Raw genomic sequence first — 55,852 nt, forward strand, 5'->3', positions numbered from 1 at the left:
CCGCCCGTGGCGCCGCCGCCCGCGCCCGCGCCCGCGCCGGCTGCCCCGGCGCGCCCCGCGCCGCCGGCCGTACACCGGATCACCCTGCACAACTACCGGATGCCGCCGCGCAAGAATCCCGCGCCGCAGCTCTCCCCCGTCACGCTCACCCTGCTCATCACAGCGCCCGCCGTGCTCGGCGCCGCGCTCCTTCGCTCACGCTCCGGCTCCCGCTGAGCCCCACCGACCTGAGAGGTCCCCTTGTCCGACTGGCTCGTCCTGCTCATCGCGATGGCCGCCGCCTGCGCGGTCGTCCTCACCATCACCCTGTTCAGCAACCGCCGCCTCGCCCCCGACGACGACCCCTCCGGGACCCCGGACGTCATCGAATACATGACGATGATGATCGGCGTGGTGTACGCCATCGTGCTCGGCCTCGCCATCGCGGGCGTCTGGGAGGGCCGCGGCGCCGCCCAGACGGACGTGCAGCAAGAGGCCCAGGCGCTGCACGAGATCGGCCAGCGGGTCCAGGTGTGGCCGGCCGAGGTGCGCGACCGGACCCGGGCCGACGTCGAGGCGTACGCCTCGTACGTGGTGCACACCGAGTGGAGCTACATGGCCGACCACGGCACCCTCACCGACGAGGGCACACAGAAGCTGGAGAAGATCCGCCGCGACGTGACGGACTACCACCCGGCGAACGACTACGAGACGCAGGCCTACCAGCCGCTGATCGACCAGGTGGGCGCCGTCGACGCCGCCCGGACCGCCCGCGGGCAGGGGGCGGGCGCCACCATGCCCGGGGTCGTCTGGTTCGGACTGATCACCGGGGCGCTCGTCACGGTCGGGCTGATCTTCACCTTGCAGATCAGGCGCACCTGGCGGGAGCTTTTGCTCGCCGGGCTCTTCAGCGCCCTGATCGCCTTCCTGCTCTTCCTGATCTGGGACTTCGACGCCCCGTTCGGCCGGGGCATCTCGGCGACGGCGGGGCCGTTCCAGGGCCTGTTCCCCGGCATCGGCTGACACCCCCGTCACCCGTATGGCCCCGTCGGACCGGCGGGGCCTTCTGCCAGGCCGGGCAGGGGATCGCGATGCCCCATTCGCCGTACAGGGGTCGCGACACGCCGGGCCGCCTCCTAGCGTTTCGGGCATCGAGGTGCATTCGCCCCCACATGTGGAATTGGTTCCGCAGCTGCTCCTCGGGGACCGGAGGATCGACCATGGGCGCGATACGCATCGCATCCACCGCTCTGCTCGGCGCCGCCGCCCTCTCATTCGCCGCGCCTACCGCTGCCACGGCGGCCGACGGCAGCTCCAACGCGACCAACATCCCGCCGTTCGGTTTCAGCGTGACGCCCTCGGTGGTCGCGCCCGGCGGCCAGGTCACGCTGAACGTCACGAACTGCCCCGGCAATGCGACGGTGTCCTCCGGGATCTTCGACACCATCACCATCCCCCCGGAGAGTTCGAGAAACGCGACGGTCGACGCGAGCGCCAAACGCGGCGCCTCCTACACCGTGACCTTCACCTGCAACGGCACACGGGGCACCGCGCAGCTGACGATCACCGGCGGCTCCCCGACCACCAGCTCCACCGTGCGCCCCACCGTCCGGCCCACCGCCACCGCCACCTCCCCGCTCGGCGTCCGCGGCGGCCTCGGCGGCAGCGTGAAGGAGAGCCTCGATCCCGTGGCGATGTCGGTCGGTGCCACGCTGGTCGCGACCGCGGTGGGCGGCGCGGTCTACTTCCTGCGCCGGCGCCGGTTCGACCGCCGGCACTAGCCCCCAGAGCCACCACACCCGTCGCCCCCGAGTCCTGGCCAGGACTCGGGGGCGACCGGCCGTTGGGGTCCTTCCCGGGAGGTTCGTCCGGTCAGAGTCCGGTCAGACCCGTACGCCTTGGCGCCGGCGGTGGGCGACGAACAGCGCGCCGCCGATCGCGGACGTACCGACGAGGGCGCCGCCGACCGCCATCTCGGTGTCGCTCGGGCCCGCGGCGCCGCCGAGCCCGCCGTCGGCGCCGCGGCCTTCGAGGACCCGGAAGCTGCGCGTCGCCACCCGGTCGTTGTCCCGGCACTTGACCGCCAGTTGGTACTCTCCCGGCGTCGTGTGGTCGTGGACCCTCGCGGTCGCGAAGTTGACGTCGCCCGAGGACAGGTGGACCTCGTCGAAGGCGTTCGAGCTGACTCTGCCGCCGTTCTGACAGCCCCTGGCGGTGATCCTCAGGGTGGCGCCCTGGTGGACCGCGGAGGGGTCGACCTCGACATTGGTCGGACCGCTGGTCGACGGGCCACCTGCGACGGCCATCGGGGCGGCGAGCCCGATCGCGGCGCCGGCGGCCAGCACCGCCGCGAGAGCGCGTGAAGCACGCATCGTTGAACCTCCATGGGAGGACGCCCCAAAGCGGTGCTCCGGGATGATCGACGAGTACGCCTCCCATGACGAACCCTCACCGCCACTCATACAAGACGCATTTCGGCACTGATCCACCCTGGTGAACCGCGGCATCCCCGGATGGCCGCCGAAGCTGACGGACCCGCAGGTCACAGACCGTCAGATCGGTTTTGCCGTCGCGTTACCCGGATGGGTCAGGAGCGTTCGGCCGCCACCCGTTCGCCACCGTCCGATCGCCGGGTGGGCGCCGCGCCCTTACGGTGCTCGGAGGCGCTCCGAGGGTGGATGGCGAAAGGGATGCGGAGAGAGATGGCGCAGGATGAGTACGGGATGGAGCGTCGCAGGCGCTCCCCGTGGGGAGCCCTGGCCCTGGTGATGCTGACCGGCCTGGCGCTGATGCGCAACGGCGCCGACATCACGATGGGCCCGCCGCAGCCGGCCGCGGCGGCGGCGTTGAACGGCCGGGCGGCGAACGCCTCCTCCTCGCGTCCGGCGGCTCCCGTCACGGCACTCGCCTATGCCCCCGCCTCCCGGATCCGGATCGACGCGATCAACGTGGACGCGCCCATCATGGACGTGGGCACGGACGCCCAGGGCTGGGTGCAGGCTCCCCCGCCGCAGGACCCGAACCTGGCGGGCTGGTACCAGAACGGCGTGGCCCCCGGGATGCGCGGCACGGCCGTGGTGGTGGGCCACGTCGACAACAGGACGGGCCCCGCGGTCTTCTACGGCCTCGGCTCGCTGGAGAAGGGCAACCACATCGAGGTGGCCCGCTTCGACGGGCACACCGCGGTCTTCGAGGTGTACGGCATCGAGGTGTACGAGAAGAACGCCTTCCCGGGCACCCGGGTGTACGGCGACACCGGGCACCCGGAACTGAGGGTGATCACCTGTGGGGGCGGCTTCTCCCGGAGCCGGGGCTACAACTCGAACGTCGTGGTCTTCGCCCGGCTCGTCGCCACGAAGTAGCGTCTCCATGACTCATCTGCGACGCGGCGGGACCTTCAACTCGTAGCCCTGGGCCAGGAGTTCGGGCAGATAGGTGCGCAGGGCCGCGACGCTCTGCGAGCGGTCGCCGCCCGCGTCGTGCGAGAGCACCACGACGCCGGGCGCGGCTCCCTCCAGGACCCGGCGGATGATGGTGGGGGTGCCGGGCGTGGTCCAGTCGAGGGTGTCGACGGTCCAGGCGAGCGGCTCCATGCCCATCTCGGCCTGGATCTCGAACACGTTGCGGTTCCAGGCACCGTAGGGCGCCCGGAACCACTGGGGCGGCTCGCCCAGGGTCTGCTCGATGACCTCGCTGGTGCGGCCGATCTCGGAGCGGATCAGGGCGGGGGCCGTCTTGTTGAGCTGGGGGTGGGTCCAGGTGTGGTTGCCGACGACGTGCCCGTCGTCCTGCATCTCGCGCAGCAGGTCCCGGTTGTCGGTGGCCATCTCGCCGCAGAGGAAGAACACGGCGCGCACGTCGTGCTCGCGCAGGGTCTTGAGGATGCCCGGGGTGTAACGCGGGTCGGGCCCGTCGTCGAAGGTGAGCACCATCGCGCGCTCCCCCAGCTCGGGCATGCTCAGGAACGGCCTGGTCCGCACCGGCGGCAGCGCCGTGTGGTAGCGCGGCGGGGTGTCGGCGGTCATGGGTTCCAGGCGGTACGCGCTGGACCGCAGCCGGGGCGCGGCGGCCTGGGGTCCCCCGGCGGGCGCCGCCCGGGGCGGGGGCGCGGGGGCGACGGTGCCCTCGGCGGTGAGCACGCGCACCGCGGCGGCGGCTCCGAGGCAGGCGGTGATGCGAAGGAGCGTCCGCCGACTGGGGAGCATTTGATCCCTTTTCATGACATACGGCTTTTGTTCGTCATGGCGGAAGATTAGGGCGTACCGGGCGCCACGAGGCCGACGAAACGTCAACACCTGGATGACACCAGCACGAATGGAGTCAACCGGCGGCACCGGTCCCCGGCGGTTTCAGGTACGGCGGACCAGCGGGAAGGGCAGGGTCTCGCGGATGGTGAGGCCGGTGAGGAACATGACGAGCCGGTCCACTCCGATGCCGAGCCCGCCGGTGGGCGGCATGGCGTATTCGAGGGCGTCGAGGAAGTCCTCGTCGATCTCCATCGCCTCAAGGTCGCCGCCCGCGGCGAGCAGCGACTGCGCAGTGAGCCTGCGGCGCTGCTCGATGGGGTCGGTCAACTCCGAGTAGGCGGTGCCCAGTTCGGTCCCGAAGGCGACCAGGTCCCAGCGCTCGGCGAGCCGTGCGTCGGTGCGGTGCTGGCGGGTCAGCGGGGAGACCTCGGTCGGGAAGTCCTTGTAGAAGGTGGGCAGCTGGGTCTTCTCCTCGACGAGCCGCTCGTACATTTCGAGGACGACGCCGCCCCGCGTGTTGTCCGGGGTGTGCGGCACGCCGGCACGGTCGCAGAGCCGGCGCAGCCTCGCCTCGTCGGTGTCGGCGCCGATCTCCTCGCCGAGCGCCTCGGACACCGCCCCGTACAGCGTCTTGACGGGCCAGGGGCCGGAGATGTCGTACTCGACGACCGTGCCGTCCGGGCCCGCCTTGCGTGCTATCTGGGAGCCGAAGGCGGCGGTCGCGGCGCCCTGGATCAGTTCGCGGGTGAGGTCGAGCATCACGTCGTAGTCGGCATACGCCTGGTAGGCCTCCAGCATCGTGAACTCGGGGTTGTGCTTGTAGGAGACGCCCTCGTTGCGGAAGGTGCGGCCCATCTCGAAGACCTTCTCCACGCCGCCGACGCAGAGCCGCTTCAGATACAGCTCGGGGGCGATGCGCAGGTACAGGTCGAGGTCGTAGGCGTTGATGTGGGTCGTGAAGGGGCGGGCGTTGGCGCCGCCGTGGATCTGCTGGAGCATCGGCGTCTCGACCTCCAGATAGCCCCGCTCCAGCAGGCCCTGGCGCAGCGCCTGGACGGCGGTGGAGCGGGCCCGGACGACCTCGCGGGCCTCTGGCCTGGCCACCAGGTCCAGATAGCGGCGGCGCACCCGGGCCTCGGGGTCGGCGAGGCCGCGGCGCTTGTCGGGCAGCGGGCGCAGGCACTTGGCGGTCATCTGCCAGGCGGTGGCGAAGAGCGAGAACTCGCCCTTGTCGCTGGCGGCGGTGGTGCCGGTGGCGGTGATGTGGTCGCCGAGGTCGACGTCGTGGGTGAAGCGGTCGAGGACGGCCCCGCCCGTGCCTTCGCGGGTGAGGGCCAGTTGGAGGTCGCCGGACCAGTCGCGCAGGACGGCGAAGACGACGCCGCCGAAGTCGCGCACGGCCATGACCCGGCCGGCCACGGTGGCGTTCACGCCCTCGCCCTCGGCGCGCAGCCGGGCCAGGGTGTGGGTGCGGGCGGGGACGACGACGGGGTAGGGCTCGGTGCCGTCCGCGCGCAGCCGGTCCAGCTTGCGGTGGCGTACCCGTACCTGGTCCGGGAGTTGACGCTCCGTCACTTCGGCCGAGCCGGGCCCGGCGAGGCCGAGCGCCTCGATGGAGGGCAGCCCGGCGGTGGTGACGGGCTTGGTGACGCCCTTGGGCTGCCGGCCCTTGCCCCACAGCTTGCGCAGGCTCGGTACGGAGACGAAGCCCTCGGCGATGCCGGACGCGAGGCCGACCCGGGCGAGCGAGCCGGCGTCGCCGTAGCACAGGAAACGGGGGAACCACTGCGGCTGGTACTTCACGTTGGAGCGGTAGAGCGCCTCCAGCTGCCACCACTTGGAGAAGAACAGCAACAGCTTGCGCCACAGCCGCAGCACCGGACCGGCACCGATGCGGGCGCCTTCCTCGAAGGCGGAGCGGAACACCGCGAAGTTCAGCGAGATCCGGCGGACCCCCAACTTCGGTACGGCTGCGCAGAGTTCGGCGACCATGAACTCCATCACGCCGTTGGGCGCGCTGCGGTCGCGCCGCATCAGGTCGAGCGAGATGCCGTCGGGGCCCCAGGGCACGAAGGAGAGCAGCGCGATCAGTTTGCCGTCGGCGTCGAAGGCCTCGACGAGCAGGCAGTCGCCGTCGGCCGGGTCGCCGAGCCGGTCGAGCGCCATCGAGAAGCCGCGCTCGGTCTCGGTGTCGCGCCAGGCGTCGGCGCGGTCGATGATCTGCTGCATCTCCTCGTCGGTGAGCGCCGAGTGGCGGCGGATCCGGGTGGTGGCGCCGGTCCGCGCGACCCGGTGGACGGCTTGGCGGGTGACCCGCATGTCGCGGCCGTCGAGGTCGAACTTGGCGACGTGCAGGATGGCCTCGTCGCCGAGCTGGATGGCGCCGAGACCATGCCGGGCGTACACGGTGGCGCCTTCTTCGGAGGCGCCCATCACGGCGGGCGCCCAGGCGTACTGCCGCGCGATGTCGAGCCAGGCGTCGATGGCCGGGCCCCACGCTCCGCCGTCGCCCACCGGGTCGCCGCTGGCCAGCGCGACGCCCGCCTCGACGCGGTAGGTGACGGCGGCCTTGCCGTTCGGCGAGAACACCACCGCCTTGTCGCGGCGGGTGGCGAAGTAGCCGAGCGAGTCCTGGCGGCCGTACGCGCCGAGCAGCGCCCGGATGCGGGGCTCCTCGTCGCCGTGCAGGGCGGCCTCCATCCGCTGCGAGCGGAAGAGCGTGGAGGCTGCGGCCAGCAGGGCGATGGCGCCGAACAGGCCGAGGAAGAAGTACAGCGGCTTCGGCGGCCGCCCGTCGAACTGGCCGTTGGAGACGAGCCCGCCGAAGACGCGGTTGGTGGCCCACAGCAGGCGCTGGCCGCGCGGCAGGGTGTTGGGAAACAGCTCGACCAGGCCCCAGCCGACGAGGACGCCCGCCGCGAGCCCGAGGCACAGCACCCCCACCGCCCGGCGGAAGGCGCCCCGTCGGGTCTGAGCGTAGAACTGCCTGCGGGCCAGGATCAGCACCACGAGCGCGGCCCCGCAGAACACCCCGTTGGGGATCCACATCCATTCGGCGACGACGATCAGCAGGACGTCGAGCAGGAAAAGCAGTCCCAGGTAGATGACGACCAGCCACCAGGCGACCTTCTTGCGGGCGCCGATCGCGGCCGCGAGCAGCAGCAGGAAGACGGCGTACGCGAGGTTGGCGCTGACCGGCACGGTGACCCGGTCGAGGAACCAGACTATGGGGTAGAGCACCCGGCGCAGCGGCGGGATGAGCGATATGAGGCCGCAGAAGAGACCGAGCACACCGAAGAACATCGCGAACGCTTCGGGCACCCGCCCCAGAAAGCCGGTCCGGGACGGTATCGGCACCGCCTCGCTGACAGTCATGCTCAGCACTCTAGGGAGGCTGCGGCCGGGCCGCCTGTCGGAAGCCCCACCCGGCCGGATAGCCTCGAACAGTGACAGAGCAGCAGCCCCAGTCCCACCCTGAGTCCCAGCGATTCGAACGCGGTACCGACGGCCCGAAGGTGATCGTGGCCGGCGTCGACGGCTCGGACTCCTCGCTCCGGGCCGCGGCGTACGCCAGTGGCCTGGCCCGGCGGCAGAACGCGCTGCTCGCCCTCGTGTACGTGCAGCCCGTGATGTCGGCCGGCGCCGCCCTCGGCGCGCCCGTCGCCGACACCACCGGGGAGATCGCCGAGGGCCTGGTCGCCGAGATCAGGGCGGCCGCCGAGCGGGTCCGGGGCATCTGGGACGTCCGCTGGGAGTTCCACACCTTCCGGGGCGACCCCTACTCCGGACTGGTGACCGCGGCCGACGAGCTCAAGGCGGACGCGGTGGTGGTGGGCGCGTCCGAGTCGGCGGGCCACCGCATCATCGGCTCGGTGGCCGTACGCCTGGTGAAGGCGGGCCGCTGGCCGGTCACGGTGGTCCCGTAGGCGTCCCGCCCTCTCGGCTAGCGGGACATCTTCAGGCCGTCCTTCGCGGCGCCGCGGCCGAGGACCGCCTCGCGGATGTCGTCCCGGGCCTCGGTGTAGTCCTCGCGGCCGGGTGACTTCGCCAGCGCGTCGGGCAGGCTCATCACGCGGCCGCGCTCCACGTCGATCCACTGCGGGATGAACTCCGCCTTGGTGACCTCCCAGCGTTCCCCCCGCCGGACCGGCGGCGCGAAGGTGAAGCGGGCGATCGAGCTCATGTTGCCGCGGTGGTCGCGCGCGCCCGTCTCGTTGAACATCTCGCCCGCGATCTGGTCGCCCTCGCCGTAGACGATCCAGGTCCCGTTGACCTTCTCGTACGCCTGCGGGATGTGGGCGTGGGTGCCGAGGATCAGGTCGATGTCGGGGCGCCCGCTCGTTTTCGAGGCGGTGAGCGCCTTGCCCAGGGTGAGCTGCTGTTCGTCGGGCTCGGTCTGCCACTCGGTGCCCCAGTGGAGACTGACGACCACGATGTCGGCGCCGGATGCCCGGGCCGCCCGGGCATCCGCGATGATCTTCTTCTGGTCGATGAGGTGGACCGCCCACGGCTGCCCGTCCGGCATGGGATAGCCGTTGGTGTCGTAGGTGTACGCGAGCTGCGCGACCCTCGCACCGCCCGCCGACAGCCGCGCGGGCGTCGCCGACTCGTTCGCGGTGCGGCCCGACCCGGTGTGTTTGAGCCCGGCCTTGTCGAAGGCCCTCAGGGTGCGGGCGATGCCGTCGGCGCCGTCGTCCAGGGTGTGGTTGGAGGCCGTAGAGCAGGAGTCGTACCCGGTGTCCTTCAGCGCGGCGGCCACCTGCGGCGGCGATGTGAAGGCCGGGTAGCCGGTGAAGGGGCCCTCGTCGGCGCCGTACACGGTCTCCATGTGACAGATCGCCAGATCGGCCCGGGAGATGATCGGCTTGACTCCGGCGAGCATCGCCCGGAAGTCGTAACCCCGGCCGCCCGCATCCGAGTTGGCGCGTTCGATGGTCGAGTCGTGCGGGAGTACGTCACCGGTGGCGACCAGCGTGAAGGGGCGCTGCGCGCGGGCGGGTCCGGGGGCCGGGGAGTGCTGGGCGTCCTGAGCGTGCGGCGGCCGGTGCCCGCCGCTGCATCCTGCGGTGGCCGCGAGCAGGAGGGCCGCGGCGGCCGCCGCCCTCACTCGGGCGCGCTGGGTCGGCTGGTGCATCGGGCTCCCTTGATCGGGTGCGGTGTCTGTCCGAAATCCACCTCCCGAGAACGGGCCAGTCAAGGCGAAAAGCCGTTTATAGGACTAAGACCGCTGAATCGGACGCACGGGGACCGGCCCCGCCCGGGTCGCGGACCGCTCGCCGCACCATTCACCGCTCGGTTCGACCGCTTGCCGCACGGCGCGGTGCGACAGCTGTCCGCGTCCGCCCCGATGCGCTCCGATACGGCTGCGGCCGACGGAATCCGGGGAAGGGACGTGCACGTGACGACGGCACTCGCAGGCAGTCGGCGGTACGCCCACGAGCGGGATCTGGCCGAACTGCAACGTGCGCACGGCCCCGCGCTGCTGCACTTCCTGCTCGGCCTGACCTACGGCGACCGCCAACGCGCCGAGGACCTCCTCCAGGAGACGCTCGTGCGGGCCTGGCAGCACCCCGAAGCCTTCGAGGCACCGTACTGCTCGATGCGGCCCTGGCTGTTCACCGTCGCGCGGCGCCTCGCGATCGACGCGCGCCGCAGCCGGCTCGCCCGGCCCACCGAGGTCGGCGACGAGGTGCTGCGCGCGACGGCGGAGCCCGGCGACCACACCGAGCGCTGCACGGCCGCGCTCGACGTCCGCGCGGCCGTGAAGTCGCTCACACCCCAACACCGCGCGGTCCTGGTGCAGTTGTACTTCCGCGGACTGAGCGTGACCGAAGCGGCCGAAGTGCTCGGTGTTCCGCCGGGGACCGTCAAGTCCCGTTCGTACTACGCCCTGCGTGCGCTGGCACGGGCGCTGCCCGGCTATTCTGCGTCAGGCCCCGAAGGGCTCTCCTCGGCGGGTTCCAGGTCCGCCTCGGTGAGCAGGGCGAGCAGCGACGGCGCCTCGGCGACCTCCAAGTAGGCGGTACGGCACGGCGCGCACCGGCGCAGATGCGCGGCGACGGCGCGGTCCTCGCCGGGCGTGAGAGCGCCGAGCGCGTACGCGCCGAGCAGCTGCCGCACATGCATGAGCACCTCGTGTCTTGTGACGGATCCTGCCCTTCTGGCCACGGCGGGCACGCGCCCCCGGTTCAATGCTCCCTGGAGCTCCCCGGGAGCGCCGGGACGGTCGATGAAAGAGGCGAGACAGGATGCGTCCGGAGGGAAGTAGCGGGACCAGTGGTGGCGAGCTGGTGGTGCCGATGGCATGGATGTACGCCGAGTACATCGCGGATGAATTACTGCGTACCGGCGATCTGATGCCGCCGACGACACTGGAGTTCCGGGCCGGGCGCAACGCCCTCGCTCTGACGATCTTCCTGTCCGACGGGGCGGCCGACGGGGCCCGGGTGGTGGCCCGGCTGGACGAGTGGAGCTCGCTCACCGCGGCCGGGCGGCCGTGGCGGGGCTGGGTCTGTTCGCGGCTGCGCCGGCTGGCCGGCGACCAGGAGCAGGGGCCCGATCTGGAGATGGCGCGAGCCGCCTGGCGGTGGCTGGAGGAGACCGAGCTCCTGGCGACGGATCTGGACGCGGTGGTGCCGGGCGGGGTCGACCCGCACGCGGACGAGGAGGACGAGCCCCGGGTGTGGACACCGGCCTGGGAACTCGGCCTGCCGCTGGGCCACTTGGCGATCCATCTGTTCTGAGCCGACCGCCTCTGACGGGACATCAACTGTGCACTCCAGCACGGTATTTGGGGATCCGCGCCGTCACCTTCATGCCCGCTCCGACACCGGTCTCGATGACCAGGCCGTACGCGTCGCCGTACACCTGCCGCAGCCGTTCGTCGACGTTGAGCAGGCCGATGCCGCCCGACGGGCCGCCGTCGCCGCGCAGGATGCGGCGCAGTTGCTCGGGGTCCATGCCCGCGCCGTCGTCCTCGATGACGACCTCGGCCTCGTTGCCGGCGTCCAGGGCGCTGATGGTGATGCGACCCGCCGTGGCGGCACCCTCGATGCCGTGCTTGACGGCGTTCTCGATGAGCGGCTGGAGGCAGAGGAACGGCAGGGCGACCGGGAGGACCTCGGGCGCCACCTGAAGGGTGACCGAGAGCCGGTCGCCGAAGCGGGCGCGCACCAGGGCCAAGTACTGGTCGATGGAGTGGAGTTCGTCGGCGAGCGTGGTGAAGTCGCCGTGCCGGCGGAACGAGTAGCGGGTGAAGTCGGCGAATTCCAGGAGGAGTTCACGGGCCCGGTCCGGGTCGGTCCGCACGAAGGAGGCGATCGCGGCGAGCGAGTTGAAGATGAAGTGCGGGGAGATCTGGGCGCGCAAGGCCTTGATCTCGGCTTCGATCAGACGGGTGCGGGATCGGTCCAGTTCGGCGAGCTCCAGCTGTACGGAGACCCAGCGGCCGACCTCGCCCGCCGCGCGCGCGAGCACCGCCGACTCGCGGGGCGCGTACGCGACCAGGGTGCCCAGCACCCGGTGGTCCACGGTCAGCGGGACGGCCACCGCCCAGCGCAGCGGGCAGTCCAGGTCGTCGCAGGACAGCGCGAACGCCTTGTCACGGCCGGTGTCGAGCAACGCCCTCACCTGGTCCATGACGTGGACGCTGTGGTGCTGCTCCCCCGCCCCGTCCCAGGTCAGGATGGTGTCGCGGTCGGTGAGGCAGAGCGCGTCGGTGCCGAGCAGCGAGCGAAGACCGCGGGCCGACTTGCGGGCCGCCTCACTGGTGAGCCCGGCGCGCAGCGGGGGCGCGGCGAGCGAGGCGGTGTGCAGGGTCTCGAAGGTGGCGTGTTCGACGGGGGTGCCGACATCGCTGGTACGCCCCTGGCGCGCGGCTCGCCGGCCGAGCAGGAATCCGGCGGCGGCGAGCAGCGGGCCGAGGAAGAGCAGGGCGGCCAGGGTCATCGGTGGGCTCCTCCGTGGCGGGCCAGGGCCTCGGGCAGATGGAAGCGGGTCATGGCGGCGTTCGTGCCCGCCGGGACGCGGCCCGGCGTCGCGAGCGACACCCCGATCATGGCGAGGAAGCCGACGGGCACGGACCACACGGCGGGCCAGGCGAGCAACGCGTGCAGCAGGCCGGGCGGGGCCGCCCCGAGGACGGTGGCGGCGACGGCGACCAGCGCCGACCCGCCCCCGAGGACCAGCCCGGCGGCCGCTCCCGGCGGGGTCAGCCCCCGCCACCAGATGCCGAGCACGAGCAGCGGGCAGAACGAGGAGGCCGACACCGCGAACGCCATTCCCACCGCGTCGGCCACCGGCACCCCGCTGACGAGCAGCGCGCCGACCAGCGGCACGGAGATCGCGAGCGGCGTCGCGAGGCGGAAGTGGCGTACGCCGCGCGAGGGCAGCACGTCCTGGGTGAGGACTCCGGCGACCGCCATGGTGAGCCCGGAGGCGGTGGACAGGAACGCGGCGAACGCGCCGCCCGCGACCAGCGCGCCGAGCAGATCGCCGCCGGTGCCGCCGACGAGCCGCTCGGGCAGGAGCAGTACGGCCGCGTCGGCGTCGCCGGTGAGGGCGAGTTCGGGGGCGTACAGGCGGCCCAACGCCCCGTAGACGGGCGGCAGCAGGTAGAACGCGCCGATCAGGGCGAGGACGACGACGGTCGCACGGCGGGCCTCGCGGCCGCCCGGGCTGGTGTAGAAGCGGACGACGACGTGGGGCAGGCCCATGGTGCCGAGGAACGTCGCCACGATCAGCCCGTACGTGGCGTACAGGGGGTGTTCGGTGCGGGCTGCGCTGCCCGGGACACGGGTCGCGTCGGCGAGGGCGAGCCGGGTGCCGGCTTCGACGCGGTGCTCGCCCGGCGGGAGCGTCAGCGCCTCGCCGTCGTGGCGGCGGCCGTCGACGGTGCCGCTCGCGCGGACCGGGAAGGGTTCGGTGAGGCGCAGGGTCAGGGTGTCGGCGAAGCGGACGGTCTGCTGGTGGCGCAGCGCGGCCGGTTCGTCGTAGACGGGACGCGGCGCGCCGTCGCCCTGCCAGGCGAGGACCAGGAAGAACACGGGTATGAGCAGCGCGGTCAGCTTCAGCCAGTACTGGAAGGCCTGCACGAACGTGATGGAGCGCATGCCGCCGGCGGCGACCGCGAGGACCACGACGGCCGCGACGAGGACCGGCCCAAGCCAGCCCGGAGCGCCGGTCAGGATCTTCAACGTCAGCCCCGCGCCCTGGAGTTGGGGAACCAGGTACAGCCAGCCCGCGCCGACCACGAACACGCTCACCAGGCGGCGCACGGCCCGGGATTCGAGCCGCCCCTCGGCGAAGTCGGGCAGCGTGTACGCGCCCGAGCGGCGCAGCGGGGCCGCGACGAAAAGGAGCAGCACGAGGTATCCGGCGGTGTAGCCGACCGGGTACCAGAGCATGTCCGGGCCCTGCACCAGGACGAGCCCCGCGATGCCGAGGAAGGAGGCGGCGGAGAGGTACTCGCCGCTGATGGCGGCCGCGTTCAGGCCCGGCCCGACCGTGCGCGAGGCGACGTAGAAGTCGGAAGTGGTGCGCGAGATGCGCAGGCCGAACCCGCCGACGAGGACGGTGGCGAGCACGACGGCGGTGACCGCGACCACGGCGTACGTCTGGCTCACGGTGCGGGGCGGCGTTCCGTCGGGGGACCCGGCGTCGCGCGGCTTTCCGCCGCGCCAACTCTCGCCGAATGGACGCCTGTTGGGAGCTCTTCCGTCGGCCGGTCGGCGACCAGGCGGGCGAAGTCGCGTTCGTTGCGCTCGGCGGTGCGCACGTACCACCAGGCGATGAGGCCGAGCGGCCCGTAGACGGCGAAGCCGAGCACGCACCAGGTGACGGCGTCGTCGTCCAGGGCGCGGAAGGCGAGCGGCAGGGTGGCGACGGTGAGGGCGAGCACGCCGAACCCGCTGAGCGCGGCGCGGAGTTGGCCGCGCATCAGGGAGCGCACATAGGCGCCGCCGAGCGCGGTCTGCTCGTCGATTTCGCACTGGGCGCGGTGGCGCGGCAGCGGGCGGACCCGCCTCGGCTCCCCCGTGACCGTCTCGCGCCGCGCGGCCTGCTCCGGTGACATGGCGCGGAGTGTACGCAGCTGATCACCGCTCGGGGAAGGCCAGGTCAGCGGCTGGTGCGGCGCAGGAGGCGGTCCCGTACCGTGCGGGCGTGGCGCCGGCTGACGGGAAGTTCGGCGTCGCCGACCCGCACGCTCATGCTGCCCGCGTCCAGGCGGAGTTCGTCGATCCGGTCGAGCGCGACGAGGTGGCTGCGGTGGATCCGGACGAAGCCGCGGCTGCGCCAGCGCTCCTCCAGGGTGGACAGCGGGATCCGCACGAGGTGGCTGCCGCGGGCGGTGTGCAGCCGGGCGTAGTCGCCCTGGGCCTCGGCGTACACGATGTCGGCGACGAGCAGGAAGCGGGTGACGCCGCCCAGTTCGACGGGTATCTGGTCCGGCCCCTGGACGCTCGCGCCGCGGTCGCCGACCAGCTCGGCGACCCGGCGGACCGCTTCCGCGAGCCGCTCGCCGCGCACCGGTTTGAGGACGTAGTCGACGGCCTTGAGGTCGAAGGCCTGGACGGCGAAGCCCTCGTGGGCGGTGACGAAGACGATCAGCGGCGGGCGGGCGAACCCGGCGAGCAGGCGGGCGATGTCGAGTCCGGTGAGCCCGGCCATGTGGATGTCGAGGAAGACCACGTCGATGCCGCGCTCGCCGTCCTCCCCCGCTTCGAGGGCCGCTCCGATGAGCCGCAGCGCCTCGGTGGCGCTGGTGGCCCCTTCGGCCGAGCGGATCCGGGAGTCGGAGCGCAGCAGGTAGAGGAGCTCTTCGAGGGCGGGGGCTTCGTCGTCGACCGCCAGTACGCGCAGCATGGGGCCGGAGTCTAGGGTCTGTCCGGCGCGCCGCGACCCGCCGGACTCCTCCTGGGCGTGGGATACCGGTGTGTCTTGAGTGTTCGGGCCGGTTTCTCCGTACCTGACGGCATGAGTTCGCCGCAGATCCACGAGGACGTCGGGGCCTATGCCCTCGGCGTGCTCGGTGCCGCCGAGACCTTCCACTTCGAGGAGCATCTCGTCGGATGCGCCGCGTGCAGACGGCTGTTGACCGAGTTCGGGAGCGTGACGGCGCTGCTGGCCGCGTATGCCGAGGACGGGGCGATGCCGGCAGGACCGGTCTCGCCGGAGGTGCTGCACCGGATGCTGGGCGCGGTGGCCGAGCGGCGTCGGCGCGGCCGCACCCTGCGGATCGCGCTGCTGGCCGCGGCCGGGGTCCTCGTGGTGGGCGGGATCGGCGTCGTCCTGGCGCCGGCGGCCCCGCCATGGCAGGTGGCCTCGCACGCGCCCGGGGTGACGGCGTCGCTGGTGACCGCGCCCAAGGAGTGGGGCACCGATGTGGAGCTCGGCCTCGCGGGCGCGGCGCCCGTCTCGTGCACCCTGGTCGCCGTGGGCCGGGACGGCACGGAACAGACGGTGGCGACCTGGGCGGACCGGGGCGGGCAGCCGGTGCGGATGCGGGGCGCGGCGGCGCTGGCGCAGAACGCCATCGCCCGGTTCGAGGTACGGGCCGCCGACGGGACCCGCCTTGCGACGATCACGCCCCGGTGAGCCGGGGCCGTCCAACGGGCGCTACTTGAGGAGCTTCGACATGCGCCGGTCGGCGAGGATCTTGCCGCCCGTCTGGCAGGTCGCGCAGTACTGGAGGGAGGAGTCGGCGAACGACACCTCGCGAACCGTGTCGCCGCAGACCGGACAGGGCTGCCCGGTCCTGCCGTGTACGCGCAGCCCGCTCTTCTTCTCGGCCTTGAGGCGGCCCGCCGCGAGGCCGTGCGAGCGCTCCACCGCTTGAGTCAAGGTCGCGCGCATCGCCTCGTAGAGCGTGGTGATCTCGTCGTCGGTGAGGTGGGCGACCGGCTTGAAGGGCGACATCTTCGCCACGTGCAGGATTTCGTCGCTGTACGCGTTCCCGATCCCCGCGATGAGGGACTGGTCGCGCAGCGCGCCCTTGAGCCGGCGCCGCTCGCCCGCGAGCAGGGCCGCGAAGTCGTCGCGGCCGAAGCCGGGGGCCAGCGGGTCGGGGCCGAGCCTGGCGATGCCCGGGACCTCGGACGCGTCGTGGACAAGGTAGGCGGCGAGGCTTTTGCGGGTGCCCGCCTCGGTGAGGTCGAAGCCCGCGCCGTCGACCAGCGTCACCCGCAGCGCGAGCGGCCCCTTGCCGGGTTTCGGCGGGGCGGTCGGCAGCGTGTCGTACCAGCGCAGCCAGCCCGCGCGGGCGAGGTGGACGCACAGGTGAAGACCGTCGGCGTCGATGTCGAGGAACTTGCCGTGCCGGGCGACACCGGTGACGGCGCGCCCGGCCAGGGCGGTGTACGGCGGGTCGTACGTCTTCAGGACGCTGATCGCGACGGGCAGGGCGCTCGCGATCTCCCGGCCGACCAGGTGATCGGAGAGGAAGTCCCGCAGGGCCTCGACCTCGGGCAGTTCCGGCATACGTACCAGGGTGCACCGGCCGCGCGGGCTCAGCGAGCCGCGCTCGCCCCGATGAGGTCCGCCAGGTCCTGCCCGAAGGACTCGGCGAGCCGGTCCAGGTCGGGCACGGCCTTGCCGTCGGCCACCAGGCCTATGTGGACGCGGCCGCCGTACGTGGACAGCGCGATCGCCAGGGACTGGCCCCGGGCGAGCGGCGCCATCGGGTAGATCGCGCGCAGCGGGCAGCCGCCGAGCGAGAGCTGGGAGCGGGGCAGCGGCACACTGGTGACGAGCACGTCGAAGAGGATGCGGGCCGCGTTCCCGGCGAGCGGCGCCCCGAACCGGTGCGCAAGGGGCGGCAGTTGGTCGGCGAGCAGGGCGACGGCTCCGGCTCCCCGCCCGGGCCCCGCCGCCTTGTTGCGGTCCATGGCGGTGCGCACGGCGGCGAGCCGGGCCAGCGGGTCGGGCTCGGCGACCGGCAGGCCGAGCAGATACGCGGAGAGCTTGTTGCCGGAGCCGGGCGGGGCGCCCGGGCGGCGGCGCGAGACGGGGACCAGGGCGCGCGGTTCGGCGCCCGGGATGCTTGAGTCGCGCTCCAGGAGCCAGCGGCGCAGCCCACCCGCGACGACGGCGAGGAGCACGTCGTTGGCGGTGCCGCCCTCGGCCCTGCGCACCCGCTGGACGTCCTCGTGGTCGAGTACGGCCGTGGCGAGGCGGCGGGTGCCGCTGGAGTCGGCGGCGAGCGCGGAGCCCGCGCCGAGTTCGAGGCGGCTGGCCCGCATCACGGAGGCGCCGATGCCCACGGCCCGGGTGAGCTCGCCGACCCGGTCGCGGGCGAAGCCGGCGACCTGGCGGGGGCCCGGCAGCCAGGAGCGGGGCGGCACGGGGCGCCGGCGCCGGGCGCTCGGGGCGGCGAGCTGGTCGAGGATGCCCGCGCCGATGGCGACCGCGCGCATGCCGTCGGCGAGCGCGTGATGCAGCTTCACCAGGACCGCGAAGGCGCCGTCGTCCTCGCCGGTCAGGACGTACATCCGCCACGGCGGCAGGCCGCGCTCAAGCGGACGCTCCATCAGCTCCCCTGCCACCCGGGCGGATTCGGCCCGGAAGTCGCCTGCGGGCAGGCGCACCCTGCGAACGTGGCGGCGTACGTCGAAGTCCTTGTCGGCGACCCAGGCCGCGCCGCCGACGGGCAGCCACACGCCGCGTACGCACATCCGCAGCCGCGGGATGGCTGCGGCGCGCTCGGCGAGGAGTTCGAGGATCTGCCCGCCGTCGGTGCCGGGGAGCGGGTCGAAGTGTGCGAGCGCACCCAGGTGCATGGGGTGCTCCGCCGATTCGAGGTGCCAGAACGCCAGATCAAGAGGTGCCAGCAGCTCACTGCTCAAGGAGTCCTCGTGTCAGTCGGAGGCCGGTCGGGCGGCAACGGTGCCGCCCGTACAGAGTGAGCAGTGAAACCCCCGCGAACGGTTACGGTCAAGTAATGAGTTGTTACGTTTGGTTACCGCCAAGTATTGATCAATTCCCGCTCAGGCGTTGTTCCCCGGCCGGACACCGAGCGTCGGCACCCGCCCCTTTTTATCGGCCGCTGCCGGGTTCCGGGACGACGAACTCGCACCACACGCATTTGCCGCTGCCGCGCGGCTCCACGCCCCACACGTCCGCGAGCCGGTCCACCAGCATCAGACCTCGCCCGGAAACCCCGGAGGCGCCTGCCTCCCGGCGGCGCGGCAGGGCGCTGGAGCGGTCCTCCACCTCGACCCGCAGGCGGCGTTCCGGGCCGGAGAGGGCCCGGATGGTGACGATCGCCCCGCCGTCGGTGTGCATCAGGGCGTTGGTGATGAGCTCGTCGGCGGCGAGCTCGATCTCGTCGGACCGCTCTCGGGCGCCCCAGGCGCGGACCGCCGCGCGGATCATGTGCCGGGAGGAGCTCAGCGCCTCGGGGTCGTTCTGCGCGACGTGCTGACGCAGCCGTCCGCCGCCCTGCGGTACCTCCATGACGCTCCGGCGCAGGAGGAGCAGCGCCACGTCGTCGTCGCCGGCCCGCTCGTCGACCACGTCGCAGAGCCGGTCGGCGAGCTCTTCGAGGCCCTCGGGTCCCGACCGGACCAGGGACGCCAAGAGCTGCATGCCGTCGTCGAGGTCGGTGCCCGGCTGTTCCACGAGGCCGTCGGTGTAGAGCAACAGGGTCTGGCCCGGGTCGAGTTCGACCGTCGACACCGGGTATTCGAGGCGCCCGAACTCGGCCGAGAGCCCGAGTGGAAGGCCGCCCTCCACCGCCAGTCTGCGGCAGCTGCCGTCCCGGAAGCGGACCAGCGGGTCGATGTGCCCGGCACGCACGATCTGCACCACTCCGGTGCTCAGGTCGGCCTCCGCGTAGGTGCAGGTCGCGAACCGGTCGGTGTCCAGCTCGTGCAGGAAGACCGAGGCCCGCGCGATCACGGTGGCCGGCGTGTGTCCCTCGGCGGCGTACGCGCGCAGCACGATGCGCAGCTGCCCCATCACGGCGGCGGCGTGCGTGTCGTGTCCCTGTACGTCGCCGATGGCCACGCCGACCCGGCCGCCGGGCAGCGGGATCACGTCGTACCAGTCGCCGCCGATGTCCCGGCCGAACCGCGCCGAGCGGTAGCGGACCGCGAGCTGGGCGCCGGGCACCTCGGGGATGCGGCGCGGCAGCATCGCCTGCTGGAGGCCTTCGGCGAGGTCGTGCTCCTGCTCGTACAGCATGGCGCGCTGGAGGGACTGGGCGATCGAACTGCCCAGCGCCACAAGGATGTTGCGCTCGTCGCTGCTGAAGCCCCACTTGTCGCTGTAGAGCAGGCCGATCGCGCCGATGGGGCGGGCCTGGGCGATCAGCGGCAGGTAGGCGGCGGAGGTGATGCCGAGGCCGCTGATGTTCGGCCACAGGACCGGGTAGGAGTCGGCGAAGTCCTTCGGCGACTCGATGAAGCGGGGCGCGAGGGTGCGGACGACCTCACTCATCGGGTACTGCTCGTCGACCCGGGTCCACCGGGTGCCCGGCACGAAGCTGTCCTGGGGGCCCTCGGCGATCAGATGGATGCGGCCCGCCTCCAGGAGGCCCATCACGAGGCTGGTGGCGCCGAGGTATTCGGGGCCCTGTGAGTCCTTCATGACGTCGATGACGTCCTTGACCGTCCTGGCGTGTGCGAGGGCGGCGGTGGTGGCCTCGACCACACTGGTCGTGCGGCGCCGCTCGTCGTCGAGGCCGACCCGCGCGGTGGACTCGGCGAGCTCCTGGGTGGCGTCGCGGACGATCCCGATGATGCGCAGCGGGCGGCCGGTCTCGTCGCGGCGTACGAAGCCCTGGGTGTGGGTCCAGCGCAGGCTCCGGTCCCGGCAGCGGATGCGGAAGTACACGCCGTAGTTGACGCTGCCGTTCTTGAGCGCCTGCGAGACGAGCGCGTCCAGCCTGGTGGCCTCGGCGCGCGGCACCCTGGCGGCCAGCGACTCGGGCCGGTTGTCGTACTCGTCGGGGCGCAGGTCGAACACGTCGAGCGCGGGCTCGTCCAGGTGCATGAGGCCGGTGCCGAGGTCCCAGTCGAAACTGCCCATCCGCAGGTCTCGGCCGTACGAGTGAAGGAAGCGGCAGTCCTCGCCACTGGCCGGCTCGCCGCAGTGGCACAGTTCGGCCGCCCCTCCGCCCCCTGTGCCCGCGTCCATGGGGCCACGCTAGGCGCAGCCCGGATCGCGCGCATCAGGGAGGCGGCGGGGAGTGGCTCAGTGCGCCGGGGAGGCCTTGCGCAGGGCGGTGATGCAGGTGCCGATGGCGCTCTGGAGGGCTTCGAGGCGCTGGACCATGTCGTCCTCGTAGATGTCGTCGGCGTCGTCGAGGGTGAGCTCCTCGAACACCTTCGTCGCCTTCTGCAGGCTGCTGTAGAACTTGGTGCGGCGTTCCTGCACGCGCAGCTCGGGGTCGGCCTCGACGGCCTGGACGACGAGGCCCTTGACGGTGTCGTACGCCTCGGTCGCCCACTCCCCGGCCTCTTCGGAGTCGTCGAGCTCGTCGAGCAGGGAGAGGTGCCGCTCGGCCTCGGCGCGGAGCTCGGCGGGCGCCTCGACGGTCTGGCCCGCGGGCGTGCGGATCTGGCCGTTCTCGACGATCTGGCGGACGTATCCGATGCGGTCGGCGGCCCGGGTCTCGCTGGCCACCGCCTTCTTCAGCTCGTCGGTGCGGGCGATGTCGCGGGCCAGCTCGGTCTGGAGCGCGGGGTCGTCCTTGAGCCGGTCCAGGAGCGCGGAGCGGGCGGCCTGGGCGGTGCCGGGGTCGGCGAGGATCGCGGCCCTGAGCGCGGTGGGGTTCTCCGCGACCTCCAGGGCCTTGGTCGGCCGGATGCCCTCGGCCTCGGCGGCCGCGGTGATGGCGGTGCCGCGCTCCGAGGTCGCGCTGGAGCGGGACACGTAGTAGGTGAGCCAGACGTCCGCGTCGGGCAGGTCGATGTCCTCGCCCGGGACGAGCGCCTCGAAGAGCGGGACCAGGCCGTCGTCGGAGGCCTTGTCCCACGCCTTGTAGTAGCGCATGACGCGCTCGGCCGAGCAGCCGGCGAGCTCGCTGAACTCCTTCGCGGAGACCTTCGACGTCTCACCGGCCGCCTGCCCGCCCGGACGTACGCTGCGCGCCACCTTCAGGGCGAACGCCCAGCCGCCGGTGCGGGCGTAGGCCCCGAACTCGCGGGCGTCGCGCGCCACGCTGTCGTGCACTTCGACGGTGGGGGGCGCGGACTGTTCGGGCAGGTCGATCGCGACGGTCACGGCGGGCGCTCCTGGCTGCTGGAGGGAGGACAACGGACAAAGGATGCAGCCTATATGCACCTCTTGGTCCGTCTTTCCGTCACTCCCCGGGTCGGACGCCGCGGTCACCGGCGCAGCCCGCCGGTGACCGCGGTCGTACGCGCCCCCTTCAGACGTTCTCCGACTCCGGCGAGGGCCCGATCAGGTCGGAGTCAGGTCCGCTCGGCAGGTTCGTCGGCAGCGAGGGCGGGCCGCTGGGCGCGCCTGTGCCGGGCGGCGACACCGGCGTCGAGGGCACCCGCGGTGAAGCCGCCGAGGGACTCGGCACGGGCGGCGTCGCGGTGACCGTCTTCGTGGCCGACGGGCAGCCGCTCGGGGTCGGCGCGGCCGGCTTCGGCAGCCGGGCCGGCGGGGCGGATCCCGGCGGCGTCGGGGCCGGCGTCTGGGTGACCGTCACGGTCGGCCTCGGCGTCGGGCAGTTGGGGCTCGGCGGCGGCGAGCTGCCCGAGGGAGAACTGCTGGTCGAGGGCGAGCTGCTGACCGGTGGCGAGGTGCTCGGGCTCGCCGAAGGCGACGGCGGCACGGTGACCGGCGGCTTGGTCGGGTCGATCTGGATGTCGGGCCGCTTGCGGTCGTGCTGCCCGTCGTCGCCCTTCTCCCGCTCGATCCAGGTGTTGTTGGTGATGTTGACGATGATGAAGTTGTTGATGACCACCGTGGTGGGCCGCACCACGATGACGCGGTCACCACGGAAGCCGGGCCAGGGCTTTCCCTTGTCGCGCCAGGCACCCTGGTGGTTGTTGGGCGCCTTCAGCGGGTTCCCACAGGCGCACCGCACGCGCGGCGCACCGTGGTCGTCGACCAGGACGGCGGTGCCGGCCTGGAGCACCGACTGGAAGCTGGTCGCCGAGCCGTCGCGGAAGCCGTGGTTGGTGACCCGGGTGTCCGCGCGCAGCACGACGGGCGTGAGCCCGCGCAGGAATCCCGCCACGGAGCCCGGGTCGACCCCGGCGGCATCGGCGAACGCCTGGTTCTTGGCCCGGTCGCCGCCGAGGAAGCGGATCTGCTTCTCCACGTCGCAGCTGGCCACCGACTGCGTACCGCCGTACAGGCCCGGTGTGGAGCCCGAGACGGTACTCGCCGAGATCGAGCCCGACGGCGGCGCGCTGCTCCGGGTGCCGGGCGGCGCGGCCGGGGTGGGGGTCGCCGTCGATTCGGCCGTGGACTTGGTGAACGGGTCCGGCCCGGCGGCGGCGATCGGCTGGAGGTTGAGGTCCTGCTCGCTGTCGGCACCGATGGCACCGCCGCCGCATCCGGCGGCGAAGGCGCCGACGGACAGCACGGCGGCGGCAGCGGCTATTCTGCGCAGGGTCGAGGGCACGCGGATCTCCCACCTGTACGCCCCGAGTTGCCCCTCATTGTGTGCCGCAGGCTCACGTCTCGCGCAAACGGACGGGGTCCGCCCGGGTCATCCCAGCCACTCGATCTTGAACACCCAGGCGTGGCTGCCCGCGGCCCGCGCGGCGGCCGGCACGTCGATGACGAGCCCGCTGCCGCTGGTCCGCCAGGTGAGCGGCCGCCCGTGCCCGAGCATCGTGACCCGGTCCCCGGCCCGGATCGGCACCGGCGCCTCGACGGTGAGCGTGGCCCCCGGCTTGGCGAGCGAGTGGATGTAGAAGGCGCGGCCCTGCCGGACGGTGAACCTGAGGTCGGCGCCGAGCTGCGGCATCCGCGCCCAGTAGGTGGACCCGTAGATCGCCTCGCCGTTGGTCTTGAGCCACTGCCCCGTCTCGCGCAGCCGGAGCTGCATGATCTCGGGGATGGTGCCGTCCGCCCGCGGCCCGATGTCGAGCAGGAAGTTGCCGTTCTTGCTGACGATGTCGACGAGGGTGTGCACGACCTCCTCGGTGGTCATGTACCTGTCGTCCGGGGTGGCCTGGTTGTAGCCGTAGCTGAACGGGTCCAGGCCCCGGCTCGCCTCCCACTTCGCCGTCACCACGGTGTCGTACGTGGCGTACTCGGGCGTGGTGAAGTCGTGCGGCCCGATGCCGGAGCGGTTGTTGACGGTGACCTCGATGGGGCGGCTCCGGTTCTTCGCGTGGTTGAAGTACTCGGCGAGCACCCGGTGGCTGTCGTTGGCGCCGCCGATGTCGCACCAGAGGATCTCCGGGTCGTACCCCTCGACCAGCTCCAGCATCTGCGGGGCCTGGAGGTCCTTGATGTAGTCCTTGCCGGGCGTGTAGCCGGTGTACGGGAGCGGCGTGAGGGTGTACGGGTTGCGCGGGCCGTGGCCCTGCCAGGGGCTGTCGGGGTTGAACCACTCCGGCATCGAGAAGTAGAGCCCGCGGTGCAGTTGCGGCGCGTACTGCTCGGACGCCTCGAACAGGGCGCGGACCAGGTCCTTCTTCGGGCCCATCTTGACCGCGTTGCGGTCGGACACCTTGGTGTCCCAGAGCGCGAAGCCTTCGTGGTGCTTGGAGGTGAGGACGTGGTACTGGGCGCCCGCGTCGCGGAACAGCTCGACCCAGGAGCGGGGATCGAAGCGTTCGGCGGTGAACCGCGGGATGAAGTCGTCGTAGTTGAACGACTCGCCGTAGGTGTCGCGGTGATAGGCGTACGTGGCGTTGTTCGGATCCTGCATCTGCGCCCAGTACCACTCGGCGTACTGCACTCCGACGGGCGCCCAGGCGGGCACCGAGTAGACGCCCCAGTGGATGAAGATGCCGAACTTGGCGTCCTGGAACCAGTAGGGCGCCTGGTGCGAGGAGAGCGAGGCGTCGGTCGGGGTGAAGTCTGGTACGCCCAGGGTGAGTTGACGGGCCACGGAGGCGGCCTCTTGTCCCCGGCCGCGCACGGTCACGCGCCCGGGGCGCACCGTTCCCGGGGCGGTGCCGGCGCCCGACCGGATGCCGATCCTGACCCTCGCCTGCTCTCCGGGTGCGAGCCGGGGCATCCGGGCCGCCTCGACCGTACGGGCTCCGTCGACGTCGACCTGGACACTCAGCCCGTCGGAGGCGAGCAGGGTGACGGTGCCCGCGTTGATGACGGTGGCCTCGACGCTCTGGGCGCCGGAGGCCAGCGTCGTGGTGGTCGAGTGCGCGTCCCGCAGCGCGACCGCGCGCCCGTTCGCCGCGGGTTGCAGCGAGAGCGCGAAGACGTGCAGGGAGGGCTTGCCGGGCTGGGCGGGGTTGGTGACGGGCAGGGTGAGGGCGACGGCCTCGCGGGCGGGGTCCATCGCCAGCTCGGCGCTCGCGACGACGACCTGGTGGGGGTCCCGCACGCCGCCCGGCCCGTAGCGGTACGCGGCGGTCAACTGCCCGCTGCCGCTGTACCAGTCGGGGCCGCCGAGCGCGGCGGAGGAGGTGCTGCCGTCGGCGTAGTGCACGGTGGCCCGGCCCGACGCGTCCCCGTAGCTGGACGCGACGAGGAACAGGCCCGAGAGGTAGCGCCCCCGGGGCAGGTCGATGCGCTGCCCGAGAGCGACGATGTTGTTCTTGACCCCGGCTGCGGCGCCGGGAAAGACGTACGGAATTCCGTCCAACTGGACGTTTCCTGCCGGGAGTTGCTCGCCGGGAAAGGTGTAACCGGAGCCGTCGAAGTCGCCGCCGCGGGCGCTCGCGGTGTCGATGCCGTCATTGTCGAACCAGCGGTCGAGCGCGACCGGGACGGCCGCGGGAACCGTGCCCCACTCACCGCCCTTCGCGGCAACGCCGGTTGAGGGGTCGAGGGGGTTCGCATCGGCCGTGGCCGGGGAGAGAAGAGCGGCGCCGACTGCCGCCCCCGCCGTCATTCCGAGTACATGTCGTCTGGGAAGTTCGGTCATGACATCCGATGATTGAGGCGAGTCGGAGGCGTGTCAATGCATCCTGCACAACAGAAATAGGCCTCCCGCCCCAACTCATCCGACCTATTGCCGCCGGGTCTCTGGCCTTGCATGCTGTGGGCATACCGGGCCGGCGAGCCCTGTGCCTGACATGCCGTCAATTCCAGTGCAACTCACACCAGTTCGGGCCTCAGCCACTCCTCGCCGAGCACATGGTGGTCGAGGAAGTTGAGCAGGGTCGCGTACCAGAGGCGGGCGTGGTTCGGAGCCAGGATCCAGTGGGACTCGTCGGGGAAGTACAGGAATTTCGCCGGGACTTCGCAGCGCTGGAGCTCCTGGAACAGGGCCCTGCCCTGGCCGACGGGCACCCGGTAGTCGTTGGCTCCGTGGACCACCAGCATGGGCGTGCGGATGCGGTCGGCCGCGAGGGACGGCGAGTTCTCCTCGTAGCGCTCCGGCCGGGTCAGCGGGTCGCCGAAGATCCGCCGGAAGTAGGCCGAGGCGTCCGTGTCCGGCTGGAAGGAGCGCAGGTCCCAGATCGAGGCGTGCGAGACGATCGCCTTGAAGCGGTCCGTCAGGGTGGCGATCCGGTTGGCCATGTAGCCGCCGTACGAGGCGCCCGCGAGGCCGGTGCGGGTCGCGTCGATGTCGGGACGGGCCTCGGTCGCGTCGGTCATCGCCATCAGGTCCCGGTAGGGCTGACCGCCCCACTGCCCCCAGCCGCGCTCGTGCATCCGTGGCCCGTAGCCGGCCGACAGCGCGGGGTCGGGCAGCAGGACCGCGTAGCCGCGGGCCGCGAAGGGCCACGGGTTCCAGCGCCAGGTCCAGGCGTTCCAGGAGGTCTCGGGGCCGCCGTGGGGGAAGACGAGCAGCGGCGCGGGCCGCTCGGCGGACGCGCCCTCGGGCAGCACGAGCCAGGAGCGCAACGGGAATCCGTCGTCGGCCACCGTGTGCACTTCGGTCAGGGTGCCCGGCAGCCGGCCCGCCCCGCCGGGAGCCTTGAGCACGCCGGGTTCCTGGTCGGCCGCGGCGGCATCGAGGCGGACCGGGGCGGGCGGGGCGTCGACGGAGCTGCGCAGCGCGTACAGGGTGCGTCCGTCGGGCGCGACGGTGAGCGAGGTGTACGTGCCGGAGGCGGTGAGCCGGGTGACGGTGCCGTCCGCGTCGCGCCGGAAGACGGGCGAGTGGCCGAGCTCGTCGGCGGCGAACCAGAGGGTCGCGTCGTCGGGGCGCGGCGAGACCACCGCCCCGATGGGCCAGTTCTCGAAGTCCGGCACGAGCTCGCTCTCCGCGCCGCTCGCCAGGTCGATGCGTACGAGGATGTAGGTGTACGGCTTCTCGTACGTTTCGATCAGCTGGCGGGTGCAGATCAGGCCGGTGCCGTCGGCGGTGAACTGCGGGGTGGAGTACACGTATCCGTCCTGGTCGACCACGCGCAGCTCTTCGCCGGTCGCGCAGTCCGCGACCACGACGACGGTGCGGTCGCGGTCGGGCACCGGGCCGTGGACGAAGCGGGTGTGGGCGACGCGGGTGCCGTCGGGCGACAGTGCGGTCTCGGCCTCGCTGATGAATCCCTGCCCGCCCGCGTCGACCGGTGAGCCGTGCTCGTCGCGGGTGCGGCGGACGAAGGTGTGCGGCTCGTCCGGGCCGAGGTCGCTGTCCCAGTGCCGGGTGGGCCCGGACTCGTACAGGATTGCGGTGACCTTGGCGTCGGCGCGGTCCTTGCGCAGCTTGCCGTGCGCCTCGGCGTCGGCCGCGCCGGGCAGCAGCCCCGCGGTGTAGGCGAGGGTGGCGGTGTCCCGGGCGAGGGTGAATCCGGCGATTGGGCCGGGGTGGCGTGCCATGAGCGCGGCCTCGCCGCTCTCGGGCAGCGCCCACACGCCGGGGTGTTCTTCGCCGGCCCTGGCCGCGGCGGGGTCGGTGTCCTCGCGCCCGGAGAGGAAGTACAGGGTTCCGTCCGAGGCGAACGCGGGCGCGGACTCGCCCTTGCGGGAGCGGGTAAGGCGGCGGGGTTCGCGCACCCCGGCGGGGTCGATCTCCCACAGCCCGGACACGTACCCGTTGCCCTCGGCGTTGAGGCTCTGCACCGCGGCCACCAGCCGCTTTCCGTCGGGTGAGAGCGCCAGGGCGTTGACGCGCGGGGTGGCGAGGAAGGCGGACAGGTCGTGGAAGGCGGTGGTGTCACCAGGTGTCTCGGACATCCGGTCATCCTGCCTCGTGGCGCTCCGGGGCGACAGGGCGTAGGGCCGAACCCCACATCTGACACTCCGTCACATCCGGTTGCCTCACCGCCCTCACGCCCTTCTGAGAATGGTCCGGGCACCCGGTATCCGGCGGGGCGGGACCGGTGGCTGGCCGGTTCTCCTTCTTGTGCGGAGTGCGGGGCGGCTCAACACTCGGACCGGACAGCGAAGGCCGGCCCGCCTGCCCCGCCCCGAAGCCACCGATCAGCTGGGCGCTCGGCACACTCGGGCCCGGTCACGGGTGCGCCCTGCGCGGGACTCGGCCGAGCAGGCCGGACACCCTACGGAGGACTTCATGGCAAGCACCAGTCCCGTCCGGGCAGTTGACACGATCTACTTCGGCGGGGACATCGTCACGGTCGACGACGCCCGGCCGACCGCGGAGGCGGTCGCCGTCAGGGACGGCCGGATCGCGGCCGTCGGCGAACTGCGCGAGGTGCTCGCGCAGGCCGGTGACGGCACCCGCTTCGTCGACCTGAAAGGGCGCGCGCTGCTGCCCGGGTTCGTCGACGCGCACAGCCATCTGTCCCTGATCGGCTTCCAGGCGGGGGCGGCCAACCTGCTGCCCGCACCCGACGGCGAGGTCGACGACATCCCCGCCCTGCAGGCCCGGCTGGAGGCGTGGAAGACCACGGAGACCGGCCGGCACTGGGACTGGATCGTCGGATTCGGCTACGACGACGCGCGGCTCGCCGGCGCGCGGCACCCCACCCGCGACGACCTCGACGCGGTGGACACCGACCGGCCGATCCTGGTCATCCACCAGTCGAGCCACCTCGGCTCGGTCAACAGCAAGGCCCTCGAACTGCTCAGGTACGACGCGGACTCCGAGGACCCGGCAGGCGGTGTGATCCGGCGCCGGCCCGGCAGCAGCGAGCCCAACGGCGTCCTGGAGGAGTCCGCGCTGTTCCAGGCCTGGGGACATTCCGCGGCCGGGTTCAGCGACGAGGACCGGATCGCTCTGATCCTGCTCGGCCAGCGCGCCATGGCCTCGTTCGGGTTCACCACCGCGCAGGACGGCCGGGTGATGACCGCGAAGGACCTGGAGGTCCTCGAAACGGTCGCGGGGCGGCGGCTGTTCGACATCGACGTCGTGGTCTACCCGGACGTCTCGCTGGCCGCCGAGCTCAAGGACGCCGAGGTTTCGGTGCCGGAGTACCGCGACCGGCTGCGGATCGGCGGGGTGAAGCTGGGCCTCGACGGTTCGCCGCAGGGCCGGACCGCCTGGCTGACCCGGCCGTATCTGACCCAGCCCGACGGGGAGAGCGCGGACTACCGGGGCTATCCGGCGCTCACGGACGCGGAAGCGGTGGCCGCGGTCGGCGACGCGTACGCCAGGGGCCGCCAGGTCCTGGCGCACACCAACGGCGACGCGGCCATCGACCAGTTCGTCATGGCCGTGCGGCAGGCCACGGCCCGGCACCCCCCGGTGGACCCGCGCCCGGTGGCGATCCACGCCCAGACCGCTCGCGAGGACCAGCTGGACGCCATGCGGGAGTTGGGGATCATCCCGTCGTTCTTCTCCATGCACACGTTCTACTGGGGCGACTGGTACCGGGAGACGGTGCTCGGCGAGGAGCGCGCGGCCCGCATCTCCCCGGCCGCCTCGGCGCTGCGCCGGAACATGATCTACACCTCGCACCACGACGCCCCGGTGGCACTGCCCAGCTCGTCGGCCATCCTGTCCAGCCAGGTCACCCGGGTGACCCGCAGCGGCCATGTGCTCGGCGAAGAGCAGCGGGTGTCGGCGCTCGACGCGGTCAAGTCGACCACGATCCATGCCGCGCACCAGTACTTCGAGGAGGCGGTCAAGGGCTCGATCGCGGTGGGCAAACTCGCCGACCTCGTGATCCTGAGCGCGAATCCGCTCACCGTGCCCGCCGAGGAGATCAAGGACATCCGGGTCGTCGAGACCGTCAAGGAGGGGCGGACCATCCACCCCGAGCCGCTCGGGCGGCCCAGGTAGCGGCCCCTCGTACGTCCGTGCCCCCCTGCGTCAACAGGAGGGCACGGATCTGTGGTTCGGCCTCGTTCAGTCGATGCCGGGCAGGATGTGCGGTTCCTCGAGGTCCTCCTCGTAGCCCGCGAGGCGGATCGGGGCCGAGCGGGCCCAGACCTCGATGTTGCGGAGCTTCTCGGGCCGGGCGGCCCGTTCGCCGCCGCGTTCCGGCGTCCGGCGTTCGCGTTCTGTGGTTTCTGGTGTCACCGCGCACTCCTTTGTGTCGCAATAACCCTGGGCGTACCGGCACGCGTCGTTCTCCGACCCGGTTGTCCGCCCGCAGGGCAGGGGCAAGGGCAGTTCTGACGCGGTGGCGCCGGCACTCTGTCCGCATCACGGCCACAGGTTGTGGGACGGATCCGGAACGGGCCTTGAGGGTTGGTGGACCCGCTGTGGCTACCGTTCGCACCAGAGTAACCAAATGAGCGCGGTCCCGCTCGATAGGGCCACTTCCTTTGCGTCAACTTTCCTTCGCCGGGCGTTCAGCCCGATGTTCATCCCGCCATGATCTGCTGACGGGGTCGGCTGCCGCGCGCGGGGAGGAGACCACATGGAGCTGTCGAGCAGGCCCGGTCACGACCGGCCGGTGCGCTCGGTCGACGAGCTGATGGAGCTCCTGCACGCCTGCCGGGGCGCCTGGGACACCCCCGACCGCAGCGGCGATCCGGTCGATCTGCACGACCACGCGCTCCAGACCGCCCACCTGCTGCGCCGGTCCCACCCGGCCGACAAGGAGCTCCAGTTGGCGGGCCTCGTGCACGATCTCGGGCATCTGCTCCGTCCCGGTGACGACGCGGGGCACGCCGACACCGCGGCGCGGGCCGTGCGGCCGCTGCTCGGTGCGCGGGTGGCCCGCCTCGTACGGCTGCACGTGCCCGCGAAGCGCTATCTGGCGGCGGTCGAGCCGGACCGTACGCTCTCGCCGCAGAGCGCCCTGACGCTGCGGGCACAGGGCGGGGTGATGGGGCCCGAGGAGGCGGCGGCCTTCGCGCGGGACCCGCTGGCCGAGGACGCGGTGCTCCTGCGGCAGGCCGACGACGCGGGGAAGGTCGTGGGGCTCGACGCGGGCGTCATGGAGGACTGGCGTCCGGTCCTTGAGCTCGTCGCGGAATACGTCAGCTGACGCTTGCGCGGGGCCTGTTGGCGCCGAAGGGCGGCACGCGCGATGCGTGCCGCCCTTCGAAACGAGAACTGAGGCCTACCAGTTGGCCGGCGCGTAGTCCTTGAGGAAGACGCTGTGCAGGTCCTCGCCCAGCTCGCCGCGCACGATCGGGTCGTAGACGCGGGCGGCGCCGTCGACGAGGTCGAGGGGGGCGTGGAAGCCCTCCTCGGCGAGCCGCAGCTTGTCGTGGTGCGGGCGCTCGTCGGTGATCCAGCCGGTGTCGACCGAGGTCATGAGGATCTTGTCGGTCTCGAACATCTCCTGGCCGCTGGTCCGGGTGACCATGTTCATGGCGGCCTTGGCGGCGTTGGTGTTGGGGTGGCCCGCGCCCTTGTAGCCGCGGCTGAAGACGCCTTCCATCGCCGAGACGTTCACGACGTACGCGCGCCCGTTCGGCGCCTTGCGGGCGGCGTCGGCCATGGCCGGGCGCAGGCTGCTGATCAGGATGAACGGCGCGGTGTAGTTGCACAGCTGGGTTTCGAGGAGCTCGACCGGGGAGATCTGGTCGATCGACTGCACCCAGGTGTTGGTGTCGACCACGTCGGGGAGCAGCCCGCCCGCGTCGAGCGCGGTGCCGTCCTGGTACTTGGCGATGCTGGCGTTGCCCGCGACCAGGGCGAGGTCGGCGACCCGCTGGGCGTCGAGGCCCGAGGCGCCGACGGGGAGCGCGGTCAGGCCGTCGACCGCGCCGGAGTTGAAGGCTCCGATGACGTCGTGGGCGGGGAGCTCACCGGCCGGCAGCGGGGCGCTCTCGCCGTCCACCAGGGCGGCGTAGGCGGAGGGCAGCCGGCGCACGGTCTGCGTGGCGTTGTTGATCAGGATGTCCAGCGGGCCCTGCTCGGCCGTCCGCTCGACCAGGGCGACCACCTGGGCCGGGTCGCGCAGGTCGATGCCCACGACTTCGAGGCGGTGCATCCAGTCCGCGGAGTCCTCCATCGCCTTGAAGCGGCGGATGGCGTCCTTGGGGAAGCGGGTGGTGATGGTGGTGTGCGCGCCGTCGCGCAGCAGCCGCAGCGCGATGTACATGCCGATCTTGGCGCGGCCGCCGGTGAGCAGGGCGCGCTTGCCGGTGAGGTCGGTGCGCGCGTCGCGGCGGGCCCGGTTCTCGGCGGCGCACTTCTGGCACAGCTGGTGGTAGAAGGCGTCGACCTCGACGTACCGGGTCTTGCAGACGTAGCAGGACCGGGGGCGCTGGAGTATGCCCGCGATCTCGCCGGTGACGGACGAGCTGGGCAGCAGGCCCTCGGTCTCGTCGTCGATGCGCTCGGCGGAGCCGGTGGCGGTAGCCTCGGTGACGGACCGGTCGTGGGCGGTCTTGGCGGCGCGGCGCTCCTGGCGGCGGCGCTGCTTCACGGTCCGGTAGATGCCGGCGGTGGCGCGGCGCACGGCGATCGCGTCGGGGTGGTCGACGTCGATCTGGTCGAGTTCCGCCAGCACGCTCAGGCAGAGCGCGAGCCGCTCGGGGTCGATGCCGGGGCCGAAGTCCTGGTCGACGCCCTGCTCGGGCCGCTCGTCGACACCGGGACCGTGCTCCTGGTCCTGGAAGTCCTCTGTCACCGTCATCGCCGCTGCGTTCCTCGATCAGTCGTGAATATCAAGTTCCCAAAAGCGCCATGGTACGGAGCGATCGCCCCACATACCAAACCGCCCGCCCCGGGGGGAAGAGGGGGCGGGCGGTGGCACAAGGGGTGGCTGGGCGCATCCTGCTGGGGGCGCGGGGACCCGCGCGACCAGCCACGACGGACCCGCAGCCGAAAAACGTGACGCGCTCAGCGCACCACGGGCGGCGCGGCGGAAGCCGCGGTGCCCCAGCCGGAGGGGGCGGAACCGACCGTGAAGGCCAGGTTCCGCCCAGCCCTGAGGTCCGCCCCGGTGAGATACGTACGGGCCTGGACACGCCCGTCCAGCCGCGCACCCTGGATGTAGCGGGCAGCGTCGGACGTGCCCGGGGCGGTCACAGTGAACCCGCCGCGCGGGTAGTACCGACGGTCGAGCGAGAGGTCGACCCGGTCGAAAACGGGCGTGGACAGCCCCCACGTGTCCGTGCCGGGCTGGATCGGGAAGATCCCGATCGAGGACAGCACCATCCAGGCCGACATCGTGCCGAGGTCATCGTTGCCGGTCATCCCGGTCGGGGCGTCGGTGAACAGAGTCAGCGCGGCGTGCACCACGTCCGTGGTCTTCCAGGGCTGCCCGGTGGAGAGATAGGTGTACGGAGCGATGAGGTCCGGCTCGTTCTGCGGGTTGTACTTGTCCGCGTTGTAGTACGAGTACGGCCCGTTCACCCACACCTCCCGGGCGGTCTTCGCCGGGTCCGCGAGGAGCTTGTCGTACGCGAAGAACGAGTCTAGGCGCCGGATGGCCGCGTCCTGTCCGCCGATGAGGGAGACCATCCCGGGCAGGTCCTGCGGCACGAGCCATTGGTACTGCCAGGACGTGCCCTCGTGGAAGCCCTCACTCTTGGCCGGGTCGGCGGGGCCGGTGAAGGCGCCCTGGGCGTCACGGGCGCGGAAGAACCCGGTCGAGGGGTCGAAGATCTTCCGGTAGTTCTGGGCGCGGGCGGTGTAGCGCGCGGCGTCCCCGGAGTGTCCGAGCCCGTGAGCCATCTTGCCCAGCATGGCGTCGGAGAGCGCGTATTCCAGGGTCGCGGACGCGCCGTGGTCGAAGTCGGAGTCGCCGGGCTTGGCGTGCGGGCGGTCCTTGATGTAGGGGGCGTAACCATCGCTGATGTACGGGGAGTTGGCCTCGCGGCCGACGGCCGGGGAGTCGGCGGGCGGCACCCCGTCGGCGTTCTTCTTCAGCGCCCGGTACGCCTCTTCCTCGTACCCCTTGAGCAGTCCCTGCGCGTAGGCGTTGGTGAGGAACGGGGTGACCGGGTCGCCCGTCATGATGTTGGTCTCGACGGTGGCGTAACCCCATTTCGGCAGCCAGCCGCTCTCCTCGTCGATCTTCAATACGGAGATCGCCATGTCGCGGGCCTCGCGCGGGGCCAGCAGCGAGAGGAGCTGGGTCTGGGTGCGGTAGGTGTCCCAGAGGGACCAGTTCTGGTAGTAGTCGAAGCCGCCGGCGCGGTGGATCTTCTGGTCCCAGCCGGTGTAGCGGCCGTCGGTGTCGCTGCCGATGTTGGGCGCGAGGAACGAGCGGTAGAGCGAGGAGTAGAAGGTGCGGCGCAGGGTGTCGCCGCCGCCCCGGGCCCGTACGGTTTCGAGCCTGCGCTCCCAGGCGTCGCGAGCCGCGCGCACCACCCGGCCGAAGCTCTTGCCGCCCTCGGCACGCAGGTTGCCGGCCGCGCCCGCCGCGTCCACGTAGCTGAGCGCGGTGGTCGCCTCGACGGTGCGGTCCTCGGTGGTGTCGAAGCGCAGCCAGGCGCCGTTGCCCGCGCTGCCGCTGGATTTCTTCGTACCCTCGCTGACCTTGCCGTCCTTCCAGGTGCCGGACGCGGTGAAGGGGCGGTCGAAGCGGGTGACCGTGTACACGGTGTACGGCTTGGTGTCCTGGCAGAAGCCGCTGCCGGTGATGGCGGTACGGACGGTGCGCGCGTCCAGGATCTCGACGGTGGTGGAGATCGTCCTGTGCAGTGACTGGCCCGCGTTGAGCAGGACGTTGGCCTTGTCGGTGGCGGGGAAGGTGTAGCGCTGGACGCCGGTGCGCGCGGTGGCGGTGAGCTCGGCGGTGATCCCGGAGTCGAGGCCGACCTTGTAGTAGCCGGGGCTCGCCCGCTCGGTGTCGTGGCTGAACCTGGCGGCGTAGCGGGCGTAGTCGGTCTCCGTGACGTCGCCCGTCGTGGGCAGGGTGGGCAGATCGCCGCCGAGCCCGCAGCCCACGCCCGACAGGTGCACGCTGGAGAAGCCCCGGATGTGGTCCTGGGCGTGGTCGTAGCCGGTGTTGTGGCCGGTGTCCGGGGAGAGCTGGACCATGCCGAACGGCACGGCGGCGCCCGGATAGGTGTTGCCCTCGTTCTCGGTGCCGATGAACGGGTTGACCAGATCGGTCAGTTGACCGCCGCCGGCTGGTGGCGCGGCCTGGGCGGCGGGCGCGGCGAGCACCCCGGCAAGCAGCGCGAGGGCGGCGAGCGCGATGCCCGGGCCGCGCGTTCTCCGGTTCGGACGCATGGGTGGAACCGCCTCCTTGGACCGCGGACAACGTTGTCAGAGCGCGATCATTCTTCGACCTCATGCGTGTAGGCGTCAAGGGTTCGGGCGTGGGTTGGAGCACGGGCCGGGGCACGGGCAGGGGGCCCGGCGGGATTTCCCGCCGAGCCCCCAACTCCCTTGCTGCTCCTGCCTTCTACGCGTGGTGCGGCGCCACCCGGGACAGGACCTCCGCGCGCAGCCCGGCCGGGTCGATGCCGAGCGCCGCGAGCACCTCCGCCCCTCGGCCCCCGTCACCGGCCGCGAGCAGCCCGAGCAGCATGTGCTCCGTGCCGAAGCGGTCGTGCCCGAGGGCCTTCGCCTCGCGGAGGGTGGCCTCCAGGACCTTCTTGGCGCGCGGCGTGTACGCGGGCCGGGGGTACTGGAAGGTGCCTGGGCCGAAGGTGCTGTCGGCCTGGCGCTTGATTTCCTCGACGTCGATGCCGATCGAGGCGAGCGCGTCCTTCGCGGGCTGCCCACCGGTGCTCGGCACCCCGGCCGCTTCGAGGATCCGTACGGTCTCCTGGCGGGCCCGGCCCACCTCGACGCCCCGCGCGGTCAGCGCGTCCCAGGCGGTGCTGTCGTCGGTTCCGGCGAGGCCCAGCAGGATGTGCTCCGTGCCGATGAAGTCGTGACCCAGCGCCAGTGCCTCGTCCTGTGAGGCCACGATCGCCCGCTTGGCCCGCTCGGTGAAAAACTCGAACACCTTCAGTCCTCCTTGCCCGTGGCTTTGCGCCTGCTCGCATGCTTCTCGTGCACCGACTGCCTGCTGACGTTCAGCGAGGTGGCGATGGACTGCCAGGACCAGCCCTGGTCTCGGGCGTTGTCGACGTGGACGCGCTCCAGCTCCTCCAGGAGGCGGCGCAGCGCCACGACCGCCGCGAGTCCGACGGCGGGGTCCTTGTTGGTGACTTGCCCGGCCAGCGAGGCCGGCGTGTCCTCAGCTCCCATATCTGTCAGGGTGCCCTGACAGACGAGGGCTGTCAAGAAACCCTGACAAGCTGCCGGGCAGTGAGGAGGTACCGCCCAGTAGGTGACAGTTCGTGCCACCGAGGCACGTACTCGCCGGTGGCCGGTTCCCACCCCGCGGGCAGCGGCGTTCTCCGATCGGCGCCGACGGGCGGACCAGCCCACGGAAGGTGATCTTCCGATCCCCTTGACGCCCATTTTGAGCTGCGGTTTTACTGAAAGTCCGATATCTGGGACGACTTTGGTCGTACGCCCCTACTCCTCCTGGAGTACTAAGCAATCGGTGCTCAGGGACGACGACACGGGGTCCGCAACGAGACATCGTGGAGCCATGAGCGCCCTTGTCCTGGCCGTGTTGCTGTCTCTGGTCTCCGCCGTCGCGTACGCGGCGGCGGCGATCGTGCAGGAGCGCGTCGCGGCGTCCGGGCCGGGCAGCACGTACGCCCCCGTGCGCCGCCCGGCCTGGTGGGGCTCGGTCAGTCTGAACGGCCTTGGCGCGGCGCTGCACGTCGCCGCCCTGGCATGCGGCCCGCTCACCCTGGTGCAGCCGATGGGCGCGCTCACCATCGTGTTCGCACTGCCGATGTCAGCCGTCCTCGTAAGACGCAGAGCCGGGGCCGCCGCCTGGCGCGGCGCGGTCATGGCCACCGCGGGCCTGGCCGGGCTGCTCGTGCTGACCAACGGGGCGGACACGGACGACCTCGCGATGGGGCCGCGCCTGGTGCTCGCCGCCTCCGGGTTCGGGGCGGTCGCGGCGCTGTTCGTGGCGTCCAGGGCCCTGCGCCGGGCGGCCACCCGCAGCGTGCTGCTCGCCACGGCGGCGGGCGGCGCGTTCGGCCTCGCCTCGGTGTTCACCAAGTCCGTCGCCGAGGACTGGGAGTCGGGGCTTCCCCTCAGCGAGCTGCCCGTCCTGTTCGCGATAGCCGGGTTCGCGATCTCGGGCCTGCTGCTCTCGCAGGCCTCCTACAGAGGCGCGGGCCTCGCGGCGCCACTGGCGACGGTCACCGTCGTCAACCCGGTGGTCGCCGCGGCCATCGGCCTGACGCTGTTCGGCGAGTCCTTCCGGTACGGGACGGCGGGCACCGCGATCGCCCTTGGCTTCGGTGTCGTGGCGGCGGGCGGGCTGATCCTGCTCACCACGGAACGGCTGAGCGCCGCCCACCACGCCAAGCCGGTCCTCGCCTCCGACACGGCCTCCGCCGGGCGCCAGGGGGACAGCCCCGATCAGACGGCGACGCCGCCCGCCCTCAGGTAGGCCAGCGGGTCGACGTCGGATCCGTACGCCGGTCCGGTGCGTATCTCGAAGTGCAGATGCGGCCCGGTCGCGTTGCCGGTCGCACCCGAACGCCCTATCCGCTGGCCGGTGTTGACCTTCTGGCCCGCCTTCACGTTGACCGCCGACAGGTGGGCGTACTGGCTGTATCTGCCGTCGGGGTGGTGGATCACCACCTGGTATCCGTACGAGCCTCCCCAGCCGGCCTCGACGACCGTGCCCGAGGTGACCGCCTTCACCGAGGTGCCGGTGGCCACTGGGAAGTCGACGCCGGTGTGGTAGCCGCTCGCCCAGGACGAACCGGCCAGGTGGTACGGGGTGCTGGGGTGCGCGTCGACCGGCGCGGTGAACCCGGCCGACTTGGTGGCGACCTTCGCCGCGGGCGGCTTGGCGGCGGGGGGCTTGGGGGTGGACTTCGGCGGGGTCGTCGGCTTCGCGGGGGCGGCGCCGGGCAGCGTCAGGTGCTGGCCGGGTCGGATGAGATCGGGGTCGGAGCCGACGACCGTGCGGTTGTCCGCGTACAGCTTGGACCAGCCGCCCTGGACGCGCTCACGCTCGGCGATCGTGGACAGTGAGTCGCCGTGCACGACGGTGTACGACTCCCGCGGGCCGGGCACTTTGGTGGGGCTCGGCGGCTCGGCCTTCTTCGCGGCGGGCGCCGGGGGCTTCGGCGCGGCGGGGGCCGCCTTCGGCTTGATCTCGGTCCGGCCTTTGCTCGTGGTGGTCAGCTGCGGGGCCGCGCCGCCCCGGGTGAGACCGGCCTCGCCCGAGCAGACCGGCCAGGCGCCTGGGCCCTGCCCCTTGAGCACCTTCTCGGCGATCGCGATCTGCTGGTCCCGGGTGGCCAGGTCCGCCCGCGCGGCGTACTGGCGGCCGCCGTACGCCTCCCAGGTGGACTGGCTGAACTGCAGCCCGCCGTAATAGCCGTTGCCCGTGTTGATGTGCCAGTTGTTGGTCGACTCGCAGGCCGCGACCTTGTTCCAGACGTCCACGGAGGCGGCGTCCGCGGTGCCCGCGCCGATCAGTGGGAGGGCGATGCCCGCCCCGCCGGCCGTGACCGTCAGGGACGCCCGGTTGATCCGGCTCGGCTGGTACCGGCGGTGCCGGCCGCGTAAGGCCATGAGTCCCCCTCGAAGGCATCAAGAGCCGCCAAAATAGGGGCTGCGGACTGGTCATGACAAGGGGTCGGACAAGTGGAGGGCGGGCCTCAGCGGGCCCGGGACTTTCGTCGGCCGTGTCGGGAATCCCGACCGTGCCGGATGACGTGGCGTGTTCCGTAGGGTGGGCGTCAACCGTGCGCCGTGACGGTCGCTCGTGGCGCCGCGAACCCCGAGGATCCAGGAGCACACGCATGAGTGGAACAGCCCAGATCGGCGTCACCGGACTCGCGGTCATGGGCCGCAACCTCGCCCGCAACTTCGCGCGCAACGGGTTCACGGTCGCCGTGCACAACCGGACGGCCGCCAAGACCCGCGCGCTGGTCGAGGAGTTCGGCACCGAGGGCAGCTTCGTCGCGGCCGAGTCGCCCGAGGAGTTCGTGGCCGCCCTGGAGCGGCCGCGCCGGCTCGTCATCATGGTCAAGGCGGGCGAGCCGACGGACGCGGTGATCAAGGAGTTCGCGCCGCTCCTGGAAGAGGGCGACGTCATCATCGACGGCGGCAACGCCCACTTCGAGGACACCCGTAGGCGCGAGCGCGAACTGCGCGAGCGCGGCATCCACTTCGTGGGCGTCGGCATCTCGGGCGGCGAGGAGGGCGCGCTGCACGGGCCGAGCATCATGCCGGGCGGCTCGGCCGAATCGTACGACTCGCTCGGGCCGCTCCTGGAGCGGATCGCGGCGAAGGCCCCGGACGGCACCCCGTGCGTCACGCACGTGGGCCCGGACGGCGCGGGCCACTTCGTGAAGATGGTCCACAACGGCATCGAGTACGCCGACATGCAGCTCATCGCGGAGGCGTACCACCTGCTGCGTACGGTCGCGGGCTACTCCCCCGCGAAGATCGCCGAGACGTTCCGGGGCTGGAACACCGGGCGCCTCGACTCCTATCTGATCGAGATCACGGCCGAGGTGCTCGCCCACGTCGACGCGGCCACCGGCAAGCCGTTCGTCGACGTGGTCGAGGACCAGGCGGAGCAGAAGGGCACCGGACGCTGGACGGTGCAGATCGCCCTCGACCTCGGGGTCCCGGTGTCGGGCATCGCCGAGGCCGTGTTCGCCCGCTCCCTGTCGGGCCACGCCGAACTGCGCGAGGCGGCCCGCTCCCTGGCCGGACCGGCCTCGGCCCCGCTGGGCGAGGCCGAGGCGACGGCCTTCGCCGCACAGGTGGAGCAGGCGCTGTACGCGTCCAAGATCGTGTCGTACACGCAGGGCTTCCACCAGATCCAGGCGGGCAGCGAGAACTACGACTGGAGCGTCGACCCGGGTGCGGTCGCGGCGATCTGGCGGGCGGGCTGCATCATCCGGGCCGCGTTCCTCGACCGGATCCGGGGCGCCTACGACACCAAGCCCGACCTGCCGAGCCTGCTCTCGGACAAGCGGTTCGGCGACGAAATCGGGGCGGCGCAGGACGACTGGCGCGCGGTGATCGTGGCGGCGGCCGGGCAGGGCGTGCCGGTGCCCGGCTTCTCGGCGGCGCTCGCGTACTACGACGCCCTGCGCGCCGAGCGGCTCCCGGCCGCACTCACGCAGGGCCAGCGCGACTTCTTCGGCGCGCACACCTACCGGCGCACCGACCGCGAGGGCTCGTTCCACACACTGTGGGGCGGCGACCGCTCCGAGGTGAGCACCGGCTGACCAGCGGTTCCGCCGGGCCCGAAGCCGTCAGCCGGCCGGCTCGGGCTCCGGCGGACCCGGTACGGGGTCGGGGCCCGGCGGCTGCGGCACGGGGTCCGGCAGACCGGGGTCCGGGTCCGGCTCGGGCGGCCGGGGGTCGGGTCCCGGCCCCGGCCTCGGCGGCGTGGGATCCGGCCCCGGCCCTGGTCCGGGCATCGGCCCCGGGTCGGGGTCCGGCAGCGGCGTGGGCCACGGCGGGACGGGGTCCGGGTGCGGCACGGTCATGGTCGGCCTCCTCAGGGTCTGAGTTCAGCTTCACCTGCGCGCGTTCCCGGCGCCCGCCGGTTCAACCCGTCCGGGTCGGATCCCGTGTCTGATCCGGACGGAGTTCCGACACCGGTTCTCAGCCCGCCACGGCGGCCGCCGCGCGCAGCCCGGGCCGGGGGCTGGACAGCACCGGGACCTCGATCGTGGTCCGTGCGGCGGCGGGAGCCATCGAGGCCTGCGCCAGAACGACGACGTCCACGTCCGTCAGCGCGTCCACGGTCGCCGCGATCTGTGCGAAGTACGCGTCCGCGTCGCCCGATTCGAAGTGCTGCCAGGCGTCCTCGGCAAGCACCGTGCGCAGGGTGAGGGGCCGGTCGCCGGCCTCTTCGCGGATCAGGTCGGCGGTCGGCTCCAGGGTGGAGGCGACCGTCGCCACGACGGCGATCCGGTCGCCCTGCGCCACGGCGGCCGCCGCCATCGGCCGGTCGACCCGGAGCACCGGGATGCCGAGCGGTGCCGCTGCCGCCTCGGCGATGCCGCCGATCGTGGAGCAGGTGCACAGGACCGCGCCCGCGCCCTGGGCCACCGCCTCGGCGAGGGCGGCCTCGACGTCCGCGGTCACGGCGTCCGGGCCCAACTCCCTTGCCCGGCTGAGCAGTTGCTCGTGCACCAGGTGGCGCAGTTCGAGGTCCGGGGCGTCCTCGTCGCGCAGGGCGTCGAAGACCGGGACGTGGGCGGGCGAGGTGTGCAGCAGCGCGAGCATGGTCACCACAGTTCCGGGTTGGCGGCGAGCTGGGCCCGGGCGGCTTCGACGAGGCCGGCCGGGGCGGCGGGCGCCTCAGCCGGGTGGCGTTCGGCCCACTTCGCGGCGTACGGGCAGAGCGGCACGACCGGCACGCCCTCGCGTGCGGCCATGGCGTAGAACTCCCGCACCAGAGCGCCCGCGATGCCCTTGCCCTCGTACGCGGGCTCCACGACGGTGTGCACCGCGACCAGCGCGGCCGGCTCCGCGTCGAGCGTGAAGTAGGCGATGCGGCCCGCCACTTCACCGTCCTCGAAGGCCGCGAGCAGCCCCCGGGAGCGGTCGTCTCGGATCTCTGCCATGGTGCGGGGTCCTCTCCGGTGGTGGCCGGTTCAGCTCTGGGCGGGAATCCGGGCGTGCGGGCTGCGCCGCTGGTCGCTGCCGGGGACCGGCGCCGAGGCATCGGTGCCGAGCTCGACGATGCGGTTGGCCGCGTCCACGTGCACCACGCTGGGCTTCAGCGCGCGGGCCTCGGCGTCGTCGACCTGGGCGTAGCTGATGAGGATCACCAGGTCGCCGGGGTGCACGAGGTGGGCCGCGGCACCGTTGATGCCGATGACGCCCGAACCCCGCTCGCCCTCGATGACGTACGTCTCCAGGCGGTTGCCGTTGTCGATGTCGACGATGTGGACCAGCTCACCGGGGAGCAGGTCGGCCGCCTCCATGAGCTCGGCGTCCACGGTGACCGAGCCCACGTAGTGGAGGTCGGCCTGGGTCACGGTGGCTCGGTGGATCTTGGACTTGAACATGGTGCGCAGCACTGCGTCACACTCCTGCCGGACAGAGGGTCGCGGCCCCGGGCGGGGTACGCGCCAACGTCTGACAGGGTACGACTCCGGATCATCGGGTGGGGCAGCAGCCCGATGGTTGGACGGGGCGGGCCGGCTCAGTCGAAGGTCTCGACCTCGGCCTCGGCCTGCGCCTTGGCCCGGCGGCCGACCACCGCCGCGGCAGCCACCGCGCTGCCGAGGAAGGCGAGTGCGACGGTCCACGGCTGGTCGAGCAGGTGGTCCGTGGCGTGGTCGAGGGAGTAGCGGCCCGCGCCCGCGAGGCCGATCGCGGCGGCGGTGAAGCCGAGGAACGCCGGGTATTCGAAGCCGCCGCCCTGGGCGAAGAACCCGGCCGGCGCGTGCACGGAGACCGCGCCCGCCATGGCTCCGGCCGCCGCGGCTCCGGCGGCCGGGGTGGCCAGACCGACGACCAGCAGGGCGCCGCCGCCCATCTCGCCGAGCCCGGCCGCGACCGCGCTCTGCTTGCCGGGCCGGAACCCCATGTGTTCCATGGCGGCGGCGGTGCCTTCGAGCCCGGCCCCGCCGAAGCAGCCGAACAGCTTCTGGGCGCCGTGCGCCATCAGTACGGCGCCGGTGCCGGCCCGCAGCACGAGCAGTCCGAGGTCACGTCGGTTGAGGCAGGTCATGGCTTCTCCCGGAGCGTGGGGCGGATGGGCTCGGGATCCACTCTCCGGGGCGCGGTGCTCCGACCCGCAGCGTTACTGGGCCGTACGGGTCACGCGGGCGGGCTCCTAGGGTCCGGCCTCGCCCTGCGCTATCTCGATGCCGCCGTGCAGATCCGCGGCGGCCTCGATCGCCGAGGTCGCCGAGACGCACAGGCAGCCGAGCAGGACGGCCGCTATCAGGCGGGCGCCGCGCGAGCCGGGCAGTCGGGCCGCGGGGCGGCGGTCGAGCAGGGCCGCGACCCTGCGCGGCACGGGCCCCGCCACCGCGGCGAGCACCGCGCGGGGGCGGGCAGGGCCGGGTGCGGCGGCCCGGGACGCGAGGGCGGCGCGGCCGATCGCGCGCGCGGCGAGCTTGCGGTCGCCCACGGCCCCGGCGGCGTACTCGTCGGCGGACCGCTCCAGAGCGAAGGCGAGTGGCGCGCGCAGCGATCGCAGTGACGGGTGGCAGTGCGCGGCGAGTTCGGCGGCGGCCAGGAACAGGTGGTGGCGGCCGACGAGGTGGGCTCGCTCGTGGGCGAACAGGGCTTCGCGCTCGGCCGGTTCGAGGGCGCGCAGCATTCCGGTGGTGACGACGATGCGCCCCGGGCGCCCGGGCAGTGCGTAGGCGTCGGGACTCGGGTCGCGCAGCACAGCGAGCTCACCGGCCGCGGGCCCCAACCGGCCGCGGGCGGCGCGCAGTTCGGCGAGATGGCGCCGCGCGGTACGCACCAGGGCGACCCCCGACACGGCGACGAGCCCGGCCGCCACGGCAGCGGCGGGTACGGCGAGCCAGGCCGGGAGTGCGTCCAGCGGGGCCGTCAGGTTTTCGAGGGTGGCGAAGAAGGGCAGTCGCAGCGCCCCGGCCAGCGCGATCAGGCCCAGCGCGGCGGTCGAGCAGGCGGCGAGGCCGGTGGCCGCGGTGGCAAGGAGCCAGGCGGCCGGGCGGGGCGGCAGGGCCTCGGCGAGCCGGCGCGCGGCGGGCACGGCGAGGAACGGCACGAGCAGCGGGATCCACACCGAGAAGATCATCGCCCGTCACCCCCGGAGTCTTCCAGGAGCGAGCGAAGCAGCTGCTCGTCCTCGTCGCTGAGCTGGGAGACGAACCGGGCGAGCACCGTCGAGCGGTCTTCCTCCTTCGCCAGCTCGGTGTGCATGCGGCGGGCGGTCAGCCCCGGAGCGTCCTCCGTCGGGGTGTACGCGTAGCCGCGCCCGGCGCGCTGGCGGGTGACCGCGCCCTTGTCGTGCAGGCGGGTCAGGATCGTGGTCACGGTGGTGCGGGCCAGCCGGCCGCCGAGCTCGGCCTGGACCTCGCCGGGGGTGAGCGGTGTCCCGGCCGCCCAGAGCGCGGCGAGGACACCGGCCTCCAGTTCACCCGCGGGGCGTCGCGCGTCCCCGTGCCCGACGTCTCCCGTGGCTGTCATGGAGCACTCCTCCCGCTTCGTTCGTCTACAGTGTTGTAGACCGTCTACATCACTGTAGTCAGCCGGGCCGTGCGCATCCTCGGACGAGCGGCCCGACCACCATTATGGGAGGGCCCACTGACATGGCAGTCGTACCCCTGTTCGCAGCCTCGACCCCACAGGCCGTGAACGTCCTCGACGCGGGCTCACTGCTGTCCGCGTTCGGCGCGCTCGGCATCGCCGTGGTGCTCTTCGCCGAGACCGGTCTGCTCGTCGGCTTCCTCCTTCCCGGCGACTCCCTGCTCTTCACCGCGGGCCTGCTGTGCGTGCCCGGCGGCAACGGGCCGGTGTCGCTCTCGCTGCCGCAGGTCCTGATCTGCTCGGTGGCGGGCGCGCTCGTCGGCGCACAGGTGGGCTACTGGATCGGCCGCCGCGGCGGCCGCGCCCTGCTGGCCCGTAGCAGGTCCCGCAAGCTGCACGAGGGTGCGGCCCGCGCCGAGGAACTGCTCGCCAAGTACGGACACGCGAAGGCGATCGTCCTCGCGCGCTTCGTGCCGATCGTCCGCACCGTGCTCAACCCGCTCGCGGGCGTACTCGGCGTACCGGCCCGGGTCTTCGCCCTCTGGCAGATCGCCGGCGGGGTCGTGTGGACCTGTGCGCTGGTCCTCGGCGGCTACGCGCTCGGCTCCTCCGTGCCGAACGTCGACCGCTATCTGCTGCCGCTCGTCGCGCTGGTCGTGGCCGTCTCGCTCACCCCCGTCGCCCTGGAGCTGCTGCGCGCCCGTCGCGCCCGTACGGCCACCGAGGATTCGCACTGATGCACCTCGACGACGGCCTGTACACCCGGGTCACCGACCTGGCCCACCGCGCGCCCGCGCCGCGCCCGTCATGGAGCGGCTGGGCGCCACTGCGCCGCGGCCACCGGTGACCGCTCGATGACCTCGGCTCGGCACACGGGCACGGCGGCCTGCGTGCTGCTGCTCCTCTTCGTGCTGCTCACGGTGCTCGTCGCCGTGCGCCACGGCGCGCCGCTGCCCGGCGACCGGGCCCTGCACCGCTGGCCGCTCGATCACCGCCCGCCGGTCGCCGTGGCCACCGCCCGGGCCATCACGGCGACCGGCACCGGCGCGCTCCCCTACGCCTTGGCCGTCGTCGCGGGCCTGATCGCGGGCCGCGACACGAAGCAGCGCTGCTACGCGGCGGCCGGTGCGCTCGCGGTGCTCCTCCTGGGCCAAGCGGTGCGGTACGGCCTGATGTCGGCCGTCGCCCGCCCGCGCCCGGCCGTGATCGACTGGGCGACCACGGCGTCCGGCCACTCCTTCCCCTCCGGGCACGCCACCACCAGCGCGCTCACGGCCGGACTGCTCCTCTGGGCGCTCGCGACCCGCGCCTCGGCCGCCCGCACGTCGGCCGCCCTGCTGCTGCTCTGGGCAGCCGCGGTCGGCCTCTCGCGGATCTACCTCGGCGTGCACTGGGCCAGCGACGTGCTGGGCGGCTGGCTCTTCGCCTCGCTCTGGCTCTGCCTCGCGGCCCTGGCCACGGCTCCTCTCGTACGCGCGCGAAGAGCGGACCCCACCTCCGCGTCCCGCACCTGAACGGCCCGCGCCCCAACTCCCTTGTCCCGCACGCCACTTGGGGACACCAGCGAACTCCTGGCCAGCAGGCCCCCGTTCACGGGCATCCAGTCCTCAGCAGGCAGCCATGCAGACCCCGCAGTAGCGGTCGGCGTTGGTCAGGTCCGCCTTCAGCGGGGTCGCCGCCTCCTGACGGGCGAGTCTGCGTCCGCACAGGGTGGTGGGGTCGTCGGCGCTCATCACGTGCCACAGGAGAGCGCTGCGGTCGTCCGCGCCCGCCCGGTCGAGAACCGCTTCCGCTCGCAGTTCGCGCATGGTGTGCTCCCTCCGCCCCGGACCGCGCCGGGGCCGCTTTCCGCTCTGCGTGGCGCGGCCGCCTGCGTTCGCGGCCACGCGGAGCCGGCGCAGCCTCGCACCGGCCGACCCGACCGGGGCCCGCCTCCCTGTTCCGAGCAGACCCCGTGGCCCGCGCGCCCGCCTCCCGGCGCCGCCCGAACCGCCCTGCCGAATCCGGCGTGTTGCACTTGACGGCATACATCGCCGCAGGATGCGACGGTCAGGCCGGATCCGGGCAAAATGTGGAACCCCGGCGCCCGATCGAGTGATCACGCCCGGGTGCCCGTCAACTGCGCACCCCTTATGCCGTCTTGACACACTCCGGATCAGGCCGCCTTGAAGTAGGCGTTCCAGCCGCCCGGGGGCGCCTGCCCCACTTCCAGGGCGCGGAGCCGGTCGAGCACCCTGGGGTCCTGCGCATCGAGCCAGTCCACGAACTGGCGGAACGACACGAGACGTACGCCCTCCTTCCCGGCCATCCCCTTCAGAGCCTCCTCGACGGCGTCCATGTAGATGCCGCCGTTCCACTCCTCGAAGTGGTTGCCGATGTACAAGGGCGCGCGGTTCGTTTCGTACGCGCGCGTGAAGCCCGCCAGATACGAGGCGGTGGCCTGCTCCCGCCAGGCGGGATAGCGCGAGGGCATGCCCTTGGTCGAGTTCTTCGACTGGTTGGCGAGGATGTTGTAGTCCATCGACAGGACCTCGAAGGAGTGCCCGGGGAACGGGATGCCCTGCAGCGGGAGGTCCCATACGCCCTCGCGCTTCTCCGGCCACTTCTGCCGACCGCCGGGAGAGGAGGCGTCGTAGCGCCAGCCCCGTTCCCTCGCGGTGGGCAGCAGGTTCTCCTGGCCGAGCAGACACGGGGTGCGGCCGCCCACGAGTTCCTTGTGGTAGTCGAACGGCAGCGGCTCCTCGTCGGTCCAGCCGGTGTTGGTGCGCCATTCGGTGACGAAGGAGACCGCCTGGTCGATCTCGCTGTGCCACTGGGCGGCCGTCCAGTTGGCGACCGATCCCGAGCCGCCGCAGAAGTGGCCGTTGAAGTGCGTGCCGATCTCGTGCCCCTCCGACCAGGCCTGTCGGGTGTATTGCAGCGTCTCCTTGAGGTGCGCGTCGGTGAGGTAGCCGATGTCGGAGGCGCCGACGGGGTTGTTCGGCGGCTTGTAGAGGCTCTTCTTCGACTCGGGGAGCAGGTACAGACCGGACAGGAAGAACGTCATGCCGGCCCCGTGATTTCTGGCCAGTTCGAGGAAGCGCGGGAAGAGCCCGCTGCCGACCTCGCCCGCGCCGTCCCAGGAGAAGATCACGAACTGCGGCGGGGTCTCGCCCGGTTCGAGCGGAACGGGCTTCCCGGGCTGGTTCGGCTGCTTCCCCGTGTCCGCGGTCGAACCGTCACCGATCAGCCTGGCCTGCGGCTTTGCCGGTTTCTCGGGGGCCGGTCCACGCACCGGCCGGCCGGGCCGGGCCGAGCCCTCACCCCCCGATGAGCCACACCCGGCGAGCCCCGCCACAGCAACCGCCCCAAGTCCCGCGCCCAGCAATCCCCTTCGACTGATGTCTGGCATGCCTGCTCCCGTCACTCATCCCACGGACCCCTGATGTGTAGACCGGATAGCCCTGAATTAACCCGATATCCATACAAATTGAGCCGCCCGCCGCTTCACACTGACCCCGCAGTCACCACGTGTAATCACCGATCAACTCAGCGTCCTCAGGCCGCTCGAAAATGGCTTGAACGGCGCCACTCACGCCTCGGCCGCCCACCCGCTTCGACTCGCGCCAGACAAGGCGCTCCGCTCAACCGTTCCCGTCATCTTGACGATAAGAAGGTGCCGCATCTATCGTCGAACTGACGAAAAGAAAGGGGTTCCGGAATGGCCGACATCTCCAGGCGCTTCGGCTGGCGCCATCTGCGTTCCGCACCCACCTCGCACATCCGGCACCACAGGAACGGCCGGCCCGCCCACGACGGGGTCGGCCTGAGCTTCTGGTTCAAGCCGCTCAGCGCCGCCCTGTCCGAAGTGCCGGTCAACGACCGGGAACTGGCCATGGCCTTCCACGCCCGTACCGCCGACTTCCAGGACGTCACGGTGCAGGCGACCGTGACGTACCGGATCAGCGAGCCGGGCAGCGCCGCCGACCGGCTCGACTTCTCCATCGATCCGGACACCGGGATCTGGCGCGGCGACCCCCTGGAGCAGTTGTCGACGCTGCTGACCGAGACGGCTCAGCAGCACGCCCTCGACGTGCTCGCGCGCACCGAGCTCGCGGCCGCCCTGGCCGACGGTGTCGCCGCCGTACGGGAGCGGATCGCGGCCGGGCTCGCGGCGGAGCCGCGGCTGCCCGCGACCGGCATCGAGGTGGTGGCGGTCCGCGTCGTCGCGATCCGCCCCGAGCCCGAGGTCGAGCGCGCACTGCGGACCCCGGCACGCGAGCGGATCCAGCAGGAGGCGGACCGGGCGACGTACGAGCGGCGGGCCGTGGCCGTCGAGCGGGAGCGGACCATCGCCGAGAACGAGCTCGCCAGCCGCATCGAACTGGCCCGCCGGGAGGAGCAGTTGGTGGAGCAGCGCGGCACCAACACCCGGCGCGAGGCGGAGGAAGCGGCGGCGGCTGACGCGGTACGCACGGAGGCGGAGGCCGCCCGCACGGTGCGGCTCGCCCGGGCCGAGGCCGAGGCGGCCCGCGCGTCGGGCGAGGCCAGGGCCGGGGCGCAGGCGGCCTGGCTCCAGGTGCACGGCGAGGCGGACGCCGCGACACTGCACGCCCTGGCCGCGACCCGGCTGGCCGAGAACCTGCCCCGGATCGACAGCCTCACCCTCTCCCCCGACGTGCTCACCACGCTCCTGGACCGGCTCGGCCGGGGTGAGCGGCCGTGAGCCTGGCGCCGCGGGCGGTCCTGGTCCACCGGGCCTCGGAGTACGAGGAGTTGCTGGCCCGGCACGGCACCCACGGCCAGGCCGACTTCTTCCTCTCCTCGCGGGGCCGCAGCATCCGCGAGGTGGCCGAGCGGCACCATCGGGCGCTGCGGGCGCTGGCCGACGTGGCGGTGGCGATTCCCCCGCAGTGGCGCCAGGCCCGGGTCGAGCGCGCCGACCTCGACCGCTTTCTGTTCGCACCGGAGGACGTGATCGTGGTGGTCGGTCAGGACGGTCTGGTCGCCAACGCCGCCAAGTACCTGTCGGGGCAACCGGTGATCGGCATCGACCCCCAGCCGGGGCGCAATCCGGGTGTTCTGGTGCGCCACCGTTCGTCAGCCGCCGCGGCGCTGCTGCCCGCGGCGGCCTCGCGCGGCTGCGCGGTCGAGGAGCTCACCATGGTGGAGGCGCTCACCGACGACCGCCAGCGCCTGCTCGCGCTCAACGAGATCTACCTCGGCGCACCGGGCCACCAGAGTGCCCGCTACCGCATCGGTCCCGACGACCCGGCCGCGGCCACCGAGGCGCAGGCCTCCTCCGGCGTCCTGGTCGGCACGGGCACGGGGGCCACCGGCTGGCTGCGCTCGCTGTGGCGGCAGCGCGCGAACGCCCCGGCGCTGCCGGCCCGGGCGGATGCCCGCCTCGTGTGGTTCGTACGCGAGGCGTGGCCCTCACCGGTGACCGGGACCTCACTGGTGGACGGCGAATTGTCCCGCTCCGAGCGGCTCCGGATCACTGTGGAGTCCGACCGCCTGGTCGCGTTCGGGGACGGCATGGAGAGCGATGCGCTGGACCTGACGTGGGGCCAGTCGGTGAGCCTCGGCGTCTCGGACACGGCGCTGCGGCTGGTGGGTTGAGAGCCTGTGTCTGAATTCCGTCCGGATCGGACAGGGACTCTGAGCGGCGATCGGCCGCGCGTCAGCGGGCCGTGACGGTCGATTGTCAGTGGCGTACGGCATCGTGAACGGTGAGCCCGTACTGCCGAGGGAAGGCTGCCGATGACCGCCACCGCCCTGATGACGTCCCATGAACGCTCCGCCGCCCAGGCCTATCTGCGCCTGTTGAGTACCGTGCGCGCCGCCCTCGACTCGCCTTCGGACCGGCCGCTCGGCCCGCTCGCCCTCGAAGGGGTCATCGCCGAGGCGGACGACGCGCTGGCGCGGGCCGGGCTCGCGGGCAACGAGGCCGAGCTGTTCGCGCTCGTCGGCAGTCTGCACACCGGCGGGGCGCCCACGCAGGGGAAGCCCCGCCCGTGACCGCGGCGGCGGGTGGCCGCGTCAGCGCTTGTGACCGACGCCGCCGTACATCGCCACCTCGTCGGGGAGCGTGTCGCCCGCCTCCGGGCGCCAGCGCGAGCACGACACCACGCCGGGTTCGATCACGTCGAGTCCGTCGAAGAACCGGGCCACTCGCTCCGGGGTTCGCTGCGTCAGCTTCGGCGTGCCGTGCTCGTTCCAGAACGCCACCGCGGCGTCGACGTCGGGCATCGCCGGGCTGGTGATGGTGTGCGAGAGCACGAGGTAGCTGCCCGGGGCGAGTTCCTTCATCAGGTCGCGTACGAGCCCGCGCGCCTCGGCCTCGTCGGGGATGAAGATGACGACGCCGAGCAGCATGAGGGCGACCGGCTTGCTCAGGTCGAGGGTCTTCGCCGCGTGTTCCAGGATGCCGGCGGTGTCCCGCAGGTCGGCGTCGAGGTAGTCGGTGCGCCCTTCGGGGGTGCTGGTCAGCAGGGCGCGGGCGTGCGCGAGCACCAGCGGGTCGTTGTCGACGTAGACGATCCGGGCGTCGGGCGCGATCCGCTGGGCGACCTCGTGGGTGTTGTCGGCGGTGGGCAGTCCGGTGCCGATGTCGAGGAACTGGCGCACCCCCCGGTCGGCCACCAGATGACGCACGGCCCGCCCGAGGAACAGCCGGTCGGCCAGGGCGTAGTCGCCGATGCCCGGGTGGAGCGATCTGATCTGGTCGCCGACCTCGCGGTCGACGGGGTAGTTGTCCTTGCCGCCGAGCCAGTAGTTCCAGATCCGGGCGGTGTGCGGCTGTGCGGTGTTGATGCGGTCGCGCACATGGTCGGGCGTCGACGAGGGGGCGGGGTTCTCGGTCACGGTGGCGTCTCCTGGAGGTACGGCGCTGCGTCAACGGCCAATCTAGATACTCGTGTTGCGAACTGTCACAGAGAACGTGCCGCGGCGCACAGGTGTCTCAGGGAGCCAGCAGTGGCGGACCCTGGCCTCCCCGCACGCGGGAGCTCGCCCTGCCGGCGCCGCCCACCGTTGAGTCCCCTCCCCGCAGCATGAACCGCCTCGCCGCGAGGGGCCATGCCTTCCCCATGTCCCTTTGCCGACAAGCCCGTTGGAGGACTGGTAGGAAACTTTCCTGTCCTATAGGATTCCCGCGGCGGCTTGGCGCGGTGCCCGAACTCCCCCGTGGGCATGACGCGCTCAGCGAGAGCTCTGATCCGGCCGTCGCGACGCCGCCCCCTGCCCCCTCCACAAGGGCGGGCGGCGTCGCGAGCTCCGGTGTCCAGCTCTCGCCACCCCGAAGGCAGGGAGTCCAGGTATGCGCCTGAACGCCTCCGCTCCACCTTTCTCGCCGCCGCGCCGCCCCACCGTGGGCCTCGCACTCGTCGGCGTCCTCGTGCTCGTCGCCGGCCTGCTGCTCACGTGGCCCGACCGGGCCGGAGCCGCCGCCGACCCCCTGATCTCCCGCGACAGACCGGCGACCGCCTCGTCCGTCGAGAGCTCGGCGCTCGGTCCGCAGAACGCGGTCGACGGCTCGGCCACCACGCGCTGGGCCAGCACCGAAGGCAAGGACCCGCAGTGGATCCAGGTCGACCTCGGCGCCACCGCCGACGTCACCAGAGTCGCCCTCACCTGGGAGGCCGCGTACGCGAAGGCGTACCGCGTGGAGATCTCCGCCGACGGCACCACCTGGACCGCCCTCGCCGCCGAGACCGCCGGGAACGGCGGCGCGGACGACTGGACCGGCCTGTCCGGCAAGGGCCGCTACGTTCGCGTGTACGCCACGGCCCGCGGCACCTCCTACGGCTACTCGCTGTACGACTTCGCGGTGTACGGCACCCTCGGCGGCACCACACCGCCGACCGGCGCCTTCACCGTGGTCGCCGCCGGCGACATCGCCGCGCAGTGCACGGCGTCCGACAGCGCCTGCGCCCACCCCAAGACGGCGGCCCTCGCCCAGAAGATCAATCCGCGGTTCTACCTGACGATGGGCGACAACCAGTACGACGACGCCCGCATCGCCGACTTCCGCGCCTACTACGACAAGACGTGGGGCGCCTTCAAGGCGAAGACCCACCCGGTGCCCGGCAACCACGAGACGTACGACCCGGCGGGCACCCTGTCCGGCTACCAGGAGTACTTCGGTGCCATCGCCTACCCGCAGGGCAAGAGCTACTACAGCTACGACGAGGGCAACTGGCACTTCATCGCCCTGGACTCCAACTCCTTCGACCAGAAGGCCCAGATCGACTGGCTCAAGTCCGACCTCGCCCGCAACGGCAAGGGCTGCATCGCCGCGTACTGGCACCACCCGCTGTACTCGTCGGGCGGACACGGCAACGACCCGGTCAGCAAGCCCGTCTGGAAGATCCTTTACGACGCGAAGGCCGACCTCGTCCTCAACGGCCACGACCACCACTACGAGCGTTTCGCCCCGCAGAACCCGGACGGGAAGGCGACCGCCGACGGCATCGTGGAGATCGTCGGCGGCATGGGCGGCGCCGAGCCGTACCCCATCGAACAGGTCCAGCCCAACAGCCAGAAGCGGATCAGCGGCCAGTACGGCGTGCTGAAGCTCGACTTCAACGACGCGGGCTACACCTGGAGTTACGTCGGCACCGACGGCCAGATCAAGGACTCCGCACCGAACTACACCTGCCACTGATGTATCTGGCGACCACCGGTCGCCGGGACGCGCCGCCCCCGTCCGCCACCGGCGGGCCCGGGCGGCGCGTCCCCGCCACCGTCCTCGCGCTCGGCACGGTCAGCCTCGTCACCGACGTCTCGTCCGAGATGGTCACGGCGGTCCTGCCGCTCTACCTCGTGGTCGGCCTCGGCCTCTCACCCCTCCAATTCGGCTTCCTGGACGGCCTGTTCAACGGTGCGGCGGCCGTCGTGCGCCTGCTCGGCGGACACGCCGCCGACCGCGGCGGGCGCCACAAACGCGTCGCAGGCCTCGGCTACGCCCTCTCCGCCTGTTCCCGCCTCGGCCTGCTCCTCGCGGGCGGCGCGACCGGCCAGATCGCGGCGGCGCTCGCCGTCGACCGGGTCGGCAAGGGCATCCGCACCGCCCCCCGCGACGCGCTGATCACCCTGAGCAGCCCGCCACACCTGCTCGGCCGGGCCTTCGGCGTGCACCGCGCCATGGACACCACGGGCGCGCTGCTCGGCCCGCTCGCCGCGTTCGCCCTGCTGTGGGCGACGGCGGACGCCTACGACGTGGTGTTCGTCGTCAGCTTCTGCACGGGCCTGCTCGGCGTGCTCCTGCTCGTCCTGTACGTACCGGCCCGGGCCGCGCCGACGGAGTCATCAACTCCCCAACGAATCAAGCCACTTGGAGCCTTGCGCAGCGCCGCCTTCCGCCGGATTCTGTGCGCCGCGGCCCTGCTCGGCGCCGCCACCGTCGGGGACTCCTTCGTCTATCTGCTCCTGCAGCGCGGGCTCGACATCCCGGTCGGCTGGTTCCCGCTGCTTCCCCTCGGGTCCGCGGCGGCCTACCTGCTGCTTGCCGTCCCGGCGGGCCGCATCGCGGACCGGGTCGGGCGGCGGCTGCCGTTCCTGTGCGGCCATGTCGCGCTGCTCGGCGTGTACACGCTGCTGCTCGCGCCGTCCGGCGGAGCCGCCCTCACGATCGTCGTGCCCGTGCTGATCCTGCTCGGGGTCTTCTACGCGGCGACCGACGGCGTGCTCATGGCGCTGGCCGCGCCGAGCCTGCCGGACGGCGGCCGGGCCGGCGGGCTCGCCCTGCTCCAGACCGCTCAGGCGCTGACCCGGCTCCTCGGCACGGCGGGGTTCGGTACCGCCTGGACGGCGTGGGGGCCGGGCCCCGCGCTGTGGATGGCGGCCGTCGCGCTGCTCGTGTCCCTCGCGGGCGGCCGGGCACTCCTGCCGGGCAGCCCGACCCCCGATCCGGAAAGGCCCACCTCATGAGCCCCCGCGCGAAACTCGCCGTCGTGGTCGCCGCCGTCCTGCTGCTCGCCACCGGCTCGCTCGGCTATGTACTGCACTCGGCGCACCGAGGCCCCCGACAGGCCGCCGCCGACGGCTCGTTCACCTTGGAGGGCCCGGGCCTCTACTTCCGGGACACGGCCACCGGGCGCATCGCCCGCCAGCCGCTCGGCGCGCCGCGGGGCGCCCGCACCGGCGGCGGCCCGGAGTGCGAACGGTTCTACGCCGCCGGGGACACCGCGGTGTGCCTTCGACGGGAGCCCGGGGTGCCGCCGCGTGCGTACGCCGTCATCCTCGACCGGCGGTTGCGCGAGGTGCGCCGGATCGCCGTGCCCGGCATCCCGAACCGGGCCCGGGTGTCCGCTTCGGGGCGGATGCTCTCGTGGACCGTGTTCGCGGTCGGCGACTCGTACGCCACCACGGCCTTCTCCACCCGCACGTCGATCCTGGACCTGCGGACCGGCTATCTGATCAAGTCGATGGAGGAGATTCCGCTCACGCTCGGAGGAGCCCGATATCACGCGCCCGACGTCAACTACTGGGGCGTGACGTTCGCGCGCGACGACAACGGGTTCTACGCGACTGTCTCGACGAAGGGGCGGACGTATCTCGTGGAGGGGAACATGGCGGCCTGGTCCGCCAAGTCCCTGCGGGAGAACGCCGAATGCCCCTCCCTCTCCCCCGACAACACCCGTATCGCCTTCAAGAAGAAGGTCTCGGACGACCCCGCCGCACCCTGGCGGCTGTACGTCCTCGATCTCGCCACGCTGAACGAACACCCTCTGGCCGAGCGGCACAGCGTCGACGACCAGGCGGTCTGGCTCGACGACCGTACGGTCGCCTACGCGCTGCCCGGCCGGGCAGGACGAGCGAGCGACGTGTGGACCGTGCCGGCCGACGGCAACGGCGCGCCCCAGCTGTCCGCTGCGGGCGCCTCGTCTCCCGTCGCGGTGCGCTGAGCTACTGCCGGAGGCGCACCGGTATCTCCTGCCAGCCGAAGGCGATGAAGGACGGGACTTGTTTCAACTCTGCTGTCTTTACGGCGAGTTGCAGGTTCGGGAAGCGGTCGAAGAGGGCCGGGAGGGCAGTGAGGGCTTCCATCCGGGCGAGCGGGGCGCCGATGCAGCGGTGCACACCGATGCCGAAGGCGAGGTGGTCGTCGGCGCCGCGGGCCGCGTCGAAGGAGTCCGCTTCGGCGCCGTAGTGCGCCGGGTCGAGGCCCGCGGCCGCGTACGTGGTGATGATCGCGTCGCCCGCCGGGACGGTGACGCCGTCGACGGTGATGTCGCTGATCGCGAACCGCAGCGGGAGGTTGGCGATCGAAGGGTGGACGCGCAGCGTCTCGTCGACGACGGCGTCCCAGCCGATCGCGCCCGAGCGGACGGCGGCGAGCTGCCCGGGGTCGTCGAGGAGCGCGACGACGGCGTTGCCGATGAGGTTGACCGTGGTCTCGAAACCGGCGCCGATGACCACGAGCAGCGTATGGAGGAGTTCCTCGGCGCTGAGCCGGTCACCGTCCTCGTTGCGCACCTTGATGAGCTCGGTCGTCATGTCGTCGCCGGGCCGCTCGGTCTTGTACGCGACGAGGGCGGGGAGCACGGTGGCGATCTGCTCCTGCACGAACGCGGCGTGCTGCTGGGTCGGGTCGGAGGTGTCCATGATGGCGGCGATCAGCGCACCGGTGGACTCGGTCAAGTGGTCCGGAACGCCGAAGAGTTCGCAGATGAGGCGCATCGGCAGGGGGTGGGCGTAGCCCGACTTGAGGTCGACGGGCCCGCCGGACGCGGCGGCTTCGCCGAGGGCGTCGAGGAGTTCGGCGGTGATCGTCTCGACCCTGCCGCGCATCGCCTCGGTACGCCGCGCCGTGAAGCTGGGGGCGACGAGTTTGCGCAGCCGGGTGTGGTCGGGCCCGTAGGTGGACAGCATGTTGATCACGCCGACCCAGCCCAGGATCCAGCCCCACTCGGGGTGTTGGCCCAGCTCCGGAAAGAGCGCCCAGTGGCGGCGCGGGTCCTTGCTGACCCGGGGGTCGAGGATCAGCGTCTTGAGAGTGTCGTAGCCGGTGGGCGCCCAGGCGGGGATCCCGCCCGGCAGGGTGACCGGAACGATCGGCCCGAGCGCGCGCAGCCGGGCGCTC

General features: G+C 72.3%; 50 protein-coding genes and 2 pseudogenes (1 of these 52 cut by a window edge). 20 read left to right on the forward strand and 32 right to left on the reverse strand.

Annotated features, from left to right (window positions below; genetic code table 11):
- The 3 genes and pseudogenes from ADK54_RS40650 to ADK54_RS40660 all read left to right on the forward strand — a co-directional run.
- Positions 1-216 (forward strand): annotated as a pseudogene (locus ADK54_RS40650) (hypothetical protein); the annotation flags it as partial.
- 24 nt (positions 217-240) lie between these two features.
- The gene (locus tag ADK54_RS40655; RefSeq protein ID WP_053730896.1) at positions 241-1,002 is read left to right on the forward strand and encodes a DUF4239 domain-containing protein; all 762 of its coding nucleotides are present in this window, start codon (positions 241-243) and stop codon (positions 1,000-1,002) included.
- 197 nt (positions 1,003-1,199) lie between these two features.
- The gene (locus tag ADK54_RS40660) at positions 1,200-1,760 is read left to right on the forward strand and encodes a hypothetical protein (protein ID WP_053730897.1); all 561 of its coding nucleotides are present in this window, start codon (positions 1,200-1,202) and stop codon (positions 1,758-1,760) included.
- Between the two features lie 102 nt (positions 1,761-1,862).
- Here ADK54_RS40660 and ADK54_RS40665 read toward each other — a convergent pair whose 3' ends face one another.
- Complete coding sequence (locus ADK54_RS40665) at positions 1,863-2,351, reverse strand: hypothetical protein (RefSeq protein ID WP_053730898.1); 489 nt, start codon at positions 2,349-2,351, stop codon at positions 1,863-1,865.
- A 330-nt stretch (positions 2,352-2,681) separates the two neighbouring features.
- On the opposite strand from ADK54_RS40665, the gene ADK54_RS40670 reads away from it, so the two are divergent.
- Positions 2,682-3,341: a class F sortase gene (locus ADK54_RS40670; RefSeq protein WP_053730899.1), complete on the forward strand. Its 660-nt coding sequence runs from the start codon at positions 2,682-2,684 to the stop codon at positions 3,339-3,341.
- 12 nt (positions 3,342-3,353) lie between these two features.
- On the opposite strand, the gene ADK54_RS40675 is transcribed toward ADK54_RS40670, so the two are convergent.
- Together ADK54_RS40675 and lysX are read right to left on the reverse strand one after the other, a co-directional pair.
- On the reverse strand, positions 3,354-4,199 hold the full coding sequence (locus ADK54_RS40675) for a polysaccharide deacetylase family protein (protein ID WP_053730900.1): 846 nt from the start codon (positions 4,197-4,199) through the stop codon (positions 3,354-3,356).
- Positions 4,200-4,328: 129 nt separating this feature from the next.
- On the reverse strand, positions 4,329-7,601 hold the full coding sequence (gene lysX, locus ADK54_RS40680; protein WP_199827147.1) for a bifunctional lysylphosphatidylglycerol synthetase/lysine--tRNA ligase LysX: 3,273 nt from the start codon (positions 7,599-7,601) through the stop codon (positions 4,329-4,331).
- Positions 7,602-7,672: 71 nt separating this feature from the next.
- Here lysX and ADK54_RS40685 point away from each other — a divergent pair, with 71 nt between their 5' ends.
- Positions 7,673-8,152, forward strand: coding sequence for a universal stress protein (locus ADK54_RS40685; RefSeq protein ID WP_053730901.1), 480 nt, complete (start codon positions 7,673-7,675; stop codon positions 8,150-8,152).
- Positions 8,153-8,169: 17 nt separating this feature from the next.
- Here ADK54_RS40685 and ADK54_RS40690 read toward each other — a convergent pair whose 3' ends face one another.
- Complete coding sequence (locus tag ADK54_RS40690) at positions 8,170-9,360, reverse strand: CapA family protein (RefSeq protein WP_053730902.1); 1,191 nt, start codon at positions 9,358-9,360, stop codon at positions 8,170-8,172.
- Positions 9,361-9,624: 264 nt separating this feature from the next.
- On the opposite strand from ADK54_RS40690, the gene ADK54_RS40695 reads away from it, so the two are divergent.
- Positions 9,625-10,245, forward strand: a complete 621-nt coding sequence (locus ADK54_RS40695) for a sigma-70 family RNA polymerase sigma factor (RefSeq protein ID WP_053730993.1) — start codon at positions 9,625-9,627, stop codon at positions 10,243-10,245.
- On the opposite strand, the gene ADK54_RS48660 is transcribed toward ADK54_RS40695, so the two are convergent.
- A complete protein-coding gene (locus ADK54_RS48660) occupies positions 10,146-10,532 on the reverse strand; it encodes a zf-HC2 domain-containing protein (protein ID WP_324610227.1) in 387 nt (128 codons plus the stop codon). The two genes, ADK54_RS40695 and ADK54_RS48660, sit on opposite strands and share 100 nt — an antisense overlap.
- Between ADK54_RS48660 and ADK54_RS40700 the strand changes: the two genes are divergently transcribed.
- On the forward strand, positions 10,475-10,969 hold the full coding sequence (locus tag ADK54_RS40700; protein WP_053730903.1) for a hypothetical protein: 495 nt from the start codon (positions 10,475-10,477) through the stop codon (positions 10,967-10,969). The two genes, ADK54_RS48660 and ADK54_RS40700, sit on opposite strands and share 58 nt — an antisense overlap.
- Before the next feature lie 22 nt (positions 10,970-10,991).
- On the opposite strand, the gene ADK54_RS40705 is transcribed toward ADK54_RS40700, so the two are convergent.
- The 4 genes and pseudogenes from ADK54_RS40705 to ADK54_RS40720 all read right to left on the reverse strand — a co-directional run bounded on the left by ADK54_RS40705 (position 10,992) and on the right by ADK54_RS40720 (position 15,089).
- On the reverse strand, positions 10,992-12,173 hold the full coding sequence (locus tag ADK54_RS40705) for a sensor histidine kinase (protein WP_053730904.1): 1,182 nt from the start codon (positions 12,171-12,173) through the stop codon (positions 10,992-10,994).
- Positions 12,170-13,849, reverse strand: coding sequence for a cation acetate symporter (locus tag ADK54_RS40710; protein WP_053730905.1), 1,680 nt, complete (start codon positions 13,847-13,849; stop codon positions 12,170-12,172). Before ADK54_RS40710 ends, ADK54_RS40705 begins: the two co-directional genes overlap by 4 nt.
- Before the next feature lie 95 nt (positions 13,850-13,944).
- A pseudogene (locus ADK54_RS40715) lies at positions 13,945-14,298 on the reverse strand (hypothetical protein); the annotation flags it as partial.
- 44 nt (positions 14,299-14,342) lie between these two features.
- Positions 14,343-15,089, reverse strand: a complete 747-nt coding sequence (locus ADK54_RS40720) for a LytR/AlgR family response regulator transcription factor (RefSeq protein ID WP_053730906.1) — start codon at positions 15,087-15,089, stop codon at positions 14,343-14,345.
- A 111-nt stretch (positions 15,090-15,200) separates the two neighbouring features.
- On the opposite strand from ADK54_RS40720, the gene ADK54_RS40725 reads away from it, so the two are divergent.
- Entirely contained in the window at positions 15,201-15,821 is a 621-nt protein-coding gene (locus ADK54_RS40725; protein WP_053730907.1) for an anti-sigma factor family protein, read from the forward strand.
- 21 nt (positions 15,822-15,842) lie between these two features.
- On the opposite strand, the gene ADK54_RS40730 is transcribed toward ADK54_RS40725, so the two are convergent.
- The 7 genes from ADK54_RS40730 to ADK54_RS40760 form a co-directional block, all read right to left on the reverse strand.
- Positions 15,843-16,703, reverse strand: coding sequence for an Fpg/Nei family DNA glycosylase (locus tag ADK54_RS40730; protein WP_053730908.1), 861 nt, complete (start codon positions 16,701-16,703; stop codon positions 15,843-15,845).
- Positions 16,704-16,732: 29 nt separating this feature from the next.
- Positions 16,733-18,067, reverse strand: coding sequence for a wax ester/triacylglycerol synthase family O-acyltransferase (locus tag ADK54_RS40735; RefSeq protein WP_053730909.1), 1,335 nt, complete (start codon positions 18,065-18,067; stop codon positions 16,733-16,735).
- A gap of 190 nt (positions 18,068-18,257) precedes the next feature.
- Complete coding sequence (locus ADK54_RS40740) at positions 18,258-20,252, reverse strand: SpoIIE family protein phosphatase (protein ID WP_234392421.1); 1,995 nt, start codon at positions 20,250-20,252, stop codon at positions 18,258-18,260.
- Positions 20,253-20,417: 165 nt separating this feature from the next.
- Positions 20,418-21,449, reverse strand: a complete 1,032-nt coding sequence (locus ADK54_RS40745; protein WP_053730911.1) for a hypothetical protein — start codon at positions 21,447-21,449, stop codon at positions 20,418-20,420.
- 148 nt (positions 21,450-21,597) lie between these two features.
- The gene (locus ADK54_RS40750) at positions 21,598-22,809 is read right to left on the reverse strand and encodes a DUF6777 domain-containing protein (protein WP_053730912.1); all 1,212 of its coding nucleotides are present in this window, start codon (positions 22,807-22,809) and stop codon (positions 21,598-21,600) included.
- 87 nt (positions 22,810-22,896) lie between these two features.
- Positions 22,897-25,251 (reverse strand): alpha-L-fucosidase, encoded by a 2,355-nt coding sequence (locus ADK54_RS40755; protein WP_053730913.1) that lies wholly within the window; start codon positions 25,249-25,251, stop codon positions 22,897-22,899.
- Positions 25,252-25,424: 173 nt separating this feature from the next.
- The gene (locus ADK54_RS40760; RefSeq protein WP_053730914.1) at positions 25,425-27,452 is read right to left on the reverse strand and encodes an alpha/beta hydrolase family protein; all 2,028 of its coding nucleotides are present in this window, start codon (positions 27,450-27,452) and stop codon (positions 25,425-25,427) included.
- Positions 27,453-27,789: 337 nt separating this feature from the next.
- Here ADK54_RS40760 and ADK54_RS40765 point away from each other — a divergent pair, with 337 nt between their 5' ends.
- Positions 27,790-29,460, forward strand: a complete 1,671-nt coding sequence (locus ADK54_RS40765) for an amidohydrolase (protein ID WP_053730915.1) — start codon at positions 27,790-27,792, stop codon at positions 29,458-29,460.
- Between the two features lie 66 nt (positions 29,461-29,526).
- Here ADK54_RS40765 and ADK54_RS47055 read toward each other — a convergent pair whose 3' ends face one another.
- Positions 29,527-29,700: a hypothetical protein gene (locus ADK54_RS47055; protein WP_199827148.1), complete on the reverse strand. Its 174-nt coding sequence runs from the start codon at positions 29,698-29,700 to the stop codon at positions 29,527-29,529.
- A gap of 343 nt (positions 29,701-30,043) precedes the next feature.
- Between ADK54_RS47055 and ADK54_RS40770 the strand changes: the two genes are divergently transcribed.
- Positions 30,044-30,616: an inositol oxygenase family protein gene (locus ADK54_RS40770; RefSeq protein ID WP_053730916.1), complete on the forward strand. Its 573-nt coding sequence runs from the start codon at positions 30,044-30,046 to the stop codon at positions 30,614-30,616.
- 75 nt (positions 30,617-30,691) lie between these two features.
- Here the strand turns inward: ADK54_RS40770 and ADK54_RS40775 are convergent, their stop codons facing one another.
- The 4 genes from ADK54_RS40775 to ADK54_RS40790 form a co-directional block, all read right to left on the reverse strand.
- Positions 30,692-32,218, reverse strand: coding sequence for an SDR family NAD(P)-dependent oxidoreductase (locus ADK54_RS40775; RefSeq protein WP_053730917.1), 1,527 nt, complete (start codon positions 32,216-32,218; stop codon positions 30,692-30,694).
- A gap of 206 nt (positions 32,219-32,424) precedes the next feature.
- Entirely contained in the window at positions 32,425-34,767 is a 2,343-nt protein-coding gene (locus ADK54_RS40780) for a GH92 family glycosyl hydrolase (protein ID WP_053730918.1), read from the reverse strand.
- Positions 34,768-34,942: 175 nt separating this feature from the next.
- Positions 34,943-35,491: a Clp protease N-terminal domain-containing protein gene (locus tag ADK54_RS40785; protein ID WP_053730919.1), complete on the reverse strand. Its 549-nt coding sequence runs from the start codon at positions 35,489-35,491 to the stop codon at positions 34,943-34,945.
- A 2-nt stretch (positions 35,492-35,493) separates the two neighbouring features.
- Positions 35,494-35,736: a hypothetical protein gene (locus ADK54_RS40790; RefSeq protein ID WP_053730920.1), complete on the reverse strand. Its 243-nt coding sequence runs from the start codon at positions 35,734-35,736 to the stop codon at positions 35,494-35,496.
- Between the two features lie 349 nt (positions 35,737-36,085).
- Here ADK54_RS40790 and ADK54_RS40795 point away from each other — a divergent pair, with 349 nt between their 5' ends.
- Positions 36,086-37,009, forward strand: coding sequence for a DMT family transporter (locus ADK54_RS40795; protein ID WP_199827149.1), 924 nt, complete (start codon positions 36,086-36,088; stop codon positions 37,007-37,009).
- On the opposite strand, the gene ADK54_RS40800 is transcribed toward ADK54_RS40795, so the two are convergent.
- Complete coding sequence (locus ADK54_RS40800) at positions 36,979-38,148, reverse strand: transglycosylase family protein (RefSeq protein WP_053730921.1); 1,170 nt, start codon at positions 38,146-38,148, stop codon at positions 36,979-36,981. The two genes, ADK54_RS40795 and ADK54_RS40800, sit on opposite strands and share 31 nt — an antisense overlap.
- 230 nt (positions 38,149-38,378) lie before the next feature.
- On the opposite strand from ADK54_RS40800, the gene gndA reads away from it, so the two are divergent.
- The gene (gene gndA, locus ADK54_RS40805) at positions 38,379-39,821 is read left to right on the forward strand and encodes an NADP-dependent phosphogluconate dehydrogenase (RefSeq protein ID WP_053730922.1); all 1,443 of its coding nucleotides are present in this window, start codon (positions 38,379-38,381) and stop codon (positions 39,819-39,821) included.
- A 382-nt stretch (positions 39,822-40,203) separates the two neighbouring features.
- Here the strand turns inward: gndA and ADK54_RS40810 are convergent, their stop codons facing one another.
- The 6 genes from ADK54_RS40810 to ADK54_RS40835 all read right to left on the reverse strand — a co-directional run bounded on the left by ADK54_RS40810 (position 40,204) and on the right by ADK54_RS40835 (position 43,725).
- Positions 40,204-40,830 carry an aspartate/glutamate racemase family protein gene (locus ADK54_RS40810; protein WP_053730923.1) on the reverse strand — a complete coding sequence of 209 codons (627 nt, stop codon included), beginning with the start codon at positions 40,828-40,830 and terminating at the stop codon, positions 40,204-40,206.
- Between the two features lie 2 nt (positions 40,831-40,832).
- Complete coding sequence (locus ADK54_RS40815) at positions 40,833-41,171, reverse strand: GNAT family N-acetyltransferase (RefSeq protein ID WP_053730924.1); 339 nt, start codon at positions 41,169-41,171, stop codon at positions 40,833-40,835.
- Positions 41,172-41,201: 30 nt separating this feature from the next.
- Positions 41,202-41,630, reverse strand: a complete 429-nt coding sequence (panD, locus tag ADK54_RS40820; RefSeq protein ID WP_053730925.1) for an aspartate 1-decarboxylase — start codon at positions 41,628-41,630, stop codon at positions 41,202-41,204.
- A 125-nt stretch (positions 41,631-41,755) separates the two neighbouring features.
- Entirely contained in the window at positions 41,756-42,286 is a 531-nt protein-coding gene (locus tag ADK54_RS40825; protein WP_053730926.1) for a DoxX family protein, read from the reverse strand.
- A 105-nt stretch (positions 42,287-42,391) separates the two neighbouring features.
- Positions 42,392-43,333, reverse strand: coding sequence for a M56 family metallopeptidase (locus ADK54_RS40830; protein ID WP_053730927.1), 942 nt, complete (start codon positions 43,331-43,333; stop codon positions 42,392-42,394).
- A complete protein-coding gene (locus tag ADK54_RS40835; protein WP_053730928.1) occupies positions 43,330-43,725 on the reverse strand; it encodes a BlaI/MecI/CopY family transcriptional regulator in 396 nt (131 codons plus the stop codon). The genes ADK54_RS40830 and ADK54_RS40835 overlap by 4 nt, the downstream gene beginning before the upstream one ends.
- 122 nt (positions 43,726-43,847) lie before the next feature.
- Between ADK54_RS40835 and ADK54_RS40840 the strand changes: the two genes are divergently transcribed.
- Both ADK54_RS40840 and ADK54_RS40845 read left to right on the forward strand, forming a co-directional pair.
- A complete protein-coding gene (locus ADK54_RS40840; RefSeq protein WP_053730929.1) occupies positions 43,848-44,522 on the forward strand; it encodes a DedA family protein in 675 nt (224 codons plus the stop codon).
- Positions 44,523-44,639: 117 nt separating this feature from the next.
- Positions 44,640-45,299, forward strand: a complete 660-nt coding sequence (locus ADK54_RS40845) for a phosphatase PAP2 family protein (protein WP_053730930.1) — start codon at positions 44,640-44,642, stop codon at positions 45,297-45,299.
- Between the two features lie 93 nt (positions 45,300-45,392).
- On the opposite strand, the gene ADK54_RS40850 is transcribed toward ADK54_RS40845, so the two are convergent.
- On the reverse strand, positions 45,393-45,593 hold the full coding sequence (locus ADK54_RS40850; RefSeq protein WP_053730931.1) for a hypothetical protein: 201 nt from the start codon (positions 45,591-45,593) through the stop codon (positions 45,393-45,395).
- A 347-nt stretch (positions 45,594-45,940) separates the two neighbouring features.
- Positions 45,941-47,176 carry a hypothetical protein gene (locus ADK54_RS40855; RefSeq protein WP_053730932.1) on the reverse strand — a complete coding sequence of 412 codons (1,236 nt, stop codon included), beginning with the start codon at positions 47,174-47,176 and terminating at the stop codon, positions 45,941-45,943.
- Between the two features lie 309 nt (positions 47,177-47,485).
- Between ADK54_RS40855 and ADK54_RS40860 the strand changes: the two genes are divergently transcribed.
- The 3 genes from ADK54_RS40860 to ADK54_RS40870 all read left to right on the forward strand — a co-directional run bounded on the left by ADK54_RS40860 (position 47,486) and on the right by ADK54_RS40870 (position 49,785).
- On the forward strand, positions 47,486-48,490 hold the full coding sequence (locus tag ADK54_RS40860; protein ID WP_053730933.1) for an SPFH domain-containing protein: 1,005 nt from the start codon (positions 47,486-47,488) through the stop codon (positions 48,488-48,490).
- On the forward strand, positions 48,487-49,386 hold the full coding sequence (locus ADK54_RS40865) for an inorganic polyphosphate kinase (RefSeq protein WP_053730934.1): 900 nt from the start codon (positions 48,487-48,489) through the stop codon (positions 49,384-49,386). The genes ADK54_RS40860 and ADK54_RS40865 overlap by 4 nt, the downstream gene beginning before the upstream one ends.
- A gap of 141 nt (positions 49,387-49,527) precedes the next feature.
- Positions 49,528-49,785, forward strand: a complete 258-nt coding sequence (locus tag ADK54_RS40870; protein ID WP_053730935.1) for a hypothetical protein — start codon at positions 49,528-49,530, stop codon at positions 49,783-49,785.
- Positions 49,786-49,806: 21 nt separating this feature from the next.
- Here the strand turns inward: ADK54_RS40870 and ADK54_RS40875 are convergent, their stop codons facing one another.
- Positions 49,807-50,631, reverse strand: a complete 825-nt coding sequence (locus ADK54_RS40875; protein ID WP_053730936.1) for an SAM-dependent methyltransferase — start codon at positions 50,629-50,631, stop codon at positions 49,807-49,809.
- 454 nt (positions 50,632-51,085) lie between these two features.
- Here ADK54_RS40875 and ADK54_RS40880 point away from each other — a divergent pair, with 454 nt between their 5' ends.
- The 3 genes from ADK54_RS40880 to ADK54_RS40890 are packed head-to-tail and all read left to right on the forward strand — an operon-like array spanning position 51,086 to position 54,674.
- On the forward strand, positions 51,086-52,432 hold the full coding sequence (locus tag ADK54_RS40880) for a discoidin domain-containing protein (protein WP_053730937.1): 1,347 nt from the start codon (positions 51,086-51,088) through the stop codon (positions 52,430-52,432).
- Positions 52,432-53,697, forward strand: a complete 1,266-nt coding sequence (locus ADK54_RS40885; RefSeq protein WP_053730938.1) for an MFS transporter — start codon at positions 52,432-52,434, stop codon at positions 53,695-53,697. Before ADK54_RS40880 ends, ADK54_RS40885 begins: the two co-directional genes overlap by 1 nt.
- Positions 53,694-54,674 (forward strand): TolB family protein, encoded by a 981-nt coding sequence (locus ADK54_RS40890; RefSeq protein WP_053730939.1) that lies wholly within the window; start codon positions 53,694-53,696, stop codon positions 54,672-54,674. Before ADK54_RS40885 ends, ADK54_RS40890 begins: the two co-directional genes overlap by 4 nt.
- A 1-nt stretch (position 54,675) precedes the next feature.
- On the opposite strand, the gene ADK54_RS40895 is transcribed toward ADK54_RS40890, so the two are convergent.
- Positions 54,676-55,852, reverse strand: the 3' portion of a protein-coding gene (locus ADK54_RS40895; protein ID WP_053730994.1) for a cytochrome P450 family protein. 65 nt of this gene lie beyond the right edge of the window; only the last 1,177 of its 1,242 coding nucleotides appear in the window; the start codon falls outside the window, past its right edge — the gene reads right to left on this strand; it ends in the stop codon at positions 54,676-54,678.

It is taken from the genome of Streptomyces sp. WM6378, assembly GCF_001279695.1.
Taxonomy (GTDB): Bacteria; Actinomycetota; Actinomycetes; order Streptomycetales; family Streptomycetaceae; genus Streptomyces.

Excerpts from the sequence above, each read along its gene's own strand:
- ADK54_RS40660 (WP_053730897.1), top strand. The coding sequence starts at position 1,200 with ATGGGCGCGATACGCATCGCATCCACCGCTCTGCTCGGCGCCGCCGCC.
- ADK54_RS40665 (WP_053730898.1), bottom strand. The coding sequence starts at position 2,351 with ATGCGTGCTTCACGCGCTCTCGCGGCGGTGCTGGCCGCCGGCGCCGCG.
- ADK54_RS40670 (WP_053730899.1), top strand. The coding sequence starts at position 2,682 with ATGGCGCAGGATGAGTACGGGATGGAGCGTCGCAGGCGCTCCCCGTGG.
- ADK54_RS40675 (WP_053730900.1), bottom strand. The coding sequence starts at position 4,199 with ATGAAAAGGGATCAAATGCTCCCCAGTCGGCGGACGCTCCTTCGCATC.
- lysX (WP_199827147.1), bottom strand. The coding sequence starts at position 7,601 with ATGACTGTCAGCGAGGCGGTGCCGATACCGTCCCGGACCGGCTTTCTG.
- ADK54_RS40690 (WP_053730902.1), bottom strand. The coding sequence starts at position 9,360 with ATGCACCAGCCGACCCAGCGCGCCCGAGTGAGGGCGGCGGCCGCCGCG.
- ADK54_RS40700 (WP_053730903.1), top strand. The coding sequence starts at position 10,475 with ATGCGTCCGGAGGGAAGTAGCGGGACCAGTGGTGGCGAGCTGGTGGTG.
- ADK54_RS48660 (WP_324610227.1), bottom strand. The coding sequence starts at position 10,532 with ATGCCATCGGCACCACCAGCTCGCCACCACTGGTCCCGCTACTTCCCT.
- ADK54_RS40705 (WP_053730904.1), bottom strand. The coding sequence starts at position 12,173 with ATGACCCTGGCCGCCCTGCTCTTCCTCGGCCCGCTGCTCGCCGCCGCC.
- ADK54_RS40720 (WP_053730906.1), bottom strand. The coding sequence starts at position 15,089 with ATGCTGCGCGTACTGGCGGTCGACGACGAAGCCCCCGCCCTCGAAGAG.
- ADK54_RS40725 (WP_053730907.1), top strand. The coding sequence starts at position 15,201 with ATGAGTTCGCCGCAGATCCACGAGGACGTCGGGGCCTATGCCCTCGGC.
- ADK54_RS40730 (WP_053730908.1), bottom strand. The coding sequence starts at position 16,703 with ATGCCGGAACTGCCCGAGGTCGAGGCCCTGCGGGACTTCCTCTCCGAT.
- ADK54_RS40740 (WP_234392421.1), bottom strand. The coding sequence starts at position 20,252 with ATGGGCAGTTTCGACTGGGACCTCGGCACCGGCCTCATGCACCTGGAC.
- ADK54_RS40755 (WP_053730913.1), bottom strand. The coding sequence starts at position 25,251 with ATGACCGAACTTCCCAGACGACATGTACTCGGAATGACGGCGGGGGCG.
- ADK54_RS40760 (WP_053730914.1), bottom strand. The coding sequence starts at position 27,452 with ATGTCCGAGACACCTGGTGACACCACCGCCTTCCACGACCTGTCCGCC.
- ADK54_RS40765 (WP_053730915.1), top strand. The coding sequence starts at position 27,790 with ATGGCAAGCACCAGTCCCGTCCGGGCAGTTGACACGATCTACTTCGGC.
- ADK54_RS40770 (WP_053730916.1), top strand. The coding sequence starts at position 30,044 with ATGGAGCTGTCGAGCAGGCCCGGTCACGACCGGCCGGTGCGCTCGGTC.
- ADK54_RS40775 (WP_053730917.1), bottom strand. The coding sequence starts at position 32,218 with ATGACGGTGACAGAGGACTTCCAGGACCAGGAGCACGGTCCCGGTGTC.
- ADK54_RS40780 (WP_053730918.1), bottom strand. The coding sequence starts at position 34,767 with ATGCGTCCGAACCGGAGAACGCGCGGCCCGGGCATCGCGCTCGCCGCC.
- ADK54_RS40790 (WP_053730920.1), bottom strand. The coding sequence starts at position 35,736 with ATGGGAGCTGAGGACACGCCGGCCTCGCTGGCCGGGCAAGTCACCAAC.
- ADK54_RS40795 (WP_199827149.1), top strand. The coding sequence starts at position 36,086 with ATGAGCGCCCTTGTCCTGGCCGTGTTGCTGTCTCTGGTCTCCGCCGTC.
- ADK54_RS40800 (WP_053730921.1), bottom strand. The coding sequence starts at position 38,148 with ATGGCCTTACGCGGCCGGCACCGCCGGTACCAGCCGAGCCGGATCAAC.
- gndA (WP_053730922.1), top strand. The coding sequence starts at position 38,379 with ATGAGTGGAACAGCCCAGATCGGCGTCACCGGACTCGCGGTCATGGGC.
- ADK54_RS40810 (WP_053730923.1), bottom strand. The coding sequence starts at position 40,830 with ATGCTCGCGCTGCTGCACACCTCGCCCGCCCACGTCCCGGTCTTCGAC.
- ADK54_RS40815 (WP_053730924.1), bottom strand. The coding sequence starts at position 41,171 with ATGGCAGAGATCCGAGACGACCGCTCCCGGGGGCTGCTCGCGGCCTTC.
- ADK54_RS40825 (WP_053730926.1), bottom strand. The coding sequence starts at position 42,286 with ATGACCTGCCTCAACCGACGTGACCTCGGACTGCTCGTGCTGCGGGCC.
- ADK54_RS40830 (WP_053730927.1), bottom strand. The coding sequence starts at position 43,333 with ATGATCTTCTCGGTGTGGATCCCGCTGCTCGTGCCGTTCCTCGCCGTG.
- ADK54_RS40835 (WP_053730928.1), bottom strand. The coding sequence starts at position 43,725 with ATGACAGCCACGGGAGACGTCGGGCACGGGGACGCGCGACGCCCCGCG.
- ADK54_RS40840 (WP_053730929.1), top strand. The coding sequence starts at position 43,848 with ATGGCAGTCGTACCCCTGTTCGCAGCCTCGACCCCACAGGCCGTGAAC.
- ADK54_RS40845 (WP_053730930.1), top strand. The coding sequence starts at position 44,640 with ATGACCTCGGCTCGGCACACGGGCACGGCGGCCTGCGTGCTGCTGCTC.
- ADK54_RS40850 (WP_053730931.1), bottom strand. The coding sequence starts at position 45,593 with ATGCGCGAACTGCGAGCGGAAGCGGTTCTCGACCGGGCGGGCGCGGAC.
- ADK54_RS40855 (WP_053730932.1), bottom strand. The coding sequence starts at position 47,176 with ATGCCAGACATCAGTCGAAGGGGATTGCTGGGCGCGGGACTTGGGGCG.
- ADK54_RS40860 (WP_053730933.1), top strand. The coding sequence starts at position 47,486 with ATGGCCGACATCTCCAGGCGCTTCGGCTGGCGCCATCTGCGTTCCGCA.
- ADK54_RS40870 (WP_053730935.1), top strand. The coding sequence starts at position 49,528 with ATGACCGCCACCGCCCTGATGACGTCCCATGAACGCTCCGCCGCCCAG.
- ADK54_RS40880 (WP_053730937.1), top strand. The coding sequence starts at position 51,086 with ATGCGCCTGAACGCCTCCGCTCCACCTTTCTCGCCGCCGCGCCGCCCC.
- ADK54_RS40885 (WP_053730938.1), top strand. The coding sequence starts at position 52,432 with ATGTATCTGGCGACCACCGGTCGCCGGGACGCGCCGCCCCCGTCCGCC.
- ADK54_RS40890 (WP_053730939.1), top strand. The coding sequence starts at position 53,694 with ATGAGCCCCCGCGCGAAACTCGCCGTCGTGGTCGCCGCCGTCCTGCTG.